The 57671-nt window shown below is 66.1% G+C and carries 52 protein-coding genes and 2 pseudogenes (2 of these 54 cut by a window edge); 36 read left to right on the plus strand and 18 right to left on the minus strand.

The window, feature by feature from the left end; genetic code table 11:
• From ACVK00_RS30905 to ACVK00_RS30920, 4 genes are all read right to left on the minus strand, one after another.
• Positions 1-235: the beginning of a hypothetical protein gene (locus ACVK00_RS30905; RefSeq protein WP_284901139.1), read on the minus strand. 242 nt of this gene lie to the left of the window's left edge; the window shows 235 of its 477 coding nt (coding positions 1-235); the start codon lies at positions 233-235; its stop codon lies off the left edge, out of view.
• A 154-nt stretch (positions 236-389) separates the two neighbouring features.
• On the minus strand, positions 390-857 hold the full coding sequence (locus ACVK00_RS30910) for a sodium:proline symporter (protein ID WP_284901137.1): 468 nt from the start codon (positions 855-857) through the stop codon (positions 390-392).
• 37 nt (positions 858-894) lie between these two features.
• Complete coding sequence (locus tag ACVK00_RS30915) at positions 895-1554, minus strand: nitroreductase (protein ID WP_284901135.1); 660 nt, start codon at positions 1552-1554, stop codon at positions 895-897.
• 127 nt (positions 1555-1681) lie between these two features.
• Positions 1682-2701 (minus strand): LysR substrate-binding domain-containing protein, encoded by a 1020-nt coding sequence (locus ACVK00_RS30920; protein WP_284901133.1) that lies wholly within the window; start codon positions 2699-2701, stop codon positions 1682-1684.
• A 57-nt stretch (positions 2702-2758) separates the two neighbouring features.
• Here ACVK00_RS30920 and ACVK00_RS30925 point away from each other — a divergent pair, with 57 nt between their 5' ends.
• The 3 genes from ACVK00_RS30925 (at position 2759) to ACVK00_RS30935 (ending at position 5797) form a co-directional block, all read left to right on the plus strand.
• A complete protein-coding gene (locus ACVK00_RS30925; protein WP_284901131.1) occupies positions 2759-3655 on the plus strand; it encodes a DMT family transporter in 897 nt (298 codons plus the stop codon).
• A 597-nt stretch (positions 3656-4252) separates the two neighbouring features.
• Positions 4253-5407, plus strand: coding sequence for a branched-chain amino acid ABC transporter substrate-binding protein (locus tag ACVK00_RS30930; protein WP_006749739.1), 1155 nt, complete (start codon positions 4253-4255; stop codon positions 5405-5407).
• An 87-nt stretch (positions 5408-5494) separates the two neighbouring features.
• The gene (locus ACVK00_RS30935; RefSeq protein ID WP_284901128.1) at positions 5495-5797 is read left to right on the plus strand and encodes an XRE family transcriptional regulator; all 303 of its coding nucleotides are present in this window, start codon (positions 5495-5497) and stop codon (positions 5795-5797) included.
• A gap of 253 nt (positions 5798-6050) precedes the next feature.
• Here the strand turns inward: ACVK00_RS30935 and ACVK00_RS30940 are convergent, their stop codons facing one another.
• Positions 6051-6881, minus strand: a complete 831-nt coding sequence (locus ACVK00_RS30940) for a thioesterase II family protein (RefSeq protein WP_284901126.1) — start codon at positions 6879-6881, stop codon at positions 6051-6053.
• A 49-nt stretch (positions 6882-6930) separates the two neighbouring features.
• The gene (locus ACVK00_RS30945) at positions 6931-7557 is read right to left on the minus strand and encodes a hypothetical protein (RefSeq protein WP_284901124.1); all 627 of its coding nucleotides are present in this window, start codon (positions 7555-7557) and stop codon (positions 6931-6933) included.
• Between the two features lie 512 nt (positions 7558-8069).
• On the opposite strand from ACVK00_RS30945, the gene ACVK00_RS30950 reads away from it, so the two are divergent.
• The 11 genes from ACVK00_RS30950 to ACVK00_RS31000 all read left to right on the plus strand — a co-directional run bounded on the left by ACVK00_RS30950 (position 8070) and on the right by ACVK00_RS31000 (position 17323).
• Positions 8070-8492 (plus strand): DUF4902 domain-containing protein, encoded by a 423-nt coding sequence (locus tag ACVK00_RS30950; RefSeq protein ID WP_228910375.1) that lies wholly within the window; start codon positions 8070-8072, stop codon positions 8490-8492.
• A 64-nt stretch (positions 8493-8556) separates the two neighbouring features.
• Positions 8557-9162 carry an acyl-homoserine-lactone synthase gene (locus tag ACVK00_RS30955; RefSeq protein WP_284901122.1) on the plus strand — a complete coding sequence of 202 codons (606 nt, stop codon included), beginning with the start codon at positions 8557-8559 and terminating at the stop codon, positions 9160-9162.
• Between the two features lie 79 nt (positions 9163-9241).
• A complete protein-coding gene (locus ACVK00_RS30960) occupies positions 9242-10102 on the plus strand; it encodes an alpha/beta fold hydrolase (protein WP_284901120.1) in 861 nt (286 codons plus the stop codon).
• On the plus strand, positions 10099-11619 hold the full coding sequence (locus ACVK00_RS30965) for an amino acid adenylation domain-containing protein (protein WP_284901118.1): 1521 nt from the start codon (positions 10099-10101) through the stop codon (positions 11617-11619). The genes ACVK00_RS30960 and ACVK00_RS30965 overlap by 4 nt, the downstream gene beginning before the upstream one ends.
• Positions 11620-11635: 16 nt before the next feature.
• Positions 11636-11881, plus strand: a complete 246-nt coding sequence (locus ACVK00_RS30970; protein ID WP_006749750.1) for an acyl carrier protein — start codon at positions 11636-11638, stop codon at positions 11879-11881.
• Between the two features lie 78 nt (positions 11882-11959).
• Positions 11960-12886 carry a chlorinating enzyme gene (locus ACVK00_RS30975; RefSeq protein WP_228910378.1) on the plus strand — a complete coding sequence of 309 codons (927 nt, stop codon included), beginning with the start codon at positions 11960-11962 and terminating at the stop codon, positions 12884-12886.
• Between the two features lie 18 nt (positions 12887-12904).
• Entirely contained in the window at positions 12905-13225 is a 321-nt protein-coding gene (locus tag ACVK00_RS30980; RefSeq protein ID WP_284901115.1) for an acyl carrier protein, read from the plus strand.
• 47 nt (positions 13226-13272) lie between these two features.
• A complete protein-coding gene (locus tag ACVK00_RS30985; RefSeq protein WP_006749753.1) occupies positions 13273-14094 on the plus strand; it encodes a hypothetical protein in 822 nt (273 codons plus the stop codon).
• Positions 14094-15143: a succinylglutamate desuccinylase/aspartoacylase domain-containing protein gene (locus tag ACVK00_RS30990; protein ID WP_284901113.1), complete on the plus strand. Its 1050-nt coding sequence runs from the start codon at positions 14094-14096 to the stop codon at positions 15141-15143. The genes ACVK00_RS30985 and ACVK00_RS30990 overlap by 1 nt, the downstream gene beginning before the upstream one ends.
• Positions 15144-15167: 24 nt before the next feature.
• Positions 15168-15989, plus strand: a complete 822-nt coding sequence (locus ACVK00_RS30995) for a hypothetical protein (RefSeq protein WP_175763707.1) — start codon at positions 15168-15170, stop codon at positions 15987-15989.
• A gap of 131 nt (positions 15990-16120) precedes the next feature.
• A complete protein-coding gene (locus ACVK00_RS31000) occupies positions 16121-17323 on the plus strand; it encodes an aminotransferase-like domain-containing protein (protein ID WP_284901108.1) in 1203 nt (400 codons plus the stop codon).
• Positions 17324-17396: 73 nt separating this feature from the next.
• Here the strand turns inward: ACVK00_RS31000 and ACVK00_RS31005 are convergent, their stop codons facing one another.
• Together ACVK00_RS31005 and ACVK00_RS31010 are read right to left on the minus strand one after the other, a co-directional pair.
• On the minus strand, positions 17397-18641 hold the full coding sequence (locus tag ACVK00_RS31005) for a cation:proton antiporter (RefSeq protein ID WP_284901106.1): 1245 nt from the start codon (positions 18639-18641) through the stop codon (positions 17397-17399).
• A 211-nt stretch (positions 18642-18852) separates the two neighbouring features.
• Complete coding sequence (locus ACVK00_RS31010) at positions 18853-19758, minus strand: LysR family transcriptional regulator (RefSeq protein WP_284901104.1); 906 nt, start codon at positions 19756-19758, stop codon at positions 18853-18855.
• A gap of 155 nt (positions 19759-19913) precedes the next feature.
• Between ACVK00_RS31010 and ACVK00_RS31015 the strand changes: the two genes are divergently transcribed.
• Both ACVK00_RS31015 and ACVK00_RS31020 read left to right on the plus strand, forming a co-directional pair.
• Positions 19914-20513: a LysE family translocator gene (locus tag ACVK00_RS31015; protein ID WP_006756557.1), complete on the plus strand. Its 600-nt coding sequence runs from the start codon at positions 19914-19916 to the stop codon at positions 20511-20513.
• A gap of 584 nt (positions 20514-21097) precedes the next feature.
• Positions 21098-21784 carry an autoinducer binding domain-containing protein gene (locus tag ACVK00_RS31020; RefSeq protein WP_228910385.1) on the plus strand — a complete coding sequence of 229 codons (687 nt, stop codon included), beginning with the start codon at positions 21098-21100 and terminating at the stop codon, positions 21782-21784.
• Positions 21785-22006: 222 nt separating this feature from the next.
• Here the strand turns inward: ACVK00_RS31020 and ydiJ are convergent, their stop codons facing one another.
• Positions 22007-25066, minus strand: a complete 3060-nt coding sequence (gene ydiJ / locus ACVK00_RS31025; RefSeq protein ID WP_284901102.1) for a D-2-hydroxyglutarate dehydrogenase YdiJ — start codon at positions 25064-25066, stop codon at positions 22007-22009.
• Between the two features lie 153 nt (positions 25067-25219).
• On the opposite strand from ydiJ, the gene ACVK00_RS31030 reads away from it, so the two are divergent.
• Complete coding sequence (locus ACVK00_RS31030) at positions 25220-26110, plus strand: LysR substrate-binding domain-containing protein (protein WP_105830246.1); 891 nt, start codon at positions 25220-25222, stop codon at positions 26108-26110.
• Positions 26111-26134: 24 nt separating this feature from the next.
• On the opposite strand, the gene ACVK00_RS31035 is transcribed toward ACVK00_RS31030, so the two are convergent.
• A complete protein-coding gene (locus ACVK00_RS31035; RefSeq protein WP_228910388.1) occupies positions 26135-26986 on the minus strand; it encodes a LysR substrate-binding domain-containing protein in 852 nt (283 codons plus the stop codon).
• Positions 26987-27097: 111 nt separating this feature from the next.
• On the opposite strand from ACVK00_RS31035, the gene ACVK00_RS31040 reads away from it, so the two are divergent.
• Entirely contained in the window at positions 27098-27745 is a 648-nt protein-coding gene (locus ACVK00_RS31040; RefSeq protein ID WP_228910389.1) for a LysE family translocator, read from the plus strand.
• 31 nt (positions 27746-27776) lie between these two features.
• Here ACVK00_RS31040 and ACVK00_RS31045 read toward each other — a convergent pair.
• Together ACVK00_RS31045 and ACVK00_RS31050 are read right to left on the minus strand one after the other, a co-directional pair.
• Positions 27777-27923: pseudogene (locus ACVK00_RS31045) on the minus strand (epoxide hydrolase); the annotation flags it as partial.
• A gap of 90 nt (positions 27924-28013) precedes the next feature.
• Entirely contained in the window at positions 28014-28799 is a 786-nt protein-coding gene (locus ACVK00_RS31050; protein WP_284901098.1) for a sulfite exporter TauE/SafE family protein, read from the minus strand.
• A gap of 278 nt (positions 28800-29077) precedes the next feature.
• On the opposite strand from ACVK00_RS31050, the gene ACVK00_RS31055 reads away from it, so the two are divergent.
• On the plus strand, positions 29078-30421 hold the full coding sequence (locus ACVK00_RS31055; RefSeq protein ID WP_284901096.1) for an aminotransferase-like domain-containing protein: 1344 nt from the start codon (positions 29078-29080) through the stop codon (positions 30419-30421).
• Between the two features lie 84 nt (positions 30422-30505).
• Here ACVK00_RS31055 and sfnG read toward each other — a convergent pair whose 3' ends face one another.
• Entirely contained in the window at positions 30506-31609 is a 1104-nt protein-coding gene (gene sfnG, locus ACVK00_RS31060; RefSeq protein ID WP_284901095.1) for a dimethylsulfone monooxygenase SfnG, read from the minus strand.
• 29 nt (positions 31610-31638) lie between these two features.
• Positions 31639-32199, minus strand: coding sequence for an FMN reductase (gene msuE / locus ACVK00_RS31065; protein ID WP_284901094.1), 561 nt, complete (start codon positions 32197-32199; stop codon positions 31639-31641).
• Between the two features lie 512 nt (positions 32200-32711).
• Between msuE and ACVK00_RS31070 the strand changes: the two genes are divergently transcribed.
• The 8 genes from ACVK00_RS31070 to ACVK00_RS31105 all read left to right on the plus strand — a co-directional run bounded on the left by ACVK00_RS31070 (position 32712) and on the right by ACVK00_RS31105 (position 45282).
• Positions 32712-33848, plus strand: a complete 1137-nt coding sequence (locus ACVK00_RS31070) for a sigma-54 interaction domain-containing protein (protein ID WP_284901092.1) — start codon at positions 32712-32714, stop codon at positions 33846-33848.
• 455 nt (positions 33849-34303) lie between these two features.
• Positions 34304-36022 carry a dihydroxyacetone kinase family protein gene (locus tag ACVK00_RS31075; RefSeq protein ID WP_284901090.1) on the plus strand — a complete coding sequence of 573 codons (1719 nt, stop codon included), beginning with the start codon at positions 34304-34306 and terminating at the stop codon, positions 36020-36022.
• 475 nt (positions 36023-36497) lie between these two features.
• A complete protein-coding gene (locus ACVK00_RS31080; RefSeq protein ID WP_284901088.1) occupies positions 36498-37514 on the plus strand; it encodes an AraC family transcriptional regulator in 1017 nt (338 codons plus the stop codon).
• A gap of 496 nt (positions 37515-38010) precedes the next feature.
• Complete coding sequence (locus tag ACVK00_RS31085) at positions 38011-39699, plus strand: tannase/feruloyl esterase family alpha/beta hydrolase (RefSeq protein WP_284901086.1); 1689 nt, start codon at positions 38011-38013, stop codon at positions 39697-39699.
• 386 nt (positions 39700-40085) lie between these two features.
• The gene (locus ACVK00_RS31090) at positions 40086-41444 is read left to right on the plus strand and encodes an MFS transporter (RefSeq protein ID WP_284901084.1); all 1359 of its coding nucleotides are present in this window, start codon (positions 40086-40088) and stop codon (positions 41442-41444) included.
• Between the two features lie 81 nt (positions 41445-41525).
• Complete coding sequence (locus ACVK00_RS31095) at positions 41526-42290, plus strand: nitroreductase (protein ID WP_284901239.1); 765 nt, start codon at positions 41526-41528, stop codon at positions 42288-42290.
• Between the two features lie 14 nt (positions 42291-42304).
• On the plus strand, positions 42305-43957 hold the full coding sequence (locus ACVK00_RS31100; protein ID WP_284901082.1) for an AMP-binding protein: 1653 nt from the start codon (positions 42305-42307) through the stop codon (positions 43955-43957).
• A gap of 392 nt (positions 43958-44349) precedes the next feature.
• Positions 44350-45282 carry an MBL fold metallo-hydrolase gene (locus tag ACVK00_RS31105; RefSeq protein ID WP_284901079.1) on the plus strand — a complete coding sequence of 311 codons (933 nt, stop codon included), beginning with the start codon at positions 44350-44352 and terminating at the stop codon, positions 45280-45282.
• 206 nt (positions 45283-45488) lie between these two features.
• Here ACVK00_RS31105 and ACVK00_RS31110 read toward each other — a convergent pair.
• Positions 45489-45728, minus strand: a pseudogene (locus ACVK00_RS31110) (PLP-dependent aminotransferase family protein); the annotation flags it as partial.
• 415 nt (positions 45729-46143) lie between these two features.
• On the opposite strand from ACVK00_RS31110, the gene ACVK00_RS31115 reads away from it, so the two are divergent.
• The 8 genes from ACVK00_RS31115 (at position 46144) to ACVK00_RS31150 (ending at position 53284) form a co-directional block, all read left to right on the plus strand.
• Positions 46144-46623 carry a MarR family winged helix-turn-helix transcriptional regulator gene (locus tag ACVK00_RS31115; RefSeq protein WP_006755464.1) on the plus strand — a complete coding sequence of 160 codons (480 nt, stop codon included), beginning with the start codon at positions 46144-46146 and terminating at the stop codon, positions 46621-46623.
• Positions 46620-48779 carry an FUSC family protein gene (locus ACVK00_RS31120; protein WP_284901077.1) on the plus strand — a complete coding sequence of 720 codons (2160 nt, stop codon included), beginning with the start codon at positions 46620-46622 and terminating at the stop codon, positions 48777-48779. Before ACVK00_RS31115 ends, ACVK00_RS31120 begins: the two co-directional genes overlap by 4 nt.
• 34 nt (positions 48780-48813) lie before the next feature.
• On the plus strand, positions 48814-49026 hold the full coding sequence (locus ACVK00_RS31125; protein WP_006755496.1) for a DUF1656 domain-containing protein: 213 nt from the start codon (positions 48814-48816) through the stop codon (positions 49024-49026).
• 2 nt (positions 49027-49028) lie between these two features.
• Positions 49029-50012 carry an efflux RND transporter periplasmic adaptor subunit gene (locus ACVK00_RS31130; RefSeq protein WP_284901076.1) on the plus strand — a complete coding sequence of 328 codons (984 nt, stop codon included), beginning with the start codon at positions 49029-49031 and terminating at the stop codon, positions 50010-50012.
• Positions 50009-51508: an efflux transporter outer membrane subunit gene (locus ACVK00_RS31135; RefSeq protein ID WP_284901075.1), complete on the plus strand. Its 1500-nt coding sequence runs from the start codon at positions 50009-50011 to the stop codon at positions 51506-51508. Before ACVK00_RS31130 ends, ACVK00_RS31135 begins: the two co-directional genes overlap by 4 nt.
• A 183-nt stretch (positions 51509-51691) precedes the next feature.
• Entirely contained in the window at positions 51692-52117 is a 426-nt protein-coding gene (locus ACVK00_RS31140) for a TOBE domain-containing protein (protein WP_284901074.1), read from the plus strand.
• Positions 52118-52210: 93 nt separating this feature from the next.
• Positions 52211-52801, plus strand: a complete 591-nt coding sequence (locus ACVK00_RS31145; RefSeq protein ID WP_284901072.1) for a nitrogen fixation protein NifQ — start codon at positions 52211-52213, stop codon at positions 52799-52801.
• A 117-nt stretch (positions 52802-52918) separates the two neighbouring features.
• Positions 52919-53284: a bleomycin resistance protein gene (locus ACVK00_RS31150; protein ID WP_228910964.1), complete on the plus strand. Its 366-nt coding sequence runs from the start codon at positions 52919-52921 to the stop codon at positions 53282-53284.
• A 118-nt stretch (positions 53285-53402) separates the two neighbouring features.
• Here ACVK00_RS31150 and ACVK00_RS31155 read toward each other — a convergent pair whose 3' ends face one another.
• Complete coding sequence (locus ACVK00_RS31155; RefSeq protein ID WP_354123374.1) at positions 53403-54464, minus strand: DMT family transporter; 1062 nt, start codon at positions 54462-54464, stop codon at positions 53403-53405.
• A gap of 669 nt (positions 54465-55133) precedes the next feature.
• The gene (locus ACVK00_RS31160) at positions 55134-55793 is read right to left on the minus strand and encodes a ProQ/FinO family protein (protein ID WP_228910965.1); all 660 of its coding nucleotides are present in this window, start codon (positions 55791-55793) and stop codon (positions 55134-55136) included.
• A 672-nt stretch (positions 55794-56465) separates the two neighbouring features.
• Here ACVK00_RS31160 and ACVK00_RS31165 point away from each other — a divergent pair.
• Positions 56466-57050, plus strand: coding sequence for a DUF2889 domain-containing protein (locus ACVK00_RS31165; protein WP_284901068.1), 585 nt, complete (start codon positions 56466-56468; stop codon positions 57048-57050).
• A gap of 178 nt (positions 57051-57228) precedes the next feature.
• Here ACVK00_RS31165 and ACVK00_RS31170 read toward each other — a convergent pair whose 3' ends face one another.
• Positions 57229-57671, minus strand: partial view of a flavodoxin family protein gene (locus ACVK00_RS31170; protein ID WP_228910407.1) — the 3' portion only. The gene runs 49 nt beyond the window's last position; the window shows 443 of its 492 coding nt (coding positions 50-492); the start codon falls outside the window, past its right edge — the gene reads right to left on this strand; it ends in the stop codon at positions 57229-57231.

The following is a 57671-nucleotide window of genomic DNA, read 5'->3' on the forward strand; positions in this document are numbered from 1 at the left end:
CCGGATACCACACGATGCTGCCGTCCGGGCTTTGCACCATCTGCCAGGTGCCGTCGCTTTGCCGGCACGCACGCCCGACGATCTGCTGTTCCGTGCCGTCGATTTCCGCCTGCGCGACGACCGCACGGCAACGGGCGCCTTCGTCCGGCGAGTCGTCGTCGTACGTTTGCGCAAGGACGCACACCGAACACCCGAGACAGACCACGCCCATCCCGAACCGAAACAAGTTGCACATGATCGGCTCCTGCATTGTTGCCCCCGACCATTCGACCCTTGGCGTCACGCACGGCGCCGGCTTCGTATAGGGTCACCCGACGATTGAACGACTGGGCGCGGCGGATTATTCCAGGGGTCGTGATGCGAAAGCGCGACGCGGCAACCGCCGTCGATCAGGCGCGCGGCGAGCGCCGCACGATGCAGTAGACGCCAGCGGCGGTCACGCCGAAGGCCAGATGGGCGACCAGCGTGATCGCGCCGCGTACCGGAACGAACCACGGAAAGATCGCGGTGAACGCGTGCAGGTTGATGCCGTAGAGAACGAGTCCGAACACGCCGCCCGCGAGCAGCGCGGCGCCGGGCGACAGGTTGCGGACCAGCTTCGCCAGCACGGCCGCATAGGCAAGCGACAGCGCGGCATGCACCAGCGTCGCCACGCCCATGATCAGCGGATCGAACCCCGAGGACGCGCCGAGCACGGCTCGCCCCATCACGATGGCGGCCGTCAGGCGCGCATCGCGGAGCAGGTTGTGAATCGCATCCTCGCCGGCGATCGGCCAGAGCATCAGCTCGATGACGGTCGAGCCGACCGCCGCGCCGAACGCGGCCCAGAGAATCGGCACCGGACCGTTCCGCTTCAAGCGCCCTCCGCGATGGCCGCCCGCCGCACGGCGGGGTTTACAGCGGACGTTCGCAGTCCGTCCAGTACGCGAACGGATCGCGATGCTTCGGATAGTGCTCGTCGAGCCATTTCAGCAACGTCGCACGCGCGTTGTCCATGTCGGCCTTCGACGACGACGTCGTCAGCTCGTGCACTTCGACGGACTTTTCCCGATCCATCACGTAGCAGTTCCAGTCCGGGCCGTCGCCATCCGGATCGTCGGACGCCTTCGACGACTTGCCCCAGCCGAACCCCTTGCGCGCATCGATGTAGTAGCGCGGATGCACTTTCAGATACGACATCTCGCCGCCCTGCAGGCTGCTTTCCGCGCGCAGCACGTCGCGCTCGTCGACGATCTGCGTGACTTCCGGAAGCCGGCGCGAGCGCCAGCCGGCCGGCAGCGTCGCCGTCGCGCGAACCGCGTCGTACGCGCCCCACGTGAGGCCCCAGGCTTCGGCCATGCGCTTCATGAACGCATCCGCGCCCGGATAGCCGCGCAGCTGGATCCGCGTCGACAACGTGACTTCGACCCGGCCGTCGGGGCCGGCGGGGTCGCCTGCCGCTTCGAACGGGTTGCCCGGACGCGACGCGCGCTGCTGCGCGTCCGCGGGCGCCATGCCCGAAAACAGCTGGTCGAGCGCCGCGCGCGCTTTCGACGACTTGTCTGGTCTATTCATTACTCACTCTCTCCCTCTGCATCCGTACGTCTGCAGAAACTGTCGATTCTCATTCATTATCGGATTTCGCGTTTTTCCGCGATCGCATTGTCAATCATCCGGCATTCCGGGTCGAGCCGCGGCGACGTCAGGCGCCCTTCGACGCACGCGCCGGCGGCTGCACCGCCTGCCCCAGCGCCGCCCGCATCCGCTCCATCAGCGCGAGCACCTCCGGACGATTCTCGCCCTTCGCATGCACGAAGTGATACCTGAGCGGCGACTCGACCTCGTGCCGGCTCACGCGGACCAGCGCGCTGCGCTCGAGATACGCATCCGCGAGCGGCAGCCGCGCCAGCGCCACGCCGAGCCCCGCTTCGGCCGCCGCGAGCACCAGGTTGTAATCCTCGAAGCGGCGATCCTGCGCGCGCGGCTTGAACGCAATGCCGAGCGCGTCGAACCAGGTGCGCCAGCCGGTCACGTCGGAATCGTGCAGCAGCGGCATCTCGAGCAGCGCGGCATCACCGCTTCGACGACGCAGCGCGGCCAGCTGTGCGGCAAGCCGCGGATGCGCGACCGGATGGAGCGTCTCCGGCATGAACTCGCGGGTTTCGAGCTGACGCCAGTTGCCGCGCCCGTAGCGGATCGACAGATCCGCCTCGCCGGCGGCGATATCCACGTTGCGCACTTCGATGCCGAGCTCGATGCGCAACGCGGGCGCTTCGCTCTCGAGTGCATGCTGTCGCTCGAACAGCCAGAGCTGCGCGAATGCCGGCACCACACTCAGCTTGACGAGGCGCGGCGTACGCGGCGAGCGCCACTGGTCGGCCGCGCCGTCGATGATCGTGAACGCCTGTTCGATCCGGCCGACGAAGCGCTGGCCGTCCGGCGTGACGCGCACGCCGCGCGCATGGCGTTCGAACAACGCCATGCCCAGCCAGTTCTCGACGGCGGCCACGCGCCGGCTGATCGCGCCGTGCGTGACGCCGGACACATCGGCGGCCGCCAGAAACGAACCGTGGCGCGCCACCATGCAGACAGTCTCCAGGCTCGCCAGCGGCGGCCGCGAGCCAGATGCCGGCGTGACGGCCGACAGCGCATCCGCCACACGCCGAGGCGTGCGTGCCGAGCCGCCGGCCCGGCGCCGCACCGAGCTGTGAGCCATATTCATATTCGGATGTTGATCTGTGCGCTAGCTTAACATCTCGCCACACCGCACCATTGTCGCATGAACACCCTTTCCTCCTCGTCGCGCAGCGCGCGACAGCCGCTCGTCGCGGCCGGCGCGGTGGCGTTCACGATCGTCTCGTGGGCCTCCGCCTTCCCGTTCATCCGGATCGGCCTGCACGGGCTGGCGCCACTGCAACTCGCGGCCGCACGCTTCGCGACCGCGGCCGTGCTCGTGATCGCATGGCTGGCGTGGCGGCGGCCCACGAAACCGTCGACCCGCGACGCGTTGCGCTTTCTCGTCTGCGGGTTTCTCGGCATCGCGCTCTACAACGCGCTGCTCAATACCGGCGAGCAAACCGTGTCGGCCGGCGCGGCGAGCTTCATCGTGAACACGCTGCCGATCTTCACGGCGCTGCTGGCCGCGGTGTTTCTGCACGAACGCTTCAATCGCTGGGGATGGCTCGGTTCGCTGATCAGCCTGGCCGGCATCGCGGTGATCGCGCACGGACAACCCGGCGGGCTCGTGCTCGGCTCGGGGAGCACGCTGATCCTCGGCGCGGCGCTGTGTTCGGCCAGCTATTTCGTGCTGCAGCGGCGGCTGATTCCCGTGTACGGTGCGCTGCCCTGCGCCGCATACACGCTGCTGGCCGGCGCGCTCCTGCTCACGCCATGGTTGCCCGGCGCGCTCGTGTCGCTCGGCGGCGCGTCGCATGACACGATGCTGGCCGTGCTGGTGCTCGGCGTCTTTCCCGCCGCGCTGGGTTACGCAACCTGGACTGTCGCACTCGGCTACTTCGGCGCGGCGCGCGCCGCCAATTTTCTCTACCTGACGCCGGCGGTCGCGACGGCGTTGTCGATCGTGCTGACCGGCGAGCAGCCCGGCATCGAGACGGTGTGCGGCGGCCTGCTGGCGATTGCGGGCGTGATATTCGTCGCGTTGCGCGGACGGACGTAGGCTCGCGATTTCGTCGAACGGCAAGACCGATCCGAGGAACGATCCGGCAACGGTCCGGCCATACCGAGCCCCGTTATCTGCAAAGCTGAATACATACGCCGCTCATATCGACCCGCACCAATTCGCCGACGCGGCCGGGCTCGACCGTTAGTTGCATCAAACCCAGCGCGATGAAAGTGTGCAGACAAATCGACCGAACAGTTCGCGATTGATTGCGTCGCACTGTCCATGGTCATCGGCATCGGCCCGGTCGAATAATCGGAGCAATCGACAGCGGCGCGGGACGGCCACGAACCTGCACGACGGGCCGGCGCAACAATCGCGCGATCGCTTCACATTTGCGCAAGGCTACGCAATTCGGCGCAGCGGGCGCATACGCGTTCGGATATATTCATACCAATTGCGTGTCGTCTGACGAAAGCATCCCGCTCGCTCGGGAACCGCTCGGCGCCGGCGTTTTCCGTCGACGTCGAGAGCTGGGCGGCATGCAAGCCGGCCCCCTCACGGGTCATGGAGATTCGTCCGGCACGCCGACGCCTCACAAGGGCGCGCGAGCGGCCGGACGGCACTAGAAATATCAATCAACGGAGATGGCAGATGGAACGAAGCACTGTCGGCATGCGCTGCAAACCCCTGATCACCGTCGCACTGGCAGCCGCCGCATTCGCGGCCGCGTCGGGCGCGATGGCCGACCAGGTCGTGAAGATCGGCAGCGTCGAACCGACGACGGGCGGCATTTCGCACCTGGGCAAGGACAACGAGAACGGTGCGCGCCTCGCGGTCGAGGAAATCAATGCGAAGGGCCTGACGATCGGCGGCAAGAAGATCACGCTGCAGCTCGACGCACAGGATGACGCGGCCGACCCGCGCCAGGCCACGCAGGTCGCGCAGAAGCTCGTCGACGACAAGGTCGTCGCCGTCATCGGCCACCTGAACTCGGGCACGTCGATCCCGGCGTCGAAGATCTACAGCGACGCGGGCATCGTGCAGATCTCGCCGTCGGCCACCAATCCGACCTATACGCAGCAGGGCTTCAAGACGACCTACCGCGTGGTCGCGACCGACGCGCAGCAAGGTCCGGCACTCGCGAGCTACGCGCAATCGAAGGGTGTGAAGAGCGTCGCGGTGATCGACGATTCGACCGCGTACGGCCAGGGCCTCGCGAACGAATTCGAGAAGAAGGCGAAGGCGCTCGGCCTGAAGGTGCTGTCGCACGACGCGACCAACGACAAGGCCGTCGACTTCCGCGCGATTCTCACGAAGGTCAAGGGCGAGAACCCGGACGCGATCATGTACGGCGGCATGGACGCCACCGGCGGCCCGCTCGCGAAGCAGGCAAGGCAGCTCGGCCTGCGCGCGAAGATCCTGTCGGGCGACGGCGTGTGCACCGACTCGCTGGCCGATCTGGCCGGCCCGGCGGCCGACAACGTGCTGTGCTCGCAGGCGGGCGCCGCGCTCGAGAAGATGCCGGGCGGCGCGGCGTTCCTCGCGAAGTACCAGAAGCGCTTCAACCAGGGCATCAAGTTCGATGCGCCGTTCGCGTACGACGCGGTCTACATCGCGGTCGACGCGATGAAGCGCGCGAACTCGACCGACCCGGCGAAGGTCCTCGCCGCGATGCCGTCGACGAAGTACGAAGGCGTGATCGGCACGACGACGTTCGACGCGAAGGGCGACCTGACGCACGGGATCATCTCGATCTACGGCTACAAGAGCGGCAAGAAGACCTTCCTCGACCAGGTGAAGATGTAACCCGCGGCGACGCCGGCACGACGGGCACGCCACCCGTCGGCGCCGGCGCCGCCCGGGTCGATTCGCGTTTTGCGGAGATGAAGCGACATGTGTGCAATGGCGTATACGGAATTTCAACAGGAGTTGAAGAAGGCGCAGTTGACGGCGCGGGAATTCGCCCGGCTGATCCGGATGAACGAAAGTTCCATCACGAACTATTCGAGCAAAGGCACCGTCCCCTCCCACCTCGCGGTCATCGCGACCCTCATCGGCGCGCTCGCCGCGCACGAGATCGATTTCCGGCACGTGATCGGCAACACCGCGATCGAACCGAAACGCCCGCGCGGCGTCGGCGCGTTTCCGGCGCCGGGCAGCACGCCGGCCGGGAAAAAGAATCGCGACGCGTCGTGATCGGCCGGGCCTGACAGCGGCGCGCTCGATCGACGCCGCGACATCCGGCGCTGCCTGGGGCAAGTGAACGGCGCTCCATTGTTGCGGGCCGCGCGCGGCCCGCATTGCAACGAGTCCCCGTCAGGCAGCGGTCTGATCCTTCTCGAGCAGCGCAGCCAGCGCTGCCCGTTCCGACCAGTTGCTGCGACCATCGCGTCTGATTACCGGCGATGCCGCTTGCATCGTCTCCACGTGTCGTCTCCTGGGTTGTCTTCTAGGCGATCCGTTCGGCGGTTGACGTCGATGCCCGCTTCACCGCACCGCCGTCGGCCGACGCCGGCGGCTCGCCGAGGATTTCGCGCAGATGCGCAAGCACCTCCGCGCGATGCGAGTCGATGAAAAAATGCTCGCCGCCGAACACGCGCACGCTGACCGGCAACGACGAATACCGTTGCCATTCGCCCAGATCATCGAGTGCGACCAGCGCATCGTCGGCACCGGCGAGCACATGGATCGGCACCGGCACCGCGCGAATCGCCGCGCGCCAGGTTTCCCGGCACTCGAGGTCCGCACGGATCGTCGGCAGGAACAGATCGATGAAGGCATCCGCATCCAGCATCCCCGCAGGCAGTCCTTCCAGCAGATTCAGTTCCTGCACCAGTTCGTCGCGGGGCAGATCGTGCAGCCGGCGCCGACGTCGCGACGGCAGATGCGGCGCCGCGCATCCGGACACGGCAAGGGCCGACGGGGGCATGCCGAGGTCGACGAGTCGGCTCGCCAGCTCGAGTGCCAGCGCCCCGCCCATGCTGTGTCCGAACAGCACGACGCCCGCGTCGGCGAGGGGAAGCAGGCTTGCCATGACATGGTCGGCAAGCGCGCTCATCGTGCGCAACGGCGGCTCGCCGAACCGCGCGCCGCGCCCGGGCAGTTCGACCGCGCACACTTCGACGTCGTCCGGCAACCCGGCATGCCAATGGGCGTACGCGGAAGCGTTGCCGCCGGCGTACGAGCAGCACACGAGCCGGATACGCGGCGCGCGGACCGGCATGAAGACTTTCAACGCTGCGGTGGGGGTCATGAGTGTCGGGGTGGGAGTCGGGTTCATCGGTCGATCACGCGCCGGTCACGCGCCGGTCACGCGCCGGACGCGTACGTCACGCAGGCGAGCCGGTATGCCGGCGCGCTTCCCACAGCGCTTCCATGCGCGCGGTAATGGCCGGGAGCTGATCCCGCGTCACGCAATACCTGACCGTACGCAGCGGCGTGCGCAGGATCGGCAGATCGAACATGCCCTCTCCTTGCGCATCGATGCCGAGCCGCGTCTTGACCCGATTGGCGCCCACGTTGTCGGCCGGCGACTCGAACCGGATCGAATCGAGGGAGAAGCGCGCGAAGAATGCCGCCATCGCCTTCACGTACGACACGATGCCGATGCCGAGACGCCGATGTTCCGGGCTCCAGATATGCGCGTGCATCACGCCGCTGACGTACTGCCCGGGCGCCACGCCGGCGCGCGGTTCAAGATGCGTGAGTTCGTGCACGCCCACGGTCTGTCCTTTCAGCGCGACGCTCAGGATCGCGTTGCGCGGCATGTCGGCGCGCGTGTCCCGCTCGATATTGAGCGCGAGCATGTCGCGCATCTGACGGCGGCCGGGCAGCCGCGCCGGATCGACGCCCATTTCGATCAGATGGCTGTCGCCGCTGTCGTACCAGTACGCGATGAAGCCGTCGATGTCGGTGCTGTCAAAATCTCGTACCTCAATATCCGCTACGTCGATCACGCCACACTCCATTTGTCGCTTCGCCGCGGTCGACCGGGCCCTTCGTGCCCGCGTCGGGCCATGCCGTGAAGCGGCCGGCCAATCCGTCTGTCGCGATGATGCAGATATCCGGCACCGACCGTCAGCTGTAGTTTTTTGCAGGATGAAACGAATTGCGCGCCGCCACGGTTAGTCGCAGAATGTCTTCCAAATCCGGCCATTCATGGCATCGAGTCCGCAGAGTTGCATCACAGCGGATGACGCGGCCTCATGGCCTTTTTGGTATCCGAACCAATCCCGTCCGGATCACCGCGATTCAGCCGGATCACCTCCGGCATCACACCGCACATCGTCGCGCCAACGGCTACTTCCCGCCGCGCGATCCGATCCGTTCCGTATCGATGTTGTTCCGCTTCCGGCCTGCCGTGGCGACGCCGCGCGGCCAGTCGTCCGCCCATGTTTGAAGGTAACGGTCGTCATTCGCGCGCGATGCGCGCATCGGCCGGGACACACGCCAAACAAGGAGGTTGCTCGTGGATCTGAAACCGGACGGACATGCGGTGCCGGCTTACTTCGACACGTGTTCACACGACGGATACGTCCGCGTGTCCGCTACGCAGCTCGCATCGGTCACGCTCGCCCTGCTCTATGCAGCGCGCGACGAACGCGTACTGAGCGACGCATGGGATCTCGGCCTTCCTGCGTGCCACGCCGGCCATTGCGAATGGATCGATACCAACTGGCGCCCGCCGATGACGTTCGGCTGGTCCTGGTTGACGGATCGCGATCGCACTTGCCGAATGTTTCCGAACAGCGTGACCTCCAACGTGATGATCGTCTGCGCAAGAGGCTACGACGTCGGGCCCGACCACACCCGCTCGCTGCTCGCGGACTGGATCAATACGCTGCCGTGGACCGCGAGTGTCCGCACGCATCTCGCACTGCCGGTCCTGTAGAAAATTGCAGTTTCGACGCGTCCTCCATTTCGCATTTAATGCGTACGTCAATTGGAGTTCGCACATGCACCAAACCACTATCGGAAACGCGTCGCAACTGTCCGCTTCGAACCTTGCGGCACTCGCGTCGTATCGACACGCAATCTTCATCGAGAAGCTCGGCTGGCAGCTTCCGGTAGTCGATCAGCAGGAGTTCGATCAATTCGATCGACCGGACACGATCCATATCTTCGGTCGTGAGGACAGCGGCGCGATCTGCTCGTGCGCCCGACTGCTGCCGACGACCCGACCGTACCTGCTGAGCGAGATTTTTCCCGGGCTGATGGGCGCGGCACCGGTTCCGAATGCGCCGGATATCTGGGAACTCTCGCGCTTTTCGTCCTACATCCTCGGTGCCGATTCCAGCGGCCTCAAGCGCGCGCATGCGAATACGCGCAGATTGCTGGCGGACGTCGTGGGTTTCGCGCGGTTGAACGGCGTTCGACGGCTCATCACGGTGTCGCCGCTCGGCGTCGAACGGCTGCTGATGCGTCTGAAGGTTCACGCGCACCGCGCCGCGCCCCCGCAGATCATCGACGGAAAGCCGGTGTTCGCGTGCTGGATCGAGATCGATGAAATCACGTGCGCGTCGCTGGGCATCGAATGTCCGCGCACGACGACGCCAAGCTGAAATCGAGCCGGCCGCGGTCCAAAGGCATGCCGTCCCGCGCGACGCGGCGACGCCCTTCCTTCCCTACGATATTCGCCCCATGCAGCGAGAGACCATTCCGGCCTTCGACGGTCGGCCCCTGCGAGTGTTTCATACCGAGCGCTCGACCGGCCGCCGCAACCTGATGCTCGTTTTGCCGTTCGGCGTGCGTCATGCGATGGTCGAACGACTGTGCAACGCGCTCGAGCCGCACTTCAATGTGATTACGTGGGAATCGCGGTTCGTGCTCGACCTGCAGGATGATGCGACGGACGACGCATTCGACGTCGAATACCACGTGCGCGATCTCGTGACGGTCGCCGCGCATGCGAACGACCGCGTCGGTCACGACGGCCCGATCGATGTGATCGGCTATTGCTCCGGCGCCGGCGTCGGCCTGCTGGCCGCCGCCCGCTACCCCGACAGCGTCCGCCGGCTCGCGCTGGTGTGCGGCGAATTCACGCTGAAGCCGTCGGTCTGTCCGCCGAGCAGCTTCCAGCGCGAAGTCGACGTGCTCCTTCCGGTCGCGGCGACGAGCAAGGAAATGGCCGGCATGCTGTTCGACAAGATCTCGTCCGGCCGCAGCGCGCCCCAATCCGAATTTCATTCGTTCATCTCGGTGCCGTTCTCGAGCGCGGCGCACCTGCACCGCTACGGACTGAACTACGTCGCATACCGGCGCACCGACTTCCTCGGCGAAGCCGGCACCGTGACGCAGCCCACGCTCGTGATCGCGACGCGAAGCGATCGACAGGTGCTCCCGGAAAGCGCACACATCATCGTGGCGCACCTGCCGGACGCGACCAGGGTGCACGAATTCGACGGCGACCACTACGAGCTGTGTCGCGCGCAGCCGGCCATGACCGACACGCTGCTGCAATTCTTCGGAACGCAAGCCAACCGATCGGAACCTGTTCAATGAACCACTCGACCATCGACGGCCGCTTCGCCGAGCAGGTGCGCCGCACGCCGGAGCGCATCGCACTGGAGGGAACGGCGCACGTGGCGCCACTCACCTACCGCGAACTCGACCGGTGCGCGAACCGGCTTGCCGCGGTGCTCGCCCGGCAAGGCGTCACGCAGGGCGCGCCCGTGCTGCTGATGTTGCCGCGCTGCGCGAACGCCGTGATCTCGATGCTGGCGATCGTCAAACTCGGCGCGACCTTCGTCCCGCTCGATCCGAACTACCCCGCTGCGGCCAAGCACGCGTACGCACGTGACAGTGCGGCGCGGCACGCGATCGCGGCCGCCGGCGACGACACGCTGCGCGAGTTGGGACTGTCGGTCATCCACGTCGCCGATCTCGCGAACGACAGATCGACCGAGGATGCCGAAGATGCCGACGCTCCGCCGCCCGTCGCCTCGCACGGTGGCGACGCGCCGGCCTACGTGATGTTTACCTCGGGAAGCACCGGCAAGCCGAAAGGCGTCGTGGTGCCGCATCGCGGCGTCGTGCGGCTCGTCGACCGGCCGAACTACATCGCGATCCAGCCGGACGATGCATTCCTGCTGCTGTCCCCGATCACCTTCGATGCGTCGACGTTCGAGATCTGGGGCGCCTTGCTGAACGGCGCGCGCCTCGTGGTGTACGACGGTGCCATCTTCGATCCCAATGCCGTTTCGCAGCTGATTCGCGAACAGCGCGTGAGCGTGATGTGGCTGACCGCCGCGCTGTTTCATCTCGTCGTGCGCCGCTATCCGGCCATGCTGACCGGCGTGCGTGTGCTGCTGGCGGGCGGCGACGTGCTGCATCCGGACGCGGTCAATGCCGCGCTCGATGCGTTCCCCGGCATCACCGTCGTCAACGGGTACGGCCCGACCGAAAACACGACGTTTACGTGCTGCCACGTGATGACGCGCGACAACCGGCCCGCCGGCATCGTACCGATCGGCACGCCCGTGACCGGCACGTCGGTGCATGTCGTGCGCGGCGACGGCGATCTCGCGTCCGTTCCGGACGGGCAGGAAGGCGAGCTCTACGCCGGCGGCGACGGCGTCGCGCTCGGCTATCTGAACCAACCCGACGCGACCCGCGCGGCCTTCGTGCCGGATCCGTCCGGGCCCGGCCGGCTCTATCGCACCGGCGACATCGTCCGGCGCCGTGCGGACGGCACGCTCGAATTCGTCGGTCGGCGCGATCGGCTCACGAAGATCCGCGGCTACCGCGTCAGCCTCGACGAGGTGCAGCAACTCGTTGCGCGTTTGCCGTGCGTCGAGGAATGCGTCGTCCAGGTTCGCGAAGACCCGAACGGCGAAAAGTCGCTGGTCGCCACGGTCCAGACCAACGAACAGCGCGACAACATGCCTGCGTTCATTCGCGGCGAGCTGCGCAAGCTGGTGCCTGGTTTCATGATTCCCGACGCCATCGCCGTGTGCGCCGAACTACCGGTCAACGCGAACGGCAAGGTCGATCGGGTTCGACTCGCAAGTCCCATCTGAAAATCCGGAGAACGTAATGACTGAAAAGACTGCCATCCCCGACATGATCGCCTCGACCTGCCGGGACACGCTCGGCTTCGCCGACCTGCGCGGCGACGAGGATTTCTTCGACCGGGGCGCCAGCTCGCTGACGATCGTCGAACTGCAGATTCAGGTCGAAACCCGGCTGCAGGTGCGGGTGCCGACCAGCAAGCTGATGGCTGCGCCCACGATCGACGGCTGGGCCGGCATCTACGAAGCTGCGGCCGCCGAACTCGCGTAAGCGCGTGCGTCATTTCCCGAACACCGCTTCGTCCCTTCGAAGCGGATGCATTTAATCGATTCGACCAGGAGCACCTCCATGCAGAACTTTCGACTGACGCCCGAGGAAATCGCCACTTTTCGCGCGCAAGGCTACATCGGCCCGTTCACGCTGTATTCGCCCGAGGAAGCGCGCGAGCGCTACAAGACGATCCGCGCGCAGCTGTTCGATCGTGAATACGCGGTCTACGACCTGCCGCCGACGAGCCCGATCGCCAATTACGATCGCCACCTCGACGTCAATCTGCTGAGCGAGCATATCGGCCGGCAGGAAATCGTCCAGCGGCTCAACTCGATTCTCGGGCCCGACGTCATCTGCTGGCGTTCGGAGATGTTCCCGAAGTATCCGGGCGACGAAGGGACCGACTGGCACCAGGCCGACACGTTCGCGCATGCGTCGGGCCAGCCGCAGATCGTGTGGCCGGGCGACCAGCGGTTCGGCGGCGCGATCACGGTATGGACGGCGCTGACCGACGCGACCGAGCAAAACGGCTGTCTGCGGTTCGTGCCGGGCACGCATGAAGAGATGTTCTACGACGAGTCGAGGAAGATGCAGTTCGATCCGTCCAACATCAATGCCCTCGAGAAGGACGGCATCAAGCGCGGCTTCTTCGGCTACGACTATCGCAGCCTGCAGAAGGATCCGGACTGGAAACCGGACGAGAGCAAGGCCGTGTCGATCGTGATGAAACCTGGCCAGTTCGTGATCTTCTGGTCGACGCTGATGCACTCGTCGTTTCCGAACGCCACGGTCGACCAGACCCGGCTCGGCTACGCGAGCCGCTACGTGCCGGCCGCGGTCAAGGTCTATCCGGACACCGACACCGTCGACGAATACGGCAGCAAGATCTCGCTCGACAAGTTCGGCGTCGTGCTCGTCTCCGGCGAGGATCGATTCGGGCATAACCGCCGCGTCGAGCGCAACGCACGCGGCGTCAGCTTCGCGCAGCAACCGTCCTACGCCTGACCGACCGCACCCGCGGCCATGAAACCGGCGCACGGCGCGGCGCGCCGTTCGTCATTCGACCGGTGCCAACCCATGATCCAGCCTATCGAGATACCTCATGTCCGGCGCGTCGACCACGTCGTCGCGTCCGTCGTGGCGAGCGTCCTCGGCCGCGACGCCGTGACGCCCGACGACGACTTCTTCACGATCGGCGGCTCGTCGATTTCCGCCGCGCTGGTGAGCACCCAGCTCGAGCGGCAGCTCGGCCACGACGTGCCGGTGCGCCTGCTGTTCGAATATCCGTGTCTTCGCGTCTTCAGCGAAAAACTGCTCGAATCCATGAGTGTGGCCGCACGGTAGTCCCGAGATCACTGTCCTGAATCGCCTTCTCCTCGGAGGAATTCGCTTTGAACAAGCACTATCGCGCCGAAATCTACGATTTCGACAAGCAGGTCGAGCGCGCGGATCTCACGCTCGCCGATGCCGCATTGCTGATTCGCGATCGCAAGGCCGCCGCGGTCCTTGTCGATCTGGTCGACCCGAGCGCGCTCGACCGATGGTGGGACGATCCGGCCTTCCCGCCGGTCACGCAGCACCAGAGCTTCGCCGGCGCCGGCAAGTCGGGGCTCGCGATCGGGCCGACCCAGCGGCTGGTGAAAGAGCAGTTGATCCCCGGTCTGATCGACTACTTCTCCTATGCAGGCCGCACGAATGCGGCGCTGCGCGACACGGAATTCGTCAAACTGTGCGCCCGCGAACTCGGCGCCGGTTCGGTTCGGGTCGGCGACTGGGGCGAACTTCCGCTCGTATCCAAACGCGAATACCAGCCGGTGCCCAACGGGCTCTATAGCGTCCCGCCGCATTGCGACGCGATCCACTTCGGCCGCGAACCGCTGAACTGGCCGATCAAGGATGGTTACGACGAAGGCTACGATCAGATCTCGCTCTTCCTGTCGGTCCAGGACGCGGAAAACAGCGCCGGCCTCGTCATGTGGGACTACCGGCCCGCGACGCGCGCCGAGCTCGACGAACTGATGAGCGAATTCGCGCAAACCCGGCGCATCGACCGGCTGGACCGCGTGCGCAGCGTCACCATCAACGGGCGGCCCGGACAACTGAACATTCTCAACACGCGCGTCATGCACGCGGTCGAGCAATGCACGACCGTGCGCCGCACGCTCGGATCGTTCCTGGTCTGGCATGACGGTCAATGGCGGATGTTTCACTGATGACAGCCATCGCTTCAACGGCGGGCGGCGATCCCGCGCGCAGTCGGCTCGACGCGGAGATCGCGGTGTTCGAACGGTTCGCCGCGTCGAGCACGATCGGTCGCGCCCGCGTCGAGCGGGTCGAGCGTTTCGGCTTCGTGATCCATCCCCCCCACGCGAACGCGGCACACGAGCCGCGATTCGACCTGTTGTTCATCGCGCTGACGCACGGCAACGAATACGCCGGACTCCCCGTGCTCAATGCGCTTTGCCGCTACGTGGAGGCCGGCGTGCTGGCGCCGTCGGTGTCGATCGGCTTTCTGCTGGGCAACGTCGAGGCCGCACGGCGCGGCACGCGCTTCGTCGAACGCGACTTGAACCGCACGTTCGGTCGCGCCGGGCGCGACACGACCGACGACCGGCGTGCTCGCGAGATGGAGCCGGTGATGAAGCGCGCCCGCTTCTGCGTCGACCTGCATCAGACGATCGAGCCGTCGGAAGCGCCGTTCTTCGTCTTTAACTACCATCCGACGAGCCTGCAACTGGCGCACGCGATCGCACCGGACACGCCCGTCGTCACGCATTGGGGCAGGCCCTTTTCCACCGCGTCCGCAGGCGGCTGCACGTCGGACGAATTCATCCAGCAGGGCGACGGCGTTGCGCTGAGCATCGAGCTTGGCCAGAAGGGCTTCGGCCTCTACCAGATCGCGGCGGGCGTGCGCGTGTGCCTGGACGCGATCACCACCGTCAGCGCGGTCGTCCTCGGCGCTTCGCTGCCGCCCGTCGATGCGTGCGCGAACCCGATCTACACGTGGGCGCACATCGTCCCCTATCCGGACGGCGAGGTCAGGCTCGACGCAGGCTTGCGGAATTTTCAGCCGATCCGGGCCGGGGATCGGCTCGGCATGCGGGACGGCGCGCCGCTCGTCGCCGGCACGAGCGGCCTGCTGCTGTTTCCGAAATACCGGCGATCCGAATCCGAGCCGAAGCCCGCGGAGCTGTACCGTCTATTGAGGCAACCGGCATTGTCCGAACTGGGCAAGGGCGACTGCCTTATGCCGCAATCCTAATCATTCCGCATACGTGGAGGCATCATGCAGCATACCTACCCAGCTCAACTGATGCGCTTCGGCACTCCGGCGCGCGCCGAGCACATGACCATCGCCGCGGCGGTTCACGCGCTCGATGCGGACGAAGCCGACGCCATCGTCATGGACATCGTGCCCGACGGCGAGCGCGACGCGTGGTGGGACGACGAGGGCTTCTCGAGCTCGCCGTTTACGAAAAACGCCCACCACGCGGGTATCGTCGCCACGTCGGTCACGCTCGGCCAGCTCCAGCGCGAACAGGGGGACAAGCTCGTTTCGAAGGCGGCGGAGTACTTCGGGATCGCCTGTCGCGTCAATGACGGCCTGCGGACGACCCGATTCGTTCGCCTGTTTTCGGATGCACTGGACGCGAGGCCGCTGACGATCGGGCACGACTACGAAGTCGAGTTCCTGCTGGCGACGCGACGCGTCTACGAACCCTTCGAGGCGCCGTTCAACTTCGCACCGCACTGCGATGACGTGAGCTACGGGCGCGACACCGCGAACTGGCCGCTGAAGCGATCGTTTCCACGGCAGCTCGGCGGGTTCCTGACCATTCAGGGCGCCGACAACGACGCAGGCATGGTGATGTGGGACAACCGACCGGAATCCCGCGCCGCCCTCGACCAGATGCATGCCGAATATCGTGAAACCGGTGCGATCGCCGCGCTCGAACGGGCCGCGAAGATCATGCTGAAGCCGCAGCCCGGTCAATTGACGCTGTTCCAGAGCAAGAACCTGCATGCGATCGAGCGCTGTACGTCGACGCGACGCACGATGGGCCTGTTCCTGATCCACCAGGAAGACGGCTGGCGCATGTTCGATTGAGCGACGGCAATCGTGCTTCGTGCGCGATTCGCTCGACACGCTTCCCATCCGCCGGCCGGTTCGACGAACCTGCCGGCCTTTTTCACTTCCGGCGGCCGTGAGCGCCGGCATCTTCGACAACAGGCACCTCCATGAACGACATCGTGCTGGCCATGCGCGCGCGTGGCATCAAGTCCTCCGCAGTGCGCGAGCTGCTGGAATTCAGCAAGAATCCGGACGTGATCTCGCTGGCCGGCGGCATCCCCGCTTCCGACCTGTTCGACATGGACGGCATCGACGACGCACTCGGCGCCATCCTGCGCGACGAGCACCGCGACCTCTTCCAGTATGGCCTCACCGAGGGCGAATCGGGCTTGCGCCAACAGATCGGCAACTGGGCCGGCACGCTCGGCATACCGGCTTCGTCGGAATCGATGCTGATCACGTCCGGCTCGCAGCAGGGGCTCGATCTCGTTGCGCGCGTCCTGTTCGATCAGGGCGACCGCGTACTCGTCGAACGGCCGACCTATGTCGCCGCACTGCAGGTATTCCAGTTCATCGGCGCCCGGATCGACGGCATCAACGGCGGCCCGGACGGGCTCGATCTCGATCAGGTCGAACGCGAACTGAGGCGCGGCGGCGTCAAGGCGATCTACCTGACGCCGAATTTCGCGAATCCGACCGGCTACACGATGCCGCTCGCGCAGCGTGTCCGCCTGATCGAACTCGCGCAGCGTCACGGTTGCGTGATCATCGAGGACGACCCCTACGGCCAGTTGCGCTTCAGCGGCGAAGCGATCCCGAGCCTGCTGTCGATCGCTTCGCAGCAACCGGGCGGCAACCGCACCGTGTGCTACCTGTCCACCTTGTCGAAGGTCTTCTCGCCCGGCGTGCGCGTCGGATGGATCGTGCCGCCCTCGGCGCTTCGTCCGCCGATGGCGGTCGCCAAGCAGGCATTCGATCTGCACACGTCGACGCTGACGCAGAACATCGTCGCGCGTTATCTCGCGTCGGGCCGCCTGGCGTCCCGCATCGAGGTGCTGCGGACCGCCTACCGCACGCGACGCGATGCGCTGACGAAGGCATTGCGCGACGCATTCGGCAACGACCTGTCGTTCAACGAACCCGAAGGCGGGATGTTCCTGTGGTGCCGCTTCGCGCGGCAAGTTCCGGCGGAAAAGGTGCTCGAAGCGGCCATCCGCGAAAAGGTCGTGTTCGTGCCCGGCAACGCATTCTATGCATCCGATCCGGAGCGCGACACGCTGCGCGTGTCGTACTCGATGCTGGGAGAACAGAGTGCCGAAGAGGCCGCTCGCCGCTTGAAGCGTGCGTGGGACGCCGTCGTTCGCGGTTGACGCAGTCGACGCTGTCGCGGCGTGGCGCGGCGCGGCGCGCATCCGGATACGCTTCACGGTGCGCGCCGCCCCGTCACTCGCCGACGATCTGCATCGCCGGGGCCGAGCGCGAATGCGCGCGCAGCGTGAGCCGCACGAGCGGCGCGGTCAGCGCCGTCGTCACCAGCGCGAATATGACGAGGATCGTATAGACGCGGGTCGGAAGAATCTGCATCTGCAGCCCGATCGACAGCACGATCAGTTCCATCAATCCGCGCGTATTCATCAGCGAGCCGACCAGCATCGCGTCGCGCGGCGCAAGCCCCGTCACACGCGCACCGACGTAGCTGCCGCCGAACTTGCCCGCGAACCCGCCGGCGAGAAACACGCCGAACCACAACCATGAAGACGCATCGTCGATCATCCCGATCGACGCGTGCAACCCGGCGTACGCGAAGAACACCGGCATCAGCACGAGCTTCACGAAGCCCTCGACATTCGCGCGCCACTCCACGTCCAGCCCCGGCACGCGACGCACGAACAGCGCCGCCGACAGCGCCCCGAATGCGCTATGGAAACCAATCAGCGACGTTGCGACCGCCGACGCCAGCACGAAGCAGAACAACACCGCCAGCCGGTCGCGCGTCGCGTGCGCCGTTTGTGCCAATCGCATGAGCAGCGGGCGAACGACGAAGCGTGCAAGCAACGCACTCAGCGCCAGAAACACGAGCAAGCTGGCGAGCATGCGCGCGAAGGCCCAGCCGGGCCCGTTCGACAGCGACGCGATCGTCGCCAGCAACATCCAGCCGAGCGCATCCGTCAGCATTGCCGCGGACATCGCGTGCCGCGCGCCGCTCATCGCGCCGAGCCTCAGATCGTCGACGATGCGCGCCATGACCGGCACGGCCGACACCGCGAGCGCGACACCGCAGAAGAGCACGTACGGCAGCCACGGTGCATCGATCGCAAGCGTGTCCTTCGACACGATCGCGATGACCATGCCGATCGCGGCCGGTATGCACAAGCCACCGATCGCGACGGCGACGGGCACGCGCCACCGGCCGCCGCGCAACGTGACGCCGAATTCCATGTGCAGCCCGAGCTGGAACATCAGCAACACCAGGCCGATCTCACCGACCTGCGCCATCGCCGACGGCGCGTGCGCGCCGAACAGCACATCGTAGAAATCCGGTGCGATCGCGCCGAACAGCGAAGGGCCGAGCAGGAGTCCGGCCGCGATTTCGCCGACGACCGCACATTGGCCGAGCCGCTCGGCAAGACGGCCGCAGACGTTGCAGCACGCGATCACGAGCATGAGTTGCAGCAACCAGATAGTCATGGAATGCCTCGGGAAAAATCGACTGGCGGAAACGGGGAAGCGGCGCAAGGCCGAAGTGTGGTCGAACGCGGTCGCAACGCGCGCAGTACGCACGCGTCGCGATGCCGTCAACCGAATCTCGGCATCGATCCTATAGGGCGGCTACGCGCAGCGATACTGGAAGGACCTACAGGCGGGCGGCGTCCGGCGACGGCCGCATCCGAACGCGCGCTCAGGCCGCGCGATCGGCCGCACCGGACAACCTGCCGTCGCCAACGGACGGCGCGTCGAGAAAACCGTTTCGAATGAAGTTCGCCATTTCCTCGACCAGCGGCGTCGTGCCGGATGGCGGCAGATGCAAGGTCACGGCGAAATCCGGCAACGTGGGCAAACCCTGCGCCGGTCGCAGCATCTGCAGATCGGAGGGGACCGTCGACGCGAGCCATGCGGTCACCGCCATGTCCATCCGGACGGTCGCCTTCGTCGCCTCGATGTCGCCGTTTTCGAACACCGTCCGCCACGCGATCTCGTGCTGCATCAACGCGTCGAACAATGCCGGGCGGAACACGCACGCGTCGCTGACGATCGACACCGCCAGCGGCCGCTTCACGTGCGCGCTGCCTCCGACCGCGCCGACCCACGCGAGCGGCTCGATGCGCAGGCACTCCCCGCCGGGCTCGCTCGCCGGCTGCTCGATCACCGCGATATCGACTCTTCCATCGAGCAGCGCGGCCGACAGTTCGACCGACGCTAGGTTGACGAGCACGATCTCGACGTGCGGATAGTGGTGAGCAAACGCCTTGAAAATGCCGGCGAGATAGGTGCCGACCAGATCGGACGGCGCGCCGACGCGCAGCACGCCGGCAAATACCGGCTCGCTCATGTCGTCCCAGATGCGGTCGTTGAGCCGCACGAGCTGCTCCGCCCGCTCGAGCAGACGTTCGCCCGCGGCAGTGAGTTTCAGCCGCCCCTGCGACCGATCGAACAGCCGCTGGCCAAAGCACTCCTCGAGCCGCTTGATCTGCTGGCTGATCGCGCCCTGGGTCAGATGCAGCGCGTGCGCCGCCGCCGTCATGGTCGAACGACGCGAAACGGTGACAAAGGTGCGCAACAGACTCGTATCGAGATTGCGGGGCATGGGGGCAAATAGAGTATTAGCAACGCTAATAGGCTCATTATAAACATTCCATACCCTAGCTTGCGAAAGACTTTTAGAGTTTGTCAGGCACCCGATCCCATTCGCGCCAAGACGGATTCCAAAGCCGCCAGCTCTTCATACGAGGTTGTCCAACCATGTCCCAGACGCTGTTCTCCCTGATCGTGTTCGTCATCGTCGCCACCATCACGCCGGGCGGCGCGACCACGCTCGCGACGGCGTCGGGCACGCAGTTCGGGTTCAGGCGCAGCGTGCCGCTGCTCGGCGGCATCGCGCTCGGCCTCGCATCGCTCGCGGCCATCGCGGCGGCCGGGCTGGCCGGGCTGCTGCACGCGGTGCCGGCGCTGCAACTGATCATGAAAGTGCTGGGCTCCGCCTACCTTCTGTGGCTCGCGTGGAAAATCGCGTCGAGCGGCGCCCCCAAGAATCACGTGAATGCATCGCAAACGCCGACCAGCTTCATCGGTGGCGCGCTGCTGCTGTGGCTCAATCCGAAAGGATGGACGATGGCGCTCGGCGCGGCCGCGTCGTTCGCGGCGCTGACGCCCGACCCGATGCACCTCGCCGTGATACTCGGTATTGCATTCGGCATCGCAGCGATCTTCTCCCTCGTGCTGTGGTGTACGGCCGGCGTGCTGCTCGGCCGCACGCTGCGGACCGACCGTCATTGGCGCATCGCAAACGTTACGCTGGGACTCCTGCTCGCGCTTTCGATCGTGCCCATCTGGATCGACTGATCGTGCAGACATGCCGTACCGCATGAAAGAGGCGACGTGCGCGCAGCACACGAGATGCGCGTAGCCAACAAGAACAAACGGCGGTTCGTCGTACCGCGCCGTCGACAACGCTCGACTACACCACGATCGAGCGCTTCGCTGGAGATTCGATTCGACGCTTGACGGATCGTCTGCCGGCCGGACGCCGGCTGGGTCGTCGCCGTGCCTCGACGACGCAACCGGGTCTGCATGACGCACGTGCGAAGCATCCGTGCGTGCAGCCGGCGAAAGCATTCTTGAAGCACTTCAGGCGCCGGGGTCAGCGCGCTTTCCAAAACAACAAACACAACAGCATCCGGTCGGAACCGGGTGCATCACGTCGGTGGCACTCGAAGGGCTTCACGCTTCTTCCCCGACTGATTCAGCCAGTCGATATCGACACGCCGCGGAAACCTCCTAGATCACTGTGTTGCGCGAGGGCTCGAGCTTCCCGGCTCCATGCGCAGCGAACATGTCGTCCGCGCACGCGGCCTGGTCATCGACCGCGTGCGTTTGACACTACACGCTATTTGGAGATTGTTGTGGATGCATGGAGAGAAGACGTCATGACGACGTTGTCGCGCGCGCTGAGCTTCGACGATGTATTCGAAATCGTTGCCGCCCAGGCACGCGCGCTCGATTTTGAAATGTGCGCCTATGGCGCACGCGACCCCTTACCCGTGACCCGGCCCACGTTCCGTACACGCAATACCTATCCCGAATCCTGGCAACAGCGCTACCTCGAGGGAAATTATTTCGCACGCGACCCCGTCGTCCGTTACGGGCTGATCTATACGTCACCCCTTGTATGGCCCGTCGACGCACGTGCCGATGAACCATTCTGGGAAGAAGCGAAGGCGCATGGTGTTGCGCACGGCTGGTCCCAGCCCATCCGCGACAAACACGGGCGCATCGCGATGTGGAGCGTCGCGCGCAGCGCGGACCCCATTTCGGATCTGGAACTTGCCGCCACGGAAAGCCGGCTGATCTATCTGGCGCACGCCGCTCACGCGGTGAATTCGCGCCTGGTTGACGCGCCCGCGGCCGCGATGCAAATGGGCCCGTTCACCACGCGCGAAAAGGAAGTACTGAAATGGGCCGCTGACGGGAAGACCGCACTGGAAATCGCTTCCATTCTTTCGATATCGGAGCGAACCATCACCTTCCACATGCAGAACATCATGGAGAAACTTAACTCGGTCAACAAGACACAAGCCATCGTCAAGGCCGTGTTGCTCGGCATCATCTACTAATTACCGGCGGCGCGATTCGGTCTCCCGTATCGGTTGCCGTCACAACGGCATGCGTGCCTGAAGCGCGTACATGCACGCTGCAGGTCCAGCCGCATGCGGAACCCGTCCGCCGCCCCGGTGTCCGGCCTCATGCCGGCGCCGGCCATGCCGAACGCAGATGCACCGTGCTCCGCACACTGCCGCAGGCGCCTCGCGCCCCCGCATCGACGATTCGACCGGCCGTCAAAGCCCATGACGCACGTGATCGAGCAGCGCCTGCAGCGGATGGCGCACCTGCCGCGCGGACATGCGCTTCACCTGGCTGCGGCACGAATACCCGGTCGCCAGCACTTCGCCCTGCGCTTGCGGCGCATCGACATGCGCAGCCCACGATTGCGCATAGATCGTCTTCGATGTGTGCAGGTTGCGCGCCTCGTGCCCGTAGGTCCCCGACATCCCGCAGCATCCGGTCGCCTGCACCGCCAGGCGCAGCCCGCGACGCGCGAACACCTGCGCCCACTGCTTGCCGCTGTCCGGCGCGTTGGTCTTCTCGGTGCAATGCGGCAGCAGCCGGTACGCTGCCGCTGGATCGCCCGCGCCTGCGCCCGCGCCGACATCCGGCAGCGCGTGCAGCAGCCACTCCTGCGGCAGCGCGACCTTCGGCACGTCGGCCAGCCCCGTCACCTTCAGGTATTCCTGCCGATAGGTGAGCGTCATCGCCGGATCGAGGCCGACGAGTGCGACGCCCGAGCGCGCGAGCGCGGCCAGTTGCGTCGCGTTGCGAATCGCCGCCTTCTCGAACGCGCGAAGAAAGCCCTGCACATGCAGCGCCTTGCCGTTCGGCGCGAGCGGCGCCAGCCACACCTGGAAGCCGATGCGCGCGGCCAGCTCGATCAGCGTCGCCAGCTGCTCGGTGTCGAAATAGCGCGTGAACGTGTCCTGCACGATGACGACGCTGCGCATGCGCTGCGCGTCGCTCAGCGCGGCGAGCGCGTGCGGATCGGCCGGCCGCACGTTCCACTGCCGGATCACGGCCGCGAGATCGAAGCGGCTCAAGAGCGGGCTGTCGACCATGCCGACGTGCCGCTCGAGCAGCGTGCGCACCCAGCCGGCGCGCATCAGCCCGTTGTACAGCGCCGGCACGCGCGCCATCCACGGCATCGTGAATTCGAGCGAGCCGATCAGGTAGTCGCGCACCGGCCGCAGGTAGCGCTGGTGATACAGCTCGAGAAAGCGCGAGCGGAACTCGGGCACGTTGACCTTGACCGGGCACTGTCCCGCGCACGATTTGCACGCGAGGCAGCCGGCCATCGCGTCATACACCTCGTGCGAGAAGTCGGCTTCACCGTTGCGCGCGGCGCGGCTGTTGCGCCAGCGGGCCGCGAGACCGCGCAGGAACGGCTGCCGTGCACGCGCCGCCGCGACGACGTCGATGCCGGCCTGTCCTTGCAGGCGCAACCATTCGCGCATCAGCGACGCGCGCCCCTTCGGCGACTGCACCCGTTCGCGCGTCGCCTTCCACGACGGGCACATCGCGTCGTCCGGATCGAAGTTGTAGCACGCGCCGTTGCCGTTGCAGTGCATCGCCGTGCCGTAGCTCTGCCACACGCGCTCGTCGATCTGCCGGTCGTGGTCGCCGCGCGTGGGCACCTCGTCGATCTTCAGCAGCCGCAGCGTGTGGTCCGGCGGCGTCGCGATCTTGCCCGGGTTGAACTGGTTGTGCGGATCGAACGCGGCCTTCAGCTGCTGCAGCGACGGATACAGCTCGCCGAAGAACGCCGGCGCATATTCGGAGCGCACGCCCTTGCCGTGCTCTCCCCATAACAGGCCACCATGCCGCTGCGTGAGTTCGGCCACCGCGTCCGACACCGGCCGCACCAGTGCGGCCTGCTTCGGGTCCTTCATGTCGAGCGCCGGACGCACGTGCAGCACACCCGCGTCGACGTGGCCGAACATCCCGTACTGCAGCCCGTGGCCGTCGAGCAGCGCGCGGAATTCGGCGATGTACGCGGCCAGGTTCTCGGGCGGCACCGCGGTGTCCTCGACGAACGGCTGCGGGCGCGCCTCGCCCTGCACGTTGCCGAGCAGGCCGACCGCGCGCTTGCGCATCGCGTACACGCGCTTGACCGCATCGTCACCGGTCGCGAGCGTGTGGCCCAGGCGCTCCACGCTCGTGTCGGTGCGCAGATGCTCGACGAACGCACGCACGCGCGCATCGACGTCCTGCGCATCGTCGCCGCTGAATTCGATCAGGTTGATGCCGAGCGTCGGACGTGCTTCGTCCTGCGGGAAATACTCAGCCACGCTGCTCCACACGAAATCCTTCATCGCGAGCATCAGCACCTTCGAGTCGACCGTCTCGATCGACAGCGGCTTGAGCGCGAGCAGCGCACGCGCATCGCGCAACGCGTCCATGAAGCCGGCGTAGCGCACGTTCACCAGCACCGACACCTTCGGGATCGGCAGCACGTTCAGCTTCGCCTCGACGACGAAGCCGAGCGAGCCTTCGGCGCCGCACAGCACGCTGTTCAGGTTGAAGCGGCCGTCCGGTTCGCGCAGGTGCGCGAGATCGTAGCCGGTCAGGCAGCGATTGAGCTTCGGAAACTTCGCGTCGATCAGCGCGGCTTTTTCGTCGCTGATGCGGCGCGCGGTGCGATAGACCTTGCCGACCCGGTCCTGCCGCGCGCAGCGGCGTTCCAGCTCGTCGTCCGCGAGCGCGTCGCTGTGCAGCTGCTCGCCGCCCATCAGCACGAAGTCGAGCGCCAGCACGTGGTCGCGCGTCTTGCCGTACGTGCAGCTGCCTTGCCCGCTCGCATCGGTGTTGATCATCCCGCCGACCGTCGCGCGGTTCGACGTCGACAGCTCCGGCGCGAAAAAGAGGCCATGCGGCTTCAGCGCGGCATTGAGCTGGTCCTTGACGACGCCTGCCTGCACGCGCACCCAACGCTCATCGGCGTTGATTTCGAGGATCCGGTTCATGTTGCGCGACAGGTCCACGACCACGCCGTCGGTCAGCGACTGCCCGTTGGTGCCGGTGCCGCCGCCGCGCGCGGCCACCGCGACGTCGCGGTGCGCGGGGTCAGCCAGCAACCGCGCGAGGAGCCGCACGTCCTCCGCATGCGCGGGACAGATCACTGCCTGCGGCAGACGCTGGTAGATCGAGTTGTCGGTCGCCTGCACGGTCCGGTTCGCATGGTCCGCGCGGATTTCGCCGGCGAATCCGGCGGCCTGGAGGGCGGCGAGAAAGTCGCGGTAACGGGCCTCGGGCGGGCTGACGGGACGGGGCAACGGAGCGATCGACATGGGATGAAAGCGCGAGATGGATGAAGCCGGTGCGCTGTCTCGATCAGAAACATGAGTTTTGAGCAAGATTCCACGCAACACGGAAATCCAGTATCTTGCGAATCAGCGCGAGAAACAAACGAATTCTCCCCCGGCAAAACTTGCATAAAACTCATGAATTACCGTCGCCTGACCCCGTCCATGTCGCTGTTGCTGGTGTTCGAGGCCGCCGCGCGCCACGAAAGCTACACGCGCGCCGCCGACGAGCTGTCGTTGAGCCAGAGCGCGATCAGCCGGCAGGTGCAAACGCTCGAGGACCAGCTCGGCGTGCCGCTGTTCCGGCGTGAGGGCCGCTCCGTGAAGCTGACGGAAGTCGGGCGGCGCTACTTCGTCGAGCTGAGCGGCGCGCTCGGGCGCATCCGCGGCGCGACGCTGCAGGCGATGTCGCATCAGGCCGGCGCCGGCACGCTGCGGCTCGCGACCTTGCCGACCTTCGGCTCGAAATGGCTGCTGCCGCACCTGCACGACTTCTACGCCGCGCATCCGGGCGTGACCGTGCACCTGCATTCGCGGATCGGCGGCATCGACTTCCATACCGACGATCTCGACGCGGCCATCACCGTCGGCGCGGGCGACTGGCCCGGCCTGCACGCGCACCGGCTGTACAACGAGTTCCTGATCGCGATCGCGAGCCCCGATGCGGCCGGGCGCCGCAAGGCCGGCCCGCGCGCGCCGGCATGGGCGGTCGGGCAGACGCTGCTGGGCGTGACGAGCAATCAGCACGCGTGGGCGGAATGGTTCTCGCACTTCGGCCTCGATCATCGCGAGATGCGGATCGGCCCGAGCTTCGAGCTGACGTCGCACCTGATCCAGGCCGTGCGGGCCGGCATGGGAATCGGCCTCGTGCCGAAGGTGCTGGTCGAAGACGAACTGAGCCGCAACGAGCTCGTATCGATCGGCGACGCGATCACCAGCCAGCGCAGCTACTACCTCGTGTACCCGCCGGAAAACGACACGCTGCCGTCGCTGGTGGCGTTTCGGGAATGGCTGCTGAAATCGTGCTGACGCGCCGCCGGACGAACCGCGCGATCACGCGCGCCATTCATCGAGAATCTGCTCCGCCAGGTAGTCGCACGGCGGCCGCGCCGACTTGGCGCTGCGCGCCAGCACGACCTCGAGTTCGCCGAGCGGCGGCAGCCCGTGGCTTTCCGAAAGCTGCACGAGATGATCGGGAATGCAGCAGCGCGCGAGCGGCGCGACCGCGAGCCCGGCCTCGACCATGCTCAGTAGCCCGAGGTGGCTCGGGCTTTCGTAAGACATCCGGTACGGGATCTTCTGCCGGTTCAGCGCCTTGACCGCGTGATCGCGCGCCATGCTGCCGCCGTGCGTGAAGAACGCGACCGGCAGCGGCCGCTCTTCCCACACGTTACGCTTGGGTGAGCCGACCCAGACGAGCGGCTCCATCCGGATCAGCTCGCCGGTCACGCCCTTGATGCGCGTGAGGCACGCGAGGTCGACCGTGTTGTCCTTCAGCATCGGCACGAGCGCGCTGCTCGGCTGGCCGATCACGCGCACTTCGACGCGCGGATGCATCGCCGCGAACTTGCCGAGCACCTGCGGCAGCAGCGACGAGATGTAGTCGTCGGGCACGCCGATCGTCACGCGACCGCGGATCTCCGGCCGCACGACCGACGCCCACGCCTCGTCGCGCATCGCCAGCATCCGGCGGCCGTATTCGGCGAGCACGCGGCCGTCGTCGGTGGCCGTGACGTTGCGCGTGTCGCGGATGAACAGCGGCTTGCCGAGCGCATCCTCCAGCGCCTTGATCTGCATGCTCACCGCCGACGGCGACCGGTGCACGGCCTGCGCGCCCTGCGCGAACGATCCGGATTCCGCGACGGCCACCACCATCGCGAGCACATCGAGGTCGAGCTTTTTCATGTGGATTCAGAAAAACTGATTAATCGATTCAGTTTATCCCGTTTTACTGTCTGCCCCCATGGTCGGACAATGAATCCCGTCAGCACTCATTCGATGCAGGAAGCGAACAACATGCATACGTCCGGATCGCTCTACGGGTTTCTCGTCATTGGCGGCATGCTTGCGGTCACGCCGGGGCCGAACATGGTCTACGTGATGTCGCGCTCGATCGCGCAGGGGCGTGCGGCCGGGCTCATTTCGCTCGCCGGCGTGATGATCGGCTACCTGTTCTACATGTTCGGCGCGGCGTTCGGCATCACGACGCTGTTCATGAGCGTGCCGTATGCGGGCACGGTGCTCGGCGTGGTGGGCGCCGCCTATCTGCTCTACCTCGCATGGCAGGCCGTGCGGCCCGGCGGCCGTTCGCCGTTCGAGGTGCGGACGCTGCCGAACGAGCAGCCGCTGCGGCTGCTCGCGATGGGCGCGACCACCAGCGTGCTGAATCCGAAGCTCGCGATGCTGTTCGTGTCGCTGCTGCCGCAGTTCATCGACTACCGGCAGGGCAGCGTGTTCGGCCAGTCGCTGTTTCTCGGTTCGTTGTTGATCGCGGCGTTCGCTTCGGCAAACGGGCTGGTCGCGATCTGCTCGAGCAGCATCGCGAAGTACCTGCACGCTCGTCCGACGCTGCTGCTCGCGCAGCGCTGGGCGATGGGCGTCATCCTCGGCGGTCTCGGCGTGCAGATGGTCGTCGATGCATCGAAGATGGCGGGCGTGGCTTGATTCGGCAATCGCACTATCGAACGAATGCCGTTCAGCGCAGCGCGCGGAAACTCGCGCGCAGTTCTTCCGACAGCGCCTGAGGCTGTTCCCAGGCCGCAAAGTGGCCGCCCCTGGGCAAACGGTTGCAGTGGATCAGCCTCGGATACGTGTTCACCGTCCAACGTTTGGGCGCCGCGTATTGGCATACACGCTCCTGTTTGGCAGGTGATCTACATCCGCACTACTGATTGGTTTGCATCCGTGGGAACCATGCGCCAACGCGCCTGCTTCATGCGAGATAGCCGGAAATGCTGTCCCACAACAGTTTCACCGCGGTCACCGCCAGCAATCCGTAACAGATCCGGTAGATCAGGCGTTGATCCAGTTTGCCGTGAAGACGCCAGCCGGACATCACGCCGGCCGGAATGGCCAGCACGCACACGGCCATCAATGCCCAGACGTTCGCGGTCGGCCTCACGATCAGCATCCACGGCACCGCCTTGATCGCATTGCCCACGGTGAAGAACATGCTCGTCGTTCCGGCGTACATCTCCTTGCTGAGGCCGAGCGGCAGCAGATACATCGCGAGCGGCGGCCCGCCCGAATGCGCGACCATCGTCGTGACGCCCGACGCAAGGCCGGCCGTGACGGCCTTCGGCGACGAACGCGGACGAACCGTCAGTGCCGCGCCGCCCCTCACCCACAGGCCGACGAAGATCAGCGTGACCACTGCCATCAGAAGCTCGATGGCGCGATGGTCGAGGAAGCGGAATGCCAGATAGCCGAAGCCGATGCCGGTCACCAGCCCCGGCAGGAGCAGCACGAGGTCCGGCTTCGACCAGGTCGACGGCTTCCAGTAGCGCAGCGCGAACAGGTCCATTGCGATGAACAACGGCGCGAGCAGACCGCCGGCAGTCACCGGGTCCATCACGAGCGACAGCAGCGGAATACCGATGATCGCAAACCCGCCGCCAAACGCGCCGCGCATGAACGCGATCACGAACACGCCGGCGAACGCGATCAGGATCGTGGTCAGCGTCAACTCCGGGCCCATTGCGGCAGGCGCGGCCATCATGATTTTCTCGCCGGTTCGAACGGCGGAGTGGCGGACAGCCGCGAAGCGGGTCGCGCCCGCGTCGTCGCCGCACGGTGGATCAGGGCTGCATGCATGCTGCTTCTCCATTGGGTGTGCCGGGGCGATGCGGTGCGCAAGCGCACAGCAGGCCGCATGGGCCGCGCTGGCATGTCAGCCCCGGTACAATCGAGTTGATGAAAACAGAATGCACCGCCGCAACACTCAGTGCAATCAAAACATTGACCTCAGTGCAATAATCATTGCTATCGGTGCAATTCATGTCGAAATCCGAGTATCTGCAGTTGGCCGACGCGATCGCCGCTCAAATTGCGGACGGCACGCTCAGGCCGGGCGACCGTCTGCCTCCGCAGCGCCGTTTCGCCGACCAGCATGCAATCGCCGCATCGACGGCCGGCCGGGTCTACACGGAACTGTTACGCCGCGGGCTGGTGGTGGGCGAGGTCGGCCGGGGCACCTTCGTCTCGGGTGAGACGCGGCGCGGCGCGGCAGCACCGGGCGAGCCGCGCGGGGTGCGGATCGATCTCGAGTTCAATTACCCGACCGTTCCGGATCAGACCGCGTTGATCGCGAGAAGTCTGAGCGGATTGCACCGACCTGCGGAGCTCGACGCCGCGTTGCGCGAGGCGACGAGTACCGGAACCGCTGCCATCCGGAGCGTCGCCGCCGCGTATCTGGCGCAGCCCGGATGGTCGCCGTCGCCGGAACAGCTCGTATTTACCGGCAACGGGCGGCAAAGCGTCGCCGCGGCCGTTGCGGCGGTCGTGCCGACGGGCGGCCGCTGCGGCGTGGAGGCCCTGACCTATCCGTTCATCAAGGGCATCGCCGCCAAGCTGGGGATCACGCTGGTGCCGCTGGCGATGGACGAAGATGGCGTCCGGCCCGACGCCGTGCAAAAGGCACACCGAGAGGCCCGGCTCTCGGCGATCTACATTCAGCCGGCCATCCAGAATCCGCTGGGCACGACGATGAACGCCGCGCGCCGCGCCGATCTGCTACGCGTGCTCGACAAGCTCGACATTCCGGTCATCGAGGACAACGTGTATGGGTTTCTCGACGACGAGCCGCCGCTGGCCGCGCTCGCGCCGGACGCCTGCATCGTGATCGACAGCCTGTCCAAGAAGGTCACGCCCGGCCTGACCCTGGGCTTCATCGTGCCGCCGCCGCGGCTGCGCGAAAGCGTGATGGCCTCGGTGCGCTCGGGCGGATGGACCGCGTCGGGATTCGCGTTCGCGGCCGCGCAGCGCTTGATGCGCGATGGCACCGTGGCCGAGCTGGCGAGACTGAAGCGCATCGATGCGAGCGCGCGTCAGGCACTGGCGATCGAGCGTCTGGCGGGTTTCGATATCCGGACCAACGGCAAGTGCTATCACCTGTGGCTGACGTTGCCGGCGCACTGGCGTTCGCAGGCCCTCGTCGCGGCCGCGGCCAGGCGCGACATCGGGCTGACGCCGTCGACCACCTTCGCCGTGTCGGCCGGCCATGCGCCGAACGCGGTCAGGCTCGCGCTGGCGGCGCCGACCATGGATCAGCTCGATGCCGGCCTGCGCACGCTGACCGCGATGCTGAACGGCCGGGAGGACGATTTCGACCTGACCGAGTGAGCGGCGCGCGGAGGCGCCGGCTCGCGCGCCCGCCCGGCTCGGCATCCGGACAGAGATCGAACCGTCAACGCGAGCCGGCGCACATCACGCGGCAACCGCCTGCCGCCGCGCTTCGAGCTCGCGCACGAGCGGCAGCACGCGCTGGCCGAAATACTCGACTTCCTCGATGAAATGCAGGAACCCGGCGAGCACGAGATCGACGCCGATCGCCTTCAGCGCGACGATTCGCTCGGCGATCTGTTGCGGCGTGCCGATCAGGTTCGTGCGGAAGCCGTCGTTGTACTGCACGAGATCCTCGAACGTGGATTTCGCCCAGTTGCCCTCGCCTTCCGGCGATGCGCTGCCGGCCTGTTTCACTGCATCGCCGAACGCGTGCACGGCCTCGACGTGCGCGTGCCGGACGATGTCGTCGAGCACGGCTCGCGCCTCTTCCTCGGTGTCGCGCGCGATCACGAACGCATTGACGCCGATCCGCACGCGATGGTTGTTCGCCGCGGCCTTCGCGCGAATGTCGTCGATCTGCGCCTTCAGGTTCTCCGGCGTGTTGCCGTTCGTGAAGTACCAGTCCGACACGCTCGCCGCGTTGTCGCGCGCCGCACGCGAGCTGCCGCCCTGGAATATCTCCGGATGCGGCTTCTGCACGGGTTTCGGGCTCAGCGTGTAGTCGTTGAAGCGGTAGAAGTCGCCCTTGAACGTGAAGTTGTCCTGCGTCCAGATCCCCTTCAGCGCCTGGATGAACTCCTTCGAGCGCCGATAGCGTTCGTCGTGCTCGAGCCACGGCTCGCCGATCGCGGTGAATTCGCCCTTGAACCAGCCACTGACGACGTTGATCGCGACGCGTCCGTTCGAAATATGGTCGATCGTCGCGAGTTGCTTCGCGACCACGGCCGGATGCCACGGCCCCGGCAGGATCGCGGCGAGCACCTTGAGCTTCGTCGTCGCGTGCAGCAGCGCCTGGCTGAACGAGACCGATTCGTGCTGGTATTCGGCGCCGTAGCCGGCCGTGAAGCGGATCTGGCTCAGCGCGTAGTCGAAGCCGGCCGCCTCGGCCGTGCGCGCGAGCTTCTGGTTGTATTCGAGACTCCAGTCGGTACGCTGCTCGATCGTGCTGACGACGAGGCCGCCGCTGACGTTCGGCACCCAGTACGCGAATTTGACGCCGTCGGCCGAAGGTTCGTGAATGCTCATGAAAGGTCCTGATGGAAGGGGAAAACGGGTTATGCAGCCACGGCGGCCAGTGCGCGCGGTCGCAGTTGCGGCACCGCACGGTCCACCGCGAGCGCGATGCGGGCGCGCAGCGCGGGGTTCGCGATCTCGTAGCCGTCGAAATCGCTTTCGGCCGCGTACACGCCGATCGGCAGCGTGCGCGCCTGGAAGAAGCTGAACAGCGGCCGCAGTTGGTGATCGATCACGAGCGCGTGGCGCTCGCTGCCGCCGGTGGCCGCGAGCAGCACCGGCACATCGACCAGCGATTCGTGATGCACGAGGTCGAACAGGTGCTTGAAGAGGCCGGTGTACGACGCGCGATACACGGGGCTCGCGACGACGAGCGCATCGGCCGTCTCGATCGCGCGGATCAGTGCGTCGAGATCGGGTGGTACCTGCGCGCGCTTCAGCGCGCCGGCCAGCCGGTTGCCGATCTCGCCGAGTTCGATCAGCCGCGTGTCGATCGGCAACGCGTCGCCGAGCGCGGCAACGATCGCGTTCGTCAGGGCCAGCGTGCGTGACGGTCGTTGCAGCCCGCCCGACAGGGCGACTACGTTGAGGGTGTTGCTCATGCCATGCGTTCCCGTGGTCGAGCTGCGCGTTGTCGCGCCGATACGGTGCCAGGGTCGCAAGGAGCGTGCCATTGTCGACGGTTGGGCGATCGTCCGATCATCTGCATCACGAAGTTTTCCTCGATCGCCCGCCGCGTATGGGTTCCGCGGCCAATTGAGCAGCCGTGGCAAGCGTTCCAGGAAGCGCCTCACATCGATATTCCCCAGCGAGATGAACCGGCGGAAACAGCGTTGCTGATGCGCTGCTGCTCAATCAGCAGTTTTGCGCGCTGGGCTCGTCTGATCGCAGCGGTCAGGCACCGTCGCATCGAACACGATGACGTCGAATCCGCTGTCGCCGCAACGTGCTCGCGCGTCGCTGCATCCTGCGCAGCAATGCCGCTTTCGTTATCAGAAATCGATGCTTCCCGCGCGACGCAAAACACGGAACACTCTGCTGACCACGCAGCAACCGGACCACCGCGCCCGTCGGCGCGGGTCCGCCCGTTCGAACGACTCACGCCTTCATCGCCATGACCTCCCTGTTTGCCACGCCGCGTCCGGTCAATCTTCGTATCGTCACCGCTCAGCCGGACGAATCGCGCACGCGGTCGCGCGGCGCACCCGTTCTCGCCGGCTCGGCACATCACGCGCCGGATCGCGCCCGTGCACACGTGTTCGTCGATCCGCGTTCGCTCGCGCTGCTCGAACGCGTGCGGCGCGTCGCGCCGAGCGACGCGAACGTGCTGATCGCCGGCGAGACCGGCACCGGCAAGGAATTGATCGCGCGCCACGTGCACGACGTCAGCCATCGCGGCGACGGGCCGTTCGTCGCCGTGAACTGCGGCGCGCTCTCCGACACGCTCGTCGACAGCGAACTGTTCGGTCACGAGAAAGGCGCATTCACGGGCGCGGTCGGCGCGAAGCCCGGCTGGTTCGAAGCCGCGAACGGCGGCACGCTGTTTCTCGACGAGATCGGCGACCTGCCGCTGCCGATGCAGGTCAAGCTGCTGCGCGTGTTGCAGGAGCGCGAGGTCGTGCGGCTCGGCTCGCGTACGAGCATCCCGATCGACGTGCGCGTGGTGGCCGCGACCAACGTCGACCTGGAGCAGGCGGTGGCGGCCGGACGGTTTCGCGGCGACCTGTTCTACCGGCTCAATGTCGTGCGGCTCGACGTGCCGACGTTGCGCGAACGTCCCGGCGACATCCTGCCGCTCGCGCGCCACTTCCTCGACACATACCGCGGCCGCCTCGGCCACGGGCCGCGCAGCATCGATCCGCGCGCGGCGCGCCGGCTCGAAGCGCATCCGTGGCCCGGCAACATCCGCGAACTGGAGAACGTGATGCATCACGCGCTGCTGGTGAGCCGCCACGATGCGTTGCAGGACACCGACCTGAACCTGTCGTCGTCATGCGCACCGGCCGCGGCCGCAGGCGCGCGGGAAGCAGCGGGCCGTGTGCCCGCTCAGGAAGCGCTCGAACTGGCGCTGTGCGCGCTGTTCGACGACGCGCACGAGAACCTGTTCGAGCGTATCGAGGACACCGTGATCCGCGTGGCGTTCGACTTCAGCCACCGCAACCAGATCCAGGCCGCGAGACTGCTCGGCATCAGCCGCAATGTGCTGCGGGCGCGGCTGATTCGCGCGAAGGTGATCGCTGCCGTCAAGTAAGAGGAAGCGCGCGGCGACACGCAGTGCCGCGCTTTCGCGAGCGGCGAGTGCTCGTGCCGAGCCCGCGCCGCGATTCCCCTGCGTCGTCGACCGACGCAAGCGAGGCAGCGCGCGAAGCCGCCACGGCGAGCAGCGGTCAGCGAACCGAGCGGCGTCGGGCCGAGTCCCGATAACAAGCCAGCGAGCGGGCACGCGCCGCCCGAACCGCTTGTCGCGCCAATCTCCGGCCCGTTCCGCACGGCCGTGCGCGAAGCGCCGGCGAGGCTCACGATGAGACCGGGAACGGGCGCGACGCTGTTATCGTTACATTCGTGCTACGAATACATCGCCGTTACCTAACGCCGACAATGCGGCGCGCCGTTTCCGGTGCGCGTCGCCTATCGTTTACAGCACGCGACCCGGCCGGCCACACGCAGGTCCGCCGGCCTCCGTCCCACCGTCAGGAAACCGTCGCCATGAAAAAGCTCGTGAATCACCCGTCCGATGTCGTGCGCGAAATGCTCGAAGGCATCGCGCGACAGTCGCCGCATCTCGCGATCCTCGGCGACGAGCACGTGCTCGTCCGCCAGCCGCTGCCCGAGCCGTCGCAGCGCCCCGTCGCGATCCTGTCCGGCGGCGGCAGCGGCCACGAGCCCGCACACGGCGGCTATGTCGGCGAAGGGATGCTGAGCGCGGCCGTCTGCGGCGAAGTGTTCACGTCGCCGTCGACCGACGCCATACTCGCCGCCATCCGCGCGAGCGCCGGCCCGAACGGCGCACTGCTCGTCGTGAAGAACTACACCGGCGACCGCCTCAATTTCGGCCTGGCCGCCGAGCTCGCCCGCGCGGAGGGCATTCCGGTGGAGACGGTGATCGTCGCCGACGACGTGTCGCTGCGCGGCCGCGTCGAGCGCGGGCAGCGGCGCGGAATCGCGGGCACCGTGCTGATCCACAAGCTGGCCGGCGCGGCCGCCGCGCGCGGGCTGCCGCTTGCCCGCGTCGCGGCAATCGCGCGCGATGCGGCGGCCGAACTCGGCACGATGGGCGTCGCGCTCGACGGCTGCACGATCCCGGGCGCCGAGAAATCGGGGTTCAGTCTTGCCGATCACGAGATCGAGCTCGGCCTCGGCATCCACGGCGAAAAAGGCGTCGAACGCACCGCGCCGCTGCCGGCCGATGCGCTCGTCGACACGCTGCTGTCGAGCATCGTCGCCGATCTCGTGCTCGATCGCGGCGAACGCGTCGCGCTGTTCGTCAACGGTCTCGGCGCGACGCCGGACATGGAGCTGGCGATCGTGCTGCGCGCCGCGTACGACAACCTGAGCCGGCGCGGCATCACGGTCGCGCGCGCATGGGCCGGCACGTTCCTGTCCGCGCTGAACATGCCCGGCTGCTCGATCTCGCTGCTGCGGTTGAACGAAGAACGCGCCGCGCTGCTCGACGCGCCGACGCAGGCGCGCGCATGGCCTGGCGGCGGCGCGGTCAATGCGCAGATTCATGTGGCCGCGGCGGCCGCGCACGATGAGCCGCTGCCGCCGCTCGATGCGGCCGGTCGCGCGTGGGCCGCGCGGCTGCAGCCGGCGCTGCATGCGGTCGCGCAAGCGTTGATCGACAACGAGGCGACACTGACGGAACTCGACACGGCCGCGGGCGACGGCGATCTCGGTGCAAGCATGCATCGCGCCGCGCAGGCGATCCTCGCGTTGCCGGAAGCCGCGTACGGCACGCCGGCCGGTACGCTCGCGGCGCTGGGCGCCGCGTTGCGCCGCGCGATCGCGGGCAGTTCGGGACCGTTTTACGCGACCGCGCTGGTGCGCGCGTCGCGACGCCTCGCCATCAGCGACGATTCCGACGATACCGCCGAGCCGTCGGCGCGCGACTGGGCCGCGGCGTTCCGCGGCGCGGTGGAGGCGATCGGCGAACTGGGCGGCGCGCGCGCCGGCGACCGGACGATGCTCGACGCACTGGTGCCGGCCGCCGATGCGTTCGACCGCGCACTCGACCATGATCGCGACCCCGCGAGCGCATGGGCGGCCGCAGTCGAGGCTGCGGAACACGGTGCGCAGCAGACGGCCGGCATGACACCGCGCGCGGGACGGGCGAGCTATCTCGGCGAACGCGCGATCGGCACGCCGGATGGCGGCGCGGTGGCGGTCGCGTGCTGGTTGCGCGCGTTGCTGCCGCATGTGCGGTAGGCGCCGATTCGGGCGATGCGCCGGGCCTGCCGGGTCGCCGCGCCGCCGCATCGTCGTCCACGGCACCGGGAAAACTCCGATCCCCACATCGTCCTATGACATCGGGCCTCGCTCTTTGGCGGGATGACGTTGATCCTCGTCGGCGCCCGCCCGGGGCATGCTGATAGCGAGGATCCCTCACGCGATACGTGCCATCGTGGACTTCTGTTTCCACCGCCGCAGCCGTTCCGGACGAGACGGCTTCCCGCGGCGAGGAGCCGCATTGCCTGCCGAGGGCGATGCGCGTTGCAGGGGTACATCCGCTTGCCGCGCAGCGTGAGGTCGTTTCGCATGATCCACGGATACGGCAACTCGAGTCCCGCACCGCCCATCAGCACCACGCGCCCATACGGACGCACGGCCATCACGGGTGGCCGGTTTCGCTTGCGCCCGGCAGCGATTAACATCACTGCACTTTCCGTGGATGAGCCTGACCATGAACGATGCTCAAGACAAGGGCACAACCTCGATCAGCCTGGTACGTGAGGCGATTCTCGTGGCGACACAGCGGAATCTCGATGTGTCGGCCGTCCTCCAGCACGCTGGAATCGCGGCAGAATTATTGAATGCGCCGAGAGCCCGTGTGCCGGCGTTGGCCTTTTCGCGCCTGTGGGCGGCGCTGGCCGACCTGATGGACGACGAGTTCTTTGGTCTCGACAGCCACCCACTGCGCCGGGGCAGTTACGCGCTGATGTGTCACGCGGCGCTGCATTCGGACAATCTGGAACACGCGCTGCGTCGCATGCTGAAGTTCCTGCGTGCCGTTCTCGACGACATTCATGGGGAGTTGCGCTGCGAAGGCGAGCATGCCGTGATCATCCTTCATGACGATGGGCGCACACGCCGGCTCTTTGCCTACGGCACGTGGTTCATCCTCGTGCACGGTTTTGCATGCTGGCTCGCACGCAGACGGATTCCACTGATCGAGATGAGGTTTCGCGCGTCCGCACCTATCGATGACAGCGACTACCGCATGCGCTTCTGCGAGGACGTGACGTTCTCCGCGGAGGAGACCCTGATCCGGTTCGATCGCAGCTTCCTCGACCTCAAACTGTCCGGCACGGAAGCGAGCCTGCGGGCATTCCTGGAGAATGCACCAGCCAATATCCTGGTCAAGTATCGCAATGAATCGAGCACGACGGCCCAGGTCAGGCGCCGGCTAAGAAACCAGGCCCCCGACGACTGGCCGGACCTCGACGCGCTCTCGCGGCTGCTGAATCTATCCGCGGCCACGCTGCAACGCCGCCTGCTGGCCGAAGGCACGAACTACCGGCAACTGAAAGACGAATTGCGCCGCGACATCGCCATCGAGTTGTTTTCCAGCACGTCTCTCACGGTCGCCGAAGTCGCGGCACGGACTGGCTTTCAGGAAGCCAGTGCTTTTCACCGGGCCTTCAGGAAGTGGACGGGGGCCAGCCCGGGAATGTACCGCCACGGCAAGGCGAACGCTTGATCGTACGTCCGAGCGGTCGACAGGCTCGAGCCTCGTTTCCAAACGAGCATTGCGCAAGAGCATGGCTGCCGAGGCCAGGCAAGGCAACGCCGTGCAGCCGATGAATCGCCTATAGGCGGCCAGCGCCGAAACGGCGTCCCGCTCATGCCCCCTCGAATGCTCGGGGTGATGGGCAGCCAATGCACGAAGCACAACGAAAACCCGGCGTGTCCACAGACCTCACGCAAACTGAGGTCGGCGGGCATGGATTGGCGTGCCGGCCAGGCTGACACTGCAATCGCGTTCGGCAAACCAGAACAAGCCTCGCGCCCGGTTGCGCGGCGGAACCGGAGTTGGCTCCGCGAAATCCCCGCACTTGATAAACACCGCAAGACAAGCAATCGCTTACTCGGGCCGCAGTTTTCCCTTCAACCCGCCACCCAATCAGCGGCGCGAAAAGAGAAATTGCCCTCGATGAGCAGCGCATTGCGGTAGCAAAAAATATATGGAGACGAGAATGACAACCCGGTTCAGAACCCGCCGAAGCCCGGCTATTTTGAGTGTTCTATTCGCAGCATCAGCCGTTACCGTATCGGGCTGCGGCGGCGATGACGCGGCACCCGCAAACGCCGCGGTCGTGACGGCAGCCGCGAAGTGCAGTGCGTTGGCCGGCACGACCGTTCCTGCCAGCTCGATCGGGTTGCCGACAACCGGTGCTACTGTCGTGTCCGCGACGCTCGTGTCCGATACCGATTCTGGTAACCGCAATGGTGAGTACTGCAAAGTGCTTGGCACCATTCACCCGGTCGATTTCAACGCACCCGATATTCGGACGGAGGTGGATCTTCCGACCAACTTCAACGGAAAAGCGGTCCACTTTGGCGGCGGCGGATTTGACGGCACCATTGCCGATACCGAGGGTTCGCCCGCCGACGGGTTCCTGGCGGGGGCAGAGCCCGCGGGCGTCAGTACGCCGTTGCGCAGGGGCTACGTAACGATGGGGAGCGACAGCGGGCATGAGGGAAACGCCCTGGACGGTTCGTTTGCGGCAAACGACGAGGCACTCGCCAACTACGCAGGCGACCACATCAAGAAGACGCGTGATTTCGCAGCCTACCTTGCAAAGGCACGATATGGGTCGGACTTCGTGCACAGTTATTTCATTGGCGGCTCGAGCGGCGGACGACAAGGCTTGATCGCGGCGCAACGATTCCCGCACGACTACGACGGCATCATTTCGACCTTTCCCGCGTCGGGAATCACGGGACTGTGGCTGCAAATGGGCAGGATCTCGCGATCGCTGCTGGCGCCCGGCGGATACATCACGCCCGCCAAAGGCAAGGCCGTGCTCGCAGCGGTCATGAAGCAATGCGACGCGCTGGACGGCGTGACCGACGGCATTATCAGCAACCCTGCTGCGTGCGTGTTCGATCCAGCAGTGATTCGCTGCGCCGGCGGGGGAGACACCGGCGACAGTTGCTTGTCAGACGCGCAAATCAATACGATGACCACCGCTGGCACACCGCTCGACTTCAGCTTCAATCTGGCAAACGGAATTCAGACCTTTCCGGGATATAACGCGTTCTCCGGAGCGGACTTTTGGTCCACTCCCCTGACTTGGGGTAGCGCCGCCGCCGATGCGACAGTCGAGCCCGGGGTGATCGGCAAGACCGCATTTTTTTACGCGTTTCCAAATGACATGCTCCGGTTCGCGGTCGCTCGCGACGCTGCCGCCAGCATTCTGAATTTCAATCCTGCCAACCCGGGATCACTAACGTCGCGCGTCCAGGCGGTGAGCGCGCTCATGGACAGCACCGGCACCGATCTGAGTCAGTTCCAGAGCCGCGGCGGCAAGATCATTCTCCAGCACGGGCAATCAGACCAGTTCATCCCGGCGCAATTGTCGATCGATTACTACAACAGGCTGGTATCCCGATTCGGGCAGGGGCCACTGGGTCAATTTCTGAAGTTCTATCTCGTTCCGGGTGCGGCCCACGGCTTGGGCGGACAATTCAACGGTTCATATGACGGTCTGACGGTATTGGACAACTGGGTGACGAAAGGAATCGCGCCCAAAGATCTGACCATCACCGACCTGACTCCGGCAACAGCCGGACGTACCAGACCGATGTGCGAATACCCACAGTGGCCCAAATACATCGGGGGCGACCAGAATCTGGCGGCGAGCTTCTCGTGCTCGAATTAGTCCGGTTCGCCGTGCGCACCAATCGGCTGTGCCGGGTGGTTGGCTTCCGCCCGGAATTGTCCGCGCTGCCCCGACTGGGTCCGCACGTTCCGGCCCGATGCAAATCACCACCCTCGTTACGCCCGTACTCAAACGAATAGATGAATAACCCGTGCGATGCGGACCGTCGCACGGGGCACGGGTTGTCCGCGGGACTACGGCAATCCGTCGTCACGAGAAGCGATTTCTCCAACTGGCTGCCGCCAGTGGCGTAACGCCGCAAACATCGGTGTCCGATGACCTCATTCAGGTTGAAGTTCACGGACATGGACGGCCAATCGCGTCCGTCTGACACTGGTTGCAACTCGCGCGCATTTCAAGCACGACATTAAATCCAAGGAGACGACATGAACCAGATAGACGTGTACTCACTCGCCGGTCGGGCCAGATTCAATGGCTTTCATGCGCTTGTTCTGTTCTGGTGTGTCCTGATGTTGATACTCGACGGCTACGATCTTGCCGTCGTCGGCGCGGCGCTGCCGTCGATCATGAAGGACATGCGCATCGACGCGACCAGCGCTGGCATCATGGCCGGCTCGACGCTGTTTGGTGTCATGCTCGGCGCCATTTTCCTCGGCACGCTGGCTGACCGTTTCGGACGACCAACGATGATGTGCGTTTGCGTGGCCTTGTTCAGTCTGTTCACCGCGGCCGCCGGGTTGACGAGCGATCCCGTCAGTTTCAGCGTCACGCGCTTCGTCGCCGGCCTGGGCATCGGCGGCGTCTTGCCGATCGTCACCGCGCAGATGGCGGAGTTTTCACCCAATGCGTTGCGAACCCGATTGGTCACGCTAGTGTTCGCGGGATATTCGATTGGCGGGATTCTCGTGGCGCTGACCGCAAAGCAGCTTATCGGCAGCTACGGCTGGCAATCGGTCTTTTTCGCCGCCGGGCTGCCTGTCCTGCTGATCCCGTTCATCATCAGGACGATGCCCCATTCGATGGTCTTCCTGCTCAAACGCGGCCGGCACGCCAAATTGCGCGCGGTGCTGAAGCGGTTGGTGCCCGACTATCCGTTGAGCGGTCAAGAGCAGTTTGCGGGAGGTTCGTCAGACCAAGCCCAGGACGCATCGGTGCGACGCCTCTTCCAGGATGGGCGGGGCTTCAGTACCTCGATGATCTGGGTCGCGTTCGTTACAGGCCTCTTCATGGTCTACGCGCTCAGTTCGTGGTTGACCAAGCTGATGGCCATGGCCGGATATAGCCTGGGCTCGGCCTTGAACTTCGTGATTGTCTTCAATGTCGGCGCCATCGTCGGTGCGATCTTCGGCGGTTGGCTCAGCGACAAGGTCAACATCAAGCGGGTGCTGATTGCGTTTTACGTCGTCGGGGCGGTGGCGCTGTCACTGATGGGCTACACGAAGTCGACCGTATCGTTGTTTGTCGTCGTATTCGTTGTCGGCGCATCGACACTCGGTACGCAATTGCTGGCCTACGCTTATGCGGGAGACTTCTATCCGCATGCGATCCGGTCTACGGGTGTTGGCTTTGCTTCCGGCGTGGGCCGGATCGGCGCGATCGTGGCTCCGGTGCTCATTGGTTGCCTCGTGTCCTTGAAGCTGCCGCTCGAACAGAATTTCATGGCGATCGGCCTGGCTGGCCTCATCGGCGCGGCGGCGGTGACGCTGATCAACCAGACACGTGCCGACTCGCATCGCTCGAACAGTGCGCCTGTTGTCGCGGTTCAGGGTAGCGCGGGCCGCTGACGCTTCTGCCATGGCAACTCAATCGCCGACATTCTTGCGAACAACACGGCTCGTATGAGCTCTACCCTCGACAAACGCCACATGGCTCAGTGCAAAGCATCTTTCAATGCCGGCATCGAAATGGACCGTCTCTCTCCTCCTCCGTTGAACTCGTTCGCCGACGTGACCCGAGCCGTCGATTGGGCGCTCGTCACGCGGCGCAGCGTCCGCGCTTTCCTGCCCACACCGGTTCCGCGCGAGCACATCGAAGCCATCCTCGACGTGGCTCGCTTCAGCGCAACGGGCGTCAACATCCAGCCTTGGCATGTGCATGTCGTGACAGGCGCGACGAAGTCCCGCCTGTCGGCCGCCATCAACGCAATCAATGACGATCCAGGCCGCAGCGCCGACCTGGACGAGCCCTACGATTACTACCCGCGCGAATGGATCGCACCTTATGTGGATCGCCGGCGCGCGGTTGGCTGGAACCTGTATGGCTTGCTGGGCATCGAGAAGGGTGACAAGGAGCGGATGCACGTCCAGCACGGTCGCAACTACCGCTTCTTCGACGCACCGGTGGGCCTGTTCTTCACGGTTGACCGGGTCATGCGCGAAGGCAGTCTGCTCGACACGGGGATGTTCCTGCAAAGCGTCATGATCGCCGCCCGGGCGCGCGGCCTCGACACCTGCCCGCAGGCGGCCTTCAACAAGTTCCACCGCGTCATCGCCAACGAACTGTCCATTCCCGACAACCAGATGTTGGTGTGCGGAATGAGCCTGGGTTATGCGGATCACGGCTGCATCGAGAACACGCTGGTAACGGAGCGCAGTCCGGTAGGCGATTTCACTACTTTTTATAATGAATGAATGGAGACAACGTCATGAGTGCAACGGCCTATTCTCGTGGGCTCGAGAAGAACGCGGCAAACCACGTTCCATTGACGCCCCTGACCTTTCTCGATCGAACCGCCGACGTCTTTCCGAATCGAACCGCGATCATTCATGGCGACTTCCGGCAGACGTGGGCGGAAACGCGCGAGCGTTGCTATCGCTTCGCGTCGGCGCTCGTTCGGTTGGGAATCGAACCGGGCGACACGGTATCGATCATCGCGCCGAACACCCCGGCCATGCTTGAGGCCCACTTCGGCGTCCCGCTCTCGGGCGCCGTTCTCAATGCCATCAATTGCCGCCTCGATGCCGACGGCATCGCATTCATTCTGCGCCACGGAGAATGCAAGCTTCTGCTCGTGGACCGCGAACTGGCTCCTCTGGTCGAGAAAGCATTGCAGTCGGTTCCGCATCCGCCGCGCGTGATCGACATCAACGATCACGAAGCACCCGACGGCCCGGCCATCGGGGAAACCGATTATGAGTCGCTGCTGGCGAGCGGGGACCCGGCATTTGCAGGCCGCCGCCCGGTCGACGAGTGGACGCCGATCGCGTTGAACTACACCTCGGGCACCACGGGCGATCCGAAAGGTGTCGTTCCGAGCCACCGTGGCACCTATGTGATGAGCCTGTTGCAAATGACGAACTGGCCGCTCCCGCGTGCGCCGATCTACCTGTGGACGCTTCCCATGTTCCACGCGAATGGCTGGTGCTTCACATGGGCGATTACGGCAGCGGCGGGAACGCATGTCTGTTTGCGCAAGGTGAATGCCGCGAATATTCTCTCCGCCATCGCCGACCACGGCGTCGATCATTTTTGTGCGGCACCGATTGTCCTCGCAGGCATCGCGAGCGTGCCCCCGTCGGAACGGCAGCCGTTACCTCGTCGTGTGCGGGTCCTGACCGCCGGCTCGCCGGCGCCAGCAGCGGTGCTGGAGGCCGTCGGCGCGATGGGTTTCGACGTCGACCACGTCTTTGGCATTACCGAGATCGCCGGCACGCCGATCAGCTGTGCATGGCACGACGAGTGGGATACGTTGCCGTCGGAGCAGCAAGGGAGATTGAAAGCGCGACAAGGGGTACGCGCGGCCGCGTTCGAGAACTTGTCGGTCGCCGATCTCGCGACGCTCGAACCGGTCCCCGCCGATAGCACGTCTTGCGGCGAAGTTCTGGTCCGGGGGAATACGGTCATGATGGGATACCTCAAGAATGCCGACGCAACGGCACAAGCTTTCGCCGGCGGCTGGTTTCATACCGGCGATCTTGCGGTCGTTCATCCCGACGGCTATATCCAGATCACCGACCGCTCCAAGGACGTCATCATCTCGGGTGGAGAAAACATTTCGTCCGTGGAGGTGGAGGAGGTCATTTATCGCATGTCCGGCGTGCTCAACGCGGCCGTGGTCGCTCAGCCGGATGACAAATGGGGCGAGACGCCTTGTGCGTTCATCGAACTGAAACCGGATGCCTGTCACATCACCGAGCAGGATGTGATCCTGTTCTGTCGCGAGCGACTGGCGCATTTCAAATGCCCGCGTCGGGTGATTTTCGGCGAATTGCCCAAGACCGCTACAGGCAAGATCCAGAAGTTCCGTCTCCGGGAGCAAGCGGGCAGCCAGGTAGCGATCACGAGGTTGGCGGGATAGCGCTGTTGGTCCGCTTGGCGCCCCTGCGGTGCCTCACTGGACGACGGTGCGGGCTGGTCCTGTGGACACGGGCGCGGCTCGCTGCGGCGGGACACCGTGCCGGGTAAAGCACCCTGACGCATCAAAGACATCGATGACATCGCCCGCCGCCCGGCAACGGACGGCGGGCGATGTGCATTCCCGTGAACAGCACGGTCGATGCCCGATTGTTGTCGCCCGGACAACACGATGTGCGCACACGCGGTGCTACTGGCATCCGTCGCCGTTTCTTACAATCGTTCACACGCTCGATCGACATGCGAGCGAAGCGAAGTGCGCGACATTCACGGTCGCGCCCGCGAACCGCGCTGTGCAGTGCGGCTTACCCCACTTGATCAACAGGACGATTGACCATGAACAAATCAATCCGCAACGTACAGCCGGTTACCAGCCGCCTCGGCAACGAAGATTCGGGCGAACTCGTCTCTTCCCGCTATGCCGTGCGCATTGGCGACGTCGATGTCGTGCTGATCAGCGACGGCGTGCTGCCGCTGCCGACCTCCACCATGTCCACCAACGTAAGCGAAGCGGACCGCAACGAATGGTTCGACGGCCGTTTCCTGCAACGCGACATGTTCGACTGGGCGCTGAATATCGCGCTCGTGCGCAGCGGCGAGCGCCTGATCCTGATCGACTCGGGCGTGGGCGACGGTTTCGAATACTTCACGCGCGCCGGGCGGTCGGTCATGCGTCTGGAATCGGCCGGCATCGACCTGGCTGCGATCACCGATATCGTGATCACGCACATGCACATGGATCACGTCGGCGGGCTGAACACCGACGGCGTCAAGGCCCGGCTGAGCCCGGACGTGCGCATTCACGTATCGGCCGCGGAAGTCGCGTTCTGGAAGAATCCGGATTTCAGCAAGACGGTGATGCCGGAAACCGTTCCGCCCGCGCTGCGCAAGGCGGCCGCGAAGTTCGTCGAACTCTACGGCGAAAACATCGTGCAGTTCGACCGGACCGTGGAAGTCGCGCCGGGCGTGTCGGCGCGCGTGACGGGCGGACACACGCCGGGACACTGCGTGGTGGACATCGCGTCGAAGGGTGAAAAGCTGACGTTCGTCGGCGACGCGGTCTTCGAAGTCAACTTCGACAATCCCGACTGGCAAAACGGCTTCGAGCATGATCCGGAAGCAGCGGTCGACGTGCGTATCGCGCTGTTCAACGAAGCCGCCGAAACCGGCGCGCTGCTGGCCGCGGCGCATGTGGCGTTCCCGTCCATCGGGCATGTTGCAAGGAACGGCGAAGGTTTCCGCTTCGTTCCCGTTACGTGGGACTACTGATTGATGCTCGGCTGACGACGGACGACGTTTCCCGAATCGGCACCCATCAATAGAAAAGCGCCGCCGCACTCCCCTGCGACGGCGTCATCTCGCGCAGCAACGCGCACATCAGGACCGCATGGCACTCACGCGACGGTCGAAATATTCCGTTCCGCGACCTCGTCCACGGCGTCCTTCACGATACCGGCGATCCCGCCCGCTTCCTCGCGCGCGATCGAGAAATCGACCATTTCGCGCTCGGCCGTATCGAGCATGTCGTTCGACATCGATTCGGTCACGCGCGCGGCCACGAAGCTGCCGCGCACGACTTCGCAACGGCTCAGGCCCTGCCTTTCAAGTTCCTTGTAGGCATGGGCGACGGTCTGCACGCTAACGCAGAGGCTCGACGCCACGTCGCGCTGCGGCGCGAGCCGCGCGCCCGGTGCCAGCGCGCCGATATCTCGGTCCGTCCCCTCTCGATGTCTCCGTCGTTGCTTTCGCATGGTCGCTCAGAAAGACACCCGGAAATTACTGTCCTGGTGCAATCGCGTGCGTAAGCAGGACGGTGCGGAATGCATGATGCGCTCCATTCATTCCGCGTGACCGGTGCGCGGCCGTCCAGGGCGCGCGGCGCGTCGGGCCTACAACGCCCGACACCCCCACACGGATCGACCAACCGCCGGCGGCGATGCCGGTCGCCACAGTCGGGCCGATAGGGTCTGGGTCGATCCGCCGCGAATTCACAAGCTTACAGCTCGACCAGCCGCGTGCCTGCTGCCTGAATTGCTCGTTGCAGGCTGGCGCCGCGGCGTGCGGCAATGACACCGAGGTGACAAAACCGATAGTTTGCTATCGAATATTATTACCTCTATCATCTCGCCCATGACCAATCTGCACGACCTTCGCCTCGCTGTCAGCAGCCTGCTGGTGCTCACCGCGCGCAAGTGGCGCCGCACGAGCGACGCCGTGCTGACCGCGTACAACGTGTCCGAAGCCTGCGCGACCCCGCTGCTGATCGCCGGCCGCCTCGGTGAAGGCGTGCGCCAGGGCACGCTCGCCGAGCACGTCGGCATCGAGGGGCCGTCACTCGTGCGCCTGCTCGACCAGCTGTGCGCGGCCGGCCTCGCACGCCGCGACGAGGATCCGCACGACCGCCGTGCGAAGACGATTTCGCTGACGGCCGCCGGCCGCGCGGTCACCGCGAAGATGGAAGAAGACCTTCGCGTGCTGCGCGCGCAGGTGCTCAAGGGCGTCACGCGCGCCGATCTCGAAGCGACGCTGCGCGTCCTGAACGCATTCGGCGCGGCCGATGCGCAGCACCCGGCGTCACGTCCGTCCCATCCCGCCGATTCCGCGTCATGACCTATCCGAGCCTTCGCGACTGGCTGTTCTCGGGCAAGACGTTCGCCGCGTCGATGCTGGCGCTGTACCTCGGCCTGTATTTCCAGCTGCCGCGTCCGTACTGGGCGATGGCGAGCGTCTACATCGTGTCGAACCCGTTCGTCGGCGCGACGCGCTCGAAGGCGCTGTATCGCGCGCTCGGCACCGCGCTCGGCGCGGCCGCCGCGATCCTGTTCGTGCCGCCGTTCGTCGAGACGCCGCTCCTGTTCAGCATCATCGTCGCGACGTGGTGCGGCACGCTGCTCTACCTCGCGATCTCCGACCGCACCGCGCGCAGCTACGTGTTCATGCTCGCCGGCTACACGATGCCGCTGGTCGCGCTGCCCACCGTGACCGATCCGTCGACGATCTTCGACGTCGCGATCGCGCGCACCGAGGAAATCGTGCTCGGCATCGTGTGCGCGAGCGTGGTCGGCAGCGCCGTGTTCCCGAACCGGCTCGCGCCGACGCTGATCGAGCGCACCGACGCGTGGTTCAAGGACGCCGCGTTCTACGGCCGCGAGACGCTGTCCGGACACCTCGCGGGCAAAGCGCTGTCCGCGTGCCGGCAGCGCCTCGCCGCGACCATCACCGGCCTCGAATTCCTGCTGAGCCAGCTGAGCTACGACCACGCGCACCCGCACGTGCTCGCCCGCACGCAGGCGCTCGCGGGCCGGATGCAGCTGTTCCTGCCGCTGATGTCGTCGCTCGCCGATCCGCTGATCGCGCTGATGCGCGACCTGCACGTGCGCCCTCCCGCGCTCGACGCGCTGCTCGCCGACGCCGCAAAGTGGTTCGACGCACCGCTGCCTGCCTTGAAGGCCGGCACCGACGGCGCGACGGCTGACGACCCGGTCGCGGACAACCTGCGCGCGCGCATCGCGTCGCTGCAGCCCCCCGACAGTGCGCTGACGAGCTGGGACGGCGCGCTGCTGTCGAACGCACTGTGGCGGTTGCGCCAGGTCATCGACATCTGGCAAGACTGCCGCTCGCTGCGCGCGCTGATCGCGAACGAGTCGGGTGTCTGGCAGCCGCGTTACCGGCACTGGCGGCTCGGCGGCACCGAGCGCTTCTTCGATCGCGGGATGATGCTGTTCTCGACGCTGACCGTGGTCGGCGCGATCGTGTTCGCGTGCTGGCTGTGGATCCAGTCCGGCTGGCACGACGGCGCCGGCGCCGTCACACTCGTCGCCGTCGCGTGCAGCTTTTTCGCGGCGCTCGACGAGCCCGCGCCGCTGGTGTTCAAGTTCTTCCTGGCCACCACCGCGAGCGTCGTGTTCGCGGGCCTGTACCTGTTCGCCGTGCTGCCGCACGTGCACGACTTCGCGATGCTCGTGCTGATGTTCGCCGGCCCGTTCATCCTGATCGGCACGCTGCTGCCGCGTCCGCAGTTCAACATGGTGACGATGCTCGTCGCGGTGAACACCGCGACCTTCATCAGCATCCAGAGCGCGTACGAGGCCGACTTCTTCGTATTCCTGAACAGCAATCTCGCAGGCGTCGCCGGGCTGCTGTTCGCATACGTATGGACGCGGGCGACGCGGCCGTTCGGCGCGGAACTCGCGGTGCGGCGACTGCTGCGCTCGGGCTGGGAGGACGTCGCCCGCTCCGCATCGACGCAGCCGCTCGACGACCAGCGCAACCATGCGTCGCGCATGCTCGATCGCGTCACGCAACTGCTGCCGCGCCTCGGTGCGTCCGACGATCACCGCCATCCGTCGATCGAGAGCTTCCGCGACCTGCGCATCGCGCTGAACGCGCTCGACCTGCGCCGCTCGCGCCGCAAGCTGTCGGGCGACGTGCCCGACGCGATCGACCGCGTGCTGGCCGGCGTCACCGATCACTACACGCGCTGCGCGGCCGCGAACGTGCGCCAGCCCGCGCCGCCGGCGCTGCTCGCGTCGATCGACGATGCGTTGCAGCGCGTGGCCGGCCGCAACCTGCCGGGCGCTGCAGCCGCACCGGCGGACGACGGCACGACGCCCGCGGCCCCAGCAGCCCCCGCGGCGCCGGCCACGCCCGCGACGCACCGCCGGCTGCGCGATACGCTGCACGCGCTCGTCGGCCTGCGGCTGTCGCTGTACCCGGGTGCGTCCGCGCAGCCGCCCCAAGCCGCGCCGGACGGAGCACGCGCATGATCCTGCTTTCCAACCTGTCTTTCCGACCGCGACCATGATCGGCGAAATCGACATCTTCGGCGTATTCGTGCCGGCTCCGCTCGTGCTGATGCTGATCGCCTACCTGATCAACATCGTCGTGCGCGCCCTGCTCGAGCGCGTCGGCTTTTACCGCCTCGTCTGGCACCGTTCGATCTTCGACCTCGGCATCTACGTGTTCGTGTTTGCCGCCGTCGTCATCGTGTCTCACCATCTCGTGGCTAGCTAACCGTGAAAAAAACCTGGCTCTCGGCAGGGCAGATCCTGCTCACCCTGATCGTCGTCGTCGTGGCCGCCCTCGTGCTGTGGCGGATCATCAACTACTACATGTTCTCGCCGTGGACACGCGACGGGCACGTGCGCGCCGACGTGATCCAGGTCGCGCCCGACGTGTCGGGACTCATCACCGCGGTGCAGGTCGCCGACAACCAGGAGGTCAAGCGCGGGCAGGTGCTGTTCGTGATCGACCAGGCGCGCTACACGCTCACGGAACAGCTGGCCGAAGCGACGCTCGCGCAGCGCCGCGCGACGCTCGCTCAGGCGAAGCGCGAATACGCGCGCAACCTGCAGCTCGGCAACCTGGTCGCCAGCGAACAGGTCGAGGAAAGCCGCACACGTGTCGAGCAGGGCGAAGCTGCCGTCGCCGATGCGCAGGTGTCGCTCGACACCGCGAAACTGAACCTGCAGCGCACGACGATCGTGAGCCCCGTCGACGGCTACCTGAACGACCGCGCGCCGCGCGTCGGCGAATACGTGCCGGCCGGCCGCGCGGTGCTGTCGGTCGTCGACCGCAATTCGTTCCGCGTCGACGGCTACTTCGAGGAAACCAAGCTGCGCGGCATCCACATCGGCCAGCCGGTCGACATCGTCGTGATGGGCGAGCCGCATCCGCTGCGCGGCCACGTGCAGAGCATCGTCGCCGCGATCGAGGATCGCGACCGCACGCAGGGCGCGAACCTGCTGCCGAACGTGAACCCGGCATTCAGCTGGGTGCGGCTCGCGCAGCGCGTGCCGGTGCGGGTCGTGCTCGACGAGGTGCCCGACGACTTCCGGATGATCGCCGGCCGCACCGCGACCGTCGCGGTGCGCGCCGACACGCGCCGCGACGACAAGGCGAAGCCGGCTGCCGGCGCTTCCACGGCAGCCGTGCCGCCTGCTTCGTCGCCCGCGGCAGCCGCACCCGCGGCCGTCAGCGCGACGGGAGCATCGCAATGAAGCGGCACGGCCTGCGCCTCGCGGCGGCACTCGCGCCGCTCGCGCTCGCACTCGGCGCGTGCAAGTCCGTCGGGCCCGATTACACGCTGCCGCAGCAGGCGTACGTGAATGCACCGCTCGCGAACCATGCGCTCGACGACGCGAACGGCGCGCTCGTCTCGCGCAACGCCGTGCCCGGCAACTGGTGGCAGCTGTACGACGATCCCGTGCTCGACGCGCTCGTGCGTAGCGCGCTGAAATCGAACACCGACCTGCGCGTCGCCGCGGCCAACCTCGCGCGTTCGCGCGCGGCGCTGGAAGTCGCAAACGAACAGGGCGGCTTCTCCGGCAGCGCGGAAGCAGCCGTTCAGCGCGCGCAGGAATCGGCCGAGCAGTATCTGCTCGAAAACAAGCTGCCGGTCGTCAACGAAGGCACGGTCGGCATCAGCGTGTCGTATGAGCTCGATCTGTTCGGCAAGCTGCGGCGCGGCGTCGAGGCCGCGCGCGCGGATAGCGAAGCCGTGCAGGCGGCCGCCGACCTGGCGCGCATCACGGTCGTCGCGGACGTCGTGCGTGCCTACGTCGAATCGTGCTCCGCCGGCGACGAGCTCGCGATCGCGAAGCAGTCGCTCGCGCTGCAGCAGCAGCGCGTGAAGCTGTCACAGCGGCTGCGCGATGCGGGGCGCGGCAACCAGACCGACGTGACGCGTGGCGTCACGCAGGTGCGCACGCTGTCCGCCGACATCCCGCGTTTCGAAGGTCGCCGCAAGATCGCGCAATACCAGCTCGCCGCGCTGCTCGCACGCTCGCCGGCCGACCTGCCGAAGGCGGTCGCCGAATGCGAGCGCCTGCCGAAGCTGCGCCAGCCGATTCCGATCGGCGACGGCGCCGCGCTGCTGCGACGCCGCCCCGACGTTCGCGAAGCCGAGCGCCAGCTCGCCGCCGCGACCGCACGGATCGGCGTCGCGACCGCCGCGCTGTATCCGTCGATCAGCATCGGCGCGTCGGCCGGCTCGGTCGGCGTCGCCGCCGACCTGTTCTCGTCCACCACGAATCGCTGGTCGTTCGGACCACTGATCAGCTGGTCGTTCCCGGTCAACGGCCAGCGCGCACGCGTGCGCGAAGCCGAAGCCGCGAGCGGCGGCGCACTCGCGCACTTCGACGGCGTCGTGCTGAACGCGCTGCGCGAAACGCAGTCGAGTCTCGCGACCTACGCGGCCGATGTGCAACGCACCGATGCGCTGCGCACGGCCTACGAATCGGCGCGCAATTCCGCTGACGAAACGCACCGGCTCTATATGGCCGGCCGCGAATCGTTCATCTCCGATCTCGATGCGACGCGCACGCTCACGAGTGTGCGCGCGCAGGTCGCCGCGGCCGAAGGGCAAGTCGCCGCCGACCAGGTGAAGCTGTTCCTCGCGCTCGGCGGCGGATGGGAACGCGACGCGGCGCCCGCTGTGTCGCAGCAGACGTCGGCGGCCGGTGCGCCGGCTGCTGCGTCGGCCCCGACCAGGTAATCGCGCGCGGTGCGGGACGGCGTGCGTGACACGCGTGCCGTCCCGCATCACCGTGCGCGGTCTCGCATGTCCGGTATGTCGATGCCGACGGCGCGCATCACCGGCATTGCCGGTAAACTCGTCCGCGGTTTCCATCATTCGCTCGCCGCCCGCCCCGGGCGGCCCATGTTCCGGAGGATCATCATGCGAAGCAGTGCCCGTAATCAGTTCGCCGGCCAGATTAGCGCCGTCAAGCCCGGTGCCGTCAACGACGAAATCACGCTGCGTACCCAGGACGGCCTCGACATCGTCGCCGTGATCACGCACGGCAGCGTCGCCTCGCTCGATCTCGCGGCCGGCACGAAGGCGTTCGCGCTCGTCAAGGCATCGTCGGTGATCGTGATGGTCGACGTCGACAGCAGCAAGGTGTCTGCCCGCAACTGCATCGCGGGCAACGTGTCGTCGATCGCGAAGGGTGCAGTCAATTCGGAAGTCGTGATCCAGGCTGCGGGTGGCGCGGAAATCGTCGCGATCGTCACCAACGACAGCGTCGATCGTCTCGGCCTCGCGAGCGGCAAGCCAGCGTCGGCGATCTTCAAGGCGTCGAGCGTGATCGTCGGAGTCGAGTGATCGCCTGATCGACTGACCGATTGCGATGACGCCCCATCGTTCGCCGCACCTGCAAGCGGCGCGCAACGCTCGACCGGCGTGCGGGCGCACACGATGACGTCCGCGCTCGAGCACGCGCATCGGCGCGTATTGCAATCGCTGCTGTCCGCGGCGACCGACGCCGCGTCCCCGGATGCATGTCTGTTCGGCGCACTCGTCGCGGCACGCGCATGCCGCAACGAACTCGCGCTGCTCGGCCTGTCTCCTGCCCAGTTGAGCAGCCTGCTTGCCCGCCAGTTTCCGCGCCTGCGTTCCACCGATGCCGCCGCGCTCGTGCCGACCGAAAACATCGCGGCGCTGCCGGCCGCGCACGCGCAGTTCGTCGCGACGCTGCACGCGCTGCTGATGCGGGATGCGCATCCCGCCGTCGCGCGCGACGATGCCGACTGCGTCGCGGCAATCATCGCGCATGCGTGCCTGCGCCCCGATCACCTGTGGCGCGATCTCGGCCTTGACGGACGCAATGCGGTTTCGGCGATGCTCGACCGCTATTTCCCCGCGCTCGCCGCGCGCAATGTCGCGCAGTTGCGCTGGAAGAAATTTCTCGCGCAGGAAGTGGCCGCATCGCTCGGCCTGACGCCCGGGCCCGCGCCCGGATGTCCGGGCCGCGAGGATTTCGGATTCTGCTTTCCCCGGCAACGATAGTCACGACGTCGCCCTGCGTGGCTTGTCGATACGCAGCGTTTGCCGATCATGCACGAAATCCATCGGCGCGCTTTCCCGCGCGTTCGTTCGATCGCAACGCCCACCGGAGGAACAGCCTTGACCGACTTAGCGACGCCCAATCTGCCGTCACGCGATTTCGAAGCCACATCGCAGTTCTACGCGAAACTCGGCTTCGTCGAAACCTGGCGCGACGACAACTGGATGATCCTGAGGCGCGGCGACCTGCTGCTGGAATTCTTTCCGCATCCCGGCCTCGATCCGGCCACGAGCTGGTTCAGCTGCTGTTTCCGGCTCGCCGACGTCGGCGCGTTTTTCGATGAGGTGCTCGCGGCCGGCATTCCGGAGCAGACGACCGGCTGGCCGCGTGCGCATCGGCCGAAACGCGAGCCATGGGGCGGTACCCTCGGCGCGCTGATCGACCTGGACGGTTCATTGATTCGACTGATTCAGACGGACGACTGAGTCACTACGGTCGACTGAATCGATGGGTGTCGAAGGGGCACGGCGGGCAAGAAACGCCCCCCATAAACGGTTACCTTGCGATACGCGTTGCGCGCGTCTTTGTCCGTGGGGCGCGCGGTCAGTGTCGATGGCGGTGGTGAATGTCCGGGAAATGCGCGTGACTGTGCGTGATCGGCAGATGCACGTGCGGATGCGTGTGCGGTTCATCGCCATCGTACGGAAAGTCGTGCGTGTGCTGATGATGTTCGTCATGCCGATGCCGGTGCGTATGCGCGAGCCGCTCGTGCGCATGTTCGTGTTCGTGCCGTTCGCGCACATGCAGCCAGATGCCGAGCGCCATCAACGCAGCCGCGATCCAGAACGTGACGGACGGCAGTGCCGGCCAGATCAGCAGCGACAGCACGACGCCGAACAGCGGCGCCACGGAAAAATACGCGCCCGTGCGCGGACTGCCGAGATGACGCAGCGCGACGACGAACAACACGAGACTGATCCCGTAGCCGCCGAGGCCAGTCAGCATCGCGGCAGCCGTGGCCGGAATAGTGGGTAGGGCCGCGCCGGCCGCGAGCGCGATGCCGATATTCACGGGCCCGGCGACCAGGCCTTTCACGCACGCGATGACCATCGCATCGTTCGCGGCGACCTTGCGGGTCAGGTTGTTGTCGATCGCCCAGCACAGGCACGCGGCGGCGATCAGCAGCGCACCGACCGGCACGCCCGCGCGCCCCGGCACCCACGACAGCAGCGTGCCGCCGGTGACGATCGCGACCATGCCGAGAAACACCTGGAGATCCACGTTTTCGCGAAACACGACCCACGCGATGACGGCCGTCAGCACGCCTTCGAGATTGAGCAGCAGCGCACTCGTCGCGGCCGGCGTGCTCGACAGCCCGAGCATCAACAGCGCCGGGCCTGCGACGCCGCCGGCCGCGATCGCGCCGGCAAGCCACGGCAGGTCCGCGCGTTGCAGCGGTGCGGCATTCCCGGCCGGCGCGCGGCGGCGGCGCAACCCGCGAAGCAGGATCCCGATGGCGAGACCGACCCCGCTGCCGAGATAGAACAGGCCCGCGACCATGAACGGCGACATTGCGCCGAGCAGTGCCTTGGCGAGCGGCGTCGCGGCACCGAACAGCGCGGCGGCGATGAGCGCGACGAGAATCGCGGAATGTCTCGGGTTCATGATGCGATCTTTGCGTAAGGCGTTGGGCGTAGGGCGTCGGCAGGCTTCATGTGATGCGGTGGCGCGGATGGTTTTCCTTGGGGATTGCCGGGCAGCTCGCGTCGGCTTTCAGGCACCTGTCACGTCATACGTGGTCGGCAATGTGTATCGGCCCGGCGTTCCCGGCTGCGGAGATTATCGGCGTTTGTGTCGCGGGTCGCCAACCAATGGGCTGGCGGCCGCTGCGGTGGCGGCGCGTCCGGACATCACACGTCGGTCCCGCGACTAGGGCTGTACTTCGCGCCCGACAACGACTGACGCGAGACATATTGGCGTGAGTGCGAATCGGACACTTGATCTGCGCTCGCTCCGCGTACTTTAGGAAAACGAACTATTGTGACGCGACGTGAGCGGATTCGTGATGCACACCGTCCTTGTTTCGATATCCGGTCGCCATGCTCGTTCAACACGAACGATGCATTGCGCAAGCTGCGTTCGCCGATGCGCTTTCATCGCCGGTTTGATTGGTAGTTCGATGCTGATGGGTGGACGGCTAGCTGACTGGCGATGTCGCCAGCGGAGGCAGTCCCGACCTGCCCCGAGCGGGGACAGGCCGGTCTGTCACGTGTGCGCTGCACGCGCGGTGCAGGCGGGCCGTCACCGCGCGATCGCGCGGCGACGCATTGCGCGTTACTCGCTCGCGGTCGTTTGCTGCTCGGCCTGCGGTGCTGCGTCGGCTGATGCTTCCGCGGTCGCCGGCTGCGGCGCGGCGGCGTCGGCCTGCGGTTCCGCCTTCGGCTGCTGCGGTGCGCCCTTTGCTGCTTGAGCGCCGCCCTTGTTGCCCGGACGACGCGACTTCAACCGGCGCGCACGCGCCGCGTCGTCGTGCGTCACGCGCCCGGCTTCGTTACCTTGCAGATCGACCCGCACCGCGTCTTCGACGAGACACGACCAGTAACGATTGCCGCGGCACCACGTGGACATCGCCTCGCGCAGCTCTGCTTCAGTCAGGCCGACGGCCTGCGCCTCGCGGGCGAGGTCGTCCCAGATGCCGACCTTCAGCGGCACCTTCGGTGCCGGATTCTTCGGGAACGCGCGCGGGAACCGGCGCTGCAGTTTGCCGATCGCGACGATGACCGGATCGACCGGGGTCGACGGCTTCGCCGAAGCGGGCTTGGCACCGGACGGCGCTTTGGCCCCGGCACCCGATTTGGCCCCACGAGCGGGCCGGTCGCCGGACTTCGGCTTCGCGCCGGCGTCCGGTTGCGCAGCCGGTCGCTTCGCGTTGCGCTCCTGCTTGGCCTTGGCTGCGAGCTGCGCCCGCAATTCGGCAAGTTGTTCAAAACCCATAAATTCAATCCACCAGGAATATAAGGTGTGGTTCGTGCTGCCATTCCGCACATCGGCGTTTTGCCGCATTGCCTGCGGCTTCTGCCACCGATGCGGAACATTGCGGGGCCGCATCGCCACAACCGCTGTTTTCAGGCACCCGGCCACGATGCCGGATAAAGGCAGGAGTGGAAGTATACCGGTACGCGCGGCTGTCGGCTGACTCACCGGTTCGCATTTGACGGATCCGAGGGGCGCGCAATGCATCCACGCGGTCACGTTGCGCATTATCGCGGCGTTTTAACCGGTAGCGATACACGCGTTACGTAGTGCCGCTTTCGGTACTTTCGGTTTCGGTTCGGGGCTCACGCATCGCGCCAGTCATTCCACACTACGGAATGGCGAGCGATGGTACGGACGCCCAAGACGCCCGGCGCCTGCGGACTCACGTGGTCCGAAACACCTGGCTTTCGCGTACGATCCGCGCGGCGTGGCGGCGTTCGCGTCGATCGCTGCCGGTATTCAATTAGTTGCGTACGCATCGATCGTCGATCGTACGGCGGCACCGGAAAGTGCGTAGTATGGCCGGATCGACATCGTCGGCGGCCTGTGGTGGTTTCACTACGCACCGATCAGTCAACGCCATCGCTGTCGAACGCAAAGAGACCCGGTTGTCCGAAACGGAGCGGTTACATGAATCCCCGACACGACCTCCCGCACGACGGCATTACGCGCGAAGAGATTCACCATCGGCAGATCGACATGCGCGGCTATCGCCGCAGCGACGGCCTGTTCGAAGTCACGGCCTGTCTCGCGGACCGCAAGACGAGCGATTTCACCCCGCCGGGCGGCACGCGCACGTTCGCGGCGCTGGCCCCGATTCACGACCTCGGCGTGACGCTGGTGTTCGACGTCGACATGATCGTGCGCGCGGTATCCACGTTCATCCGGTCGCATCCTTATGCGCAGTGTCCGGGCGGCGGCGACACGCTGCAGGCGCTCGTCGGACTGCGCATCGGCGCCGGCTGGAACAGCGAGGTCCGCAAACGCCTGCCGTCTTGCGACACGTGCACCCATCTGAAGGAAATTCTCGGTCCGGTCGCGACCGCGGCCTATCAGACGATGGTCGGCGTGCGACCGTCGTCGCTGAATTACCGCGACGACAACGGAAAGCCGCTCAAGATCGACAGCTGCTATGCGTATGGCGCTTCGCGCGATCTCGTGAAGAGCCTGTGGCCCGAATATCATCCGCCGACCGTGTCGACCCAGGGTGACTAGGGCATCGATACGCGATCGGTGCCGCTGCGGCGAACGGCGATGCGAGTCGCGGCCGCCGTGTCCCGCGAAAAGTACGCGTCGCTTGAACTCGGTGCGATTGGAGACAACACGGCAGGCGTCGCGCGGCGGTCCTTGCGTGCGGCTGCGGCACCGGTTCGACCCGGTTGATCGCCGATGATCAGAACACGCCAAGCGCGAGCCCCGCAGCAAGACCCGCGCCGACCTCCGCGCAGCGCGCGAGATCCTCGGCGTCGATCGTCTTCGGCGCGAGGATCCGCTCCGGCGTCTGCGCATGGGTGCAGACGATCAGGCCTGGCGCCACATTCCTGAGCCGCCACCCGGTCGCGATCCGGTCAATCTGGCGCAGCGCGTTCTGTCCGTCGCTGCCCGCACAGATCATTGCCGCATACGGGCGACCGTTCACGCGATCGAGCGCCGCGTAGTAGCAGCGATCGAAGAAATCCTTCATCAGCCCGGACATCGCGGCGAGATTTTCCGGCGTCGCGAACAGATAGGCGTCGGCGGCGAGCACGTCGTCCGCGCTCGTCGCATCCGCACGCTGCAACCTGACGTCGACACCGGGCTGCTCGCGCGCGGCATCCGCGGCCGCTTCGGCCATCT

The sequence above is a fragment of the Burkholderia sp. PvR073 genome, from assembly GCF_054055695.1.

Excerpts from the sequence above, each read along its gene's own strand:
- ACVK00_RS30915 (WP_284901135.1), bottom strand. The coding sequence starts at position 1,554 with ATGAATAGACCAGACAAGTCGTCGAAAGCGCGCGCGGCGCTCGACCAG.
- ACVK00_RS30920 (WP_284901133.1), bottom strand. The coding sequence starts at position 2,701 with ATGAATATGGCTCACAGCTCGGTGCGGCGCCGGGCCGGCGGCTCGGCA.
- ACVK00_RS30925 (WP_284901131.1), top strand. The coding sequence starts at position 2,759 with ATGAACACCCTTTCCTCCTCGTCGCGCAGCGCGCGACAGCCGCTCGTC.
- ACVK00_RS30930 (WP_006749739.1), top strand. The coding sequence starts at position 4,253 with ATGGAACGAAGCACTGTCGGCATGCGCTGCAAACCCCTGATCACCGTC.
- ACVK00_RS30935 (WP_284901128.1), top strand. The coding sequence starts at position 5,495 with ATGTGTGCAATGGCGTATACGGAATTTCAACAGGAGTTGAAGAAGGCG.
- ACVK00_RS30940 (WP_284901126.1), bottom strand. The coding sequence starts at position 6,881 with ATGAACCCGACTCCCACCCCGACACTCATGACCCCCACCGCAGCGTTG.
- ACVK00_RS30955 (WP_284901122.1), top strand. The coding sequence starts at position 8,557 with ATGCACCAAACCACTATCGGAAACGCGTCGCAACTGTCCGCTTCGAAC.
- ACVK00_RS30960 (WP_284901120.1), top strand. The coding sequence starts at position 9,242 with ATGCAGCGAGAGACCATTCCGGCCTTCGACGGTCGGCCCCTGCGAGTG.
- ACVK00_RS30965 (WP_284901118.1), top strand. The coding sequence starts at position 10,099 with ATGAACCACTCGACCATCGACGGCCGCTTCGCCGAGCAGGTGCGCCGC.
- ACVK00_RS30970 (WP_006749750.1), top strand. The coding sequence starts at position 11,636 with ATGACTGAAAAGACTGCCATCCCCGACATGATCGCCTCGACCTGCCGG.
- ACVK00_RS30975 (WP_228910378.1), top strand. The coding sequence starts at position 11,960 with ATGCAGAACTTTCGACTGACGCCCGAGGAAATCGCCACTTTTCGCGCG.
- ACVK00_RS30980 (WP_284901115.1), top strand. The coding sequence starts at position 12,905 with ATGAAACCGGCGCACGGCGCGGCGCGCCGTTCGTCATTCGACCGGTGC.
- ACVK00_RS30990 (WP_284901113.1), top strand. The coding sequence starts at position 14,094 with ATGACAGCCATCGCTTCAACGGCGGGCGGCGATCCCGCGCGCAGTCGG.
- ACVK00_RS30995 (WP_175763707.1), top strand. The coding sequence starts at position 15,168 with ATGCAGCATACCTACCCAGCTCAACTGATGCGCTTCGGCACTCCGGCG.
- ACVK00_RS31000 (WP_284901108.1), top strand. The coding sequence starts at position 16,121 with ATGAACGACATCGTGCTGGCCATGCGCGCGCGTGGCATCAAGTCCTCC.
- ACVK00_RS31005 (WP_284901106.1), bottom strand. The coding sequence starts at position 18,641 with ATGACTATCTGGTTGCTGCAACTCATGCTCGTGATCGCGTGCTGCAAC.
- ACVK00_RS31010 (WP_284901104.1), bottom strand. The coding sequence starts at position 19,758 with ATGCCCCGCAATCTCGATACGAGTCTGTTGCGCACCTTTGTCACCGTT.
- ACVK00_RS31015 (WP_006756557.1), top strand. The coding sequence starts at position 19,914 with ATGTCCCAGACGCTGTTCTCCCTGATCGTGTTCGTCATCGTCGCCACC.
- ACVK00_RS31020 (WP_228910385.1), top strand. The coding sequence starts at position 21,098 with ATGACGACGTTGTCGCGCGCGCTGAGCTTCGACGATGTATTCGAAATC.
- ydiJ (WP_284901102.1), bottom strand. The coding sequence starts at position 25,066 with ATGTCGATCGCTCCGTTGCCCCGTCCCGTCAGCCCGCCCGAGGCCCGT.
- ACVK00_RS31030 (WP_105830246.1), top strand. The coding sequence starts at position 25,220 with ATGAATTACCGTCGCCTGACCCCGTCCATGTCGCTGTTGCTGGTGTTC.
- ACVK00_RS31035 (WP_228910388.1), bottom strand. The coding sequence starts at position 26,986 with ATGAAAAAGCTCGACCTCGATGTGCTCGCGATGGTGGTGGCCGTCGCG.
- ACVK00_RS31040 (WP_228910389.1), top strand. The coding sequence starts at position 27,098 with ATGCATACGTCCGGATCGCTCTACGGGTTTCTCGTCATTGGCGGCATG.
- ACVK00_RS31050 (WP_284901098.1), bottom strand. The coding sequence starts at position 28,799 with ATGATGGCCGCGCCTGCCGCAATGGGCCCGGAGTTGACGCTGACCACG.
- ACVK00_RS31055 (WP_284901096.1), top strand. The coding sequence starts at position 29,078 with ATGTCGAAATCCGAGTATCTGCAGTTGGCCGACGCGATCGCCGCTCAA.
- sfnG (WP_284901095.1), bottom strand. The coding sequence starts at position 31,609 with ATGAGCATTCACGAACCTTCGGCCGACGGCGTCAAATTCGCGTACTGG.
- msuE (WP_284901094.1), bottom strand. The coding sequence starts at position 32,199 with ATGAGCAACACCCTCAACGTAGTCGCCCTGTCGGGCGGGCTGCAACGA.
- ACVK00_RS31070 (WP_284901092.1), top strand. The coding sequence starts at position 32,712 with ATGACCTCCCTGTTTGCCACGCCGCGTCCGGTCAATCTTCGTATCGTC.
- ACVK00_RS31075 (WP_284901090.1), top strand. The coding sequence starts at position 34,304 with ATGAAAAAGCTCGTGAATCACCCGTCCGATGTCGTGCGCGAAATGCTC.
- ACVK00_RS31080 (WP_284901088.1), top strand. The coding sequence starts at position 36,498 with ATGAACGATGCTCAAGACAAGGGCACAACCTCGATCAGCCTGGTACGT.
- ACVK00_RS31085 (WP_284901086.1), top strand. The coding sequence starts at position 38,011 with ATGACAACCCGGTTCAGAACCCGCCGAAGCCCGGCTATTTTGAGTGTT.
- ACVK00_RS31090 (WP_284901084.1), top strand. The coding sequence starts at position 40,086 with ATGAACCAGATAGACGTGTACTCACTCGCCGGTCGGGCCAGATTCAAT.
- ACVK00_RS31095 (WP_284901239.1), top strand. The coding sequence starts at position 41,526 with ATGGCTCAGTGCAAAGCATCTTTCAATGCCGGCATCGAAATGGACCGT.
- ACVK00_RS31100 (WP_284901082.1), top strand. The coding sequence starts at position 42,305 with ATGAGTGCAACGGCCTATTCTCGTGGGCTCGAGAAGAACGCGGCAAAC.
- ACVK00_RS31105 (WP_284901079.1), top strand. The coding sequence starts at position 44,350 with ATGAACAAATCAATCCGCAACGTACAGCCGGTTACCAGCCGCCTCGGC.
- ACVK00_RS31115 (WP_006755464.1), top strand. The coding sequence starts at position 46,144 with ATGACCAATCTGCACGACCTTCGCCTCGCTGTCAGCAGCCTGCTGGTG.
- ACVK00_RS31120 (WP_284901077.1), top strand. The coding sequence starts at position 46,620 with ATGACCTATCCGAGCCTTCGCGACTGGCTGTTCTCGGGCAAGACGTTC.
- ACVK00_RS31125 (WP_006755496.1), top strand. The coding sequence starts at position 48,814 with ATGATCGGCGAAATCGACATCTTCGGCGTATTCGTGCCGGCTCCGCTC.
- ACVK00_RS31135 (WP_284901075.1), top strand. The coding sequence starts at position 50,009 with ATGAAGCGGCACGGCCTGCGCCTCGCGGCGGCACTCGCGCCGCTCGCG.
- ACVK00_RS31140 (WP_284901074.1), top strand. The coding sequence starts at position 51,692 with ATGCGAAGCAGTGCCCGTAATCAGTTCGCCGGCCAGATTAGCGCCGTC.
- ACVK00_RS31145 (WP_284901072.1), top strand. The coding sequence starts at position 52,211 with ATGACGTCCGCGCTCGAGCACGCGCATCGGCGCGTATTGCAATCGCTG.
- ACVK00_RS31155 (WP_354123374.1), bottom strand. The coding sequence starts at position 54,464 with ATGAACCCGAGACATTCCGCGATTCTCGTCGCGCTCATCGCCGCCGCG.
- ACVK00_RS31160 (WP_228910965.1), bottom strand. The coding sequence starts at position 55,793 with ATGGGTTTTGAACAACTTGCCGAATTGCGGGCGCAGCTCGCAGCCAAG.
- ACVK00_RS31165 (WP_284901068.1), top strand. The coding sequence starts at position 56,466 with ATGAATCCCCGACACGACCTCCCGCACGACGGCATTACGCGCGAAGAG.